The following is a 57,671-nucleotide window of genomic DNA, read 5'->3' as shown; positions in this document are numbered from 1 at the left end:
ATCGCTTTGCGCCGTGGTGCAGCACATCAGAATTTGGCCGGCTGCCTGCTCTTCTTCACTGAGCGCCAGCTCGGTATGCTGGTTTTGAACAACTTCGCCGCTGACAACTTCGGCTTTGCATTGGCCGCAGATGCCGCTTTGGCAGGAATGAGGTAAATTTAAATTCTGGCGTTTGGCAGCAGCTAGAATCGGTTCTTGGCTTTCAACCGTGAAGCAAATATTGCTGTCGGCTAGGGAAACGGTTTGAGTCATGTTTTTATATTTATGTGGAAATGAAGGAAATTTTTTAGATTATAACGCATGTTGCGGCGCTAGCAGTAAATCGGATTAATGCAGGCAAGGGTGCTTTTTCATGAAATAATGACGTGATTGAAAATAGATAAGCATCCGACATACATTTGTGTATGTTGATGCAACACGAATCCGAATATTTGTGTAAAAAATCTGAAAAGAAACAGATTCTAGTGGAAATATCCCTTATATTGAATGCATCTGCGCGGCTTTGCGCAACTTCTTAAGGAAATTAAATGATGAAAAAACGCACAGGTACCATTTTGTTGACCGTGCTGTCTTTGGCGCTGAGCCCGATGGCCGTGTCTAAAGAAAAATCCATTAATATTGAAGAAGACTCTTCCGGTTTGTCATCCGCTTTGTCGGAAAATTTGGCGCGCACCTCGGTTTCCATGGGTGTGAAAGAACCTGTACGAATTAAAAGTAGTGGCGACGGTGTGGTGGTGAGCGGCGCTTCTGCTACCAGCTGCAAAATCAAATTGTCGAAAGACAGCAGCCCGGCTATTCTGGGCGTATCTTGTAAATAAAAAAGAAGTTAGAGAATACAGCTTAAATGAAGCAATGCCTGTCTGAAAAAATTCAGACAGGCATTTTTTATTTAGTGGGAGGTATGGCCGATTTGGAATGTCATCGTGGTGTAGATTGCTTGTTTTTGGCAGACTTTTTGGTCTGGGTAATCGCCTTTGTAATTTACATCAGCTTTCCAAAATCCTTGGCGTAACGGAATGATGCTAACCGTACCATCGTCGGCCGTCACATCGGAAAAGGCTTGGGCTTCCACTTTGTGCGTTTTGCTACGGTCGCTGTTATCAAAACCGTCAAAGGTGGCGGTTAGCGTGGCATTTGGCAAAGGCTCGCCGTTAAGCAAAACTTTAACTTTGAATTTTTCGCCGACATGCACATTGGCCGGATTATCGAGGGGCACGATTTCCAAGCTTTGGCCGACGGGTCGGGTGATGATTGCGGTATCGGCGCTTTCGTGGCCTACATTGATGATGTTTTTGCCGTACATGCGGGATTGCTCGCAATAATCGGCATCCGGCATCTCTTTAATGCTGGCCTGTTTCCAACCTGATTTGTTTTTCGACCAGAAAGTAGGTTGGTATTCGGCTGTTACCAGATAGCTGCCGTCTTTTACCGGTTTTTTACTTTGATATTGATAATTGTATTGCCCTTTTTGCACCAAATCTTCTTTGCCTTTGGCTGTGATGAGCTGCATCGGTTTGCGGAAGATATGCAGGCGATCTTGTGCGATGGGTTCCATTTGCGGGAATTCGCCGTAACCCAATTCGGCTTTTAGAATTTCTCCGCCGTGGGTGTGGGCGGTTTCAACCCATAAGCGGTGAGCTTGGGCGGAATGGGCAAAAATCAGTGTGCTGAGGATAAATAAACCTGTTTTTTTCATGTAAATCTCGTTTGATGAGTTGAGAATAAATTGCGCTTAAAAGAAATGTTATATTATAACAATATAAATGTAAAATAAATAGCTTGCCTGAAAATAAAATTGGAAATGCTTGGGTAGATTGAAATAAAACCGCACTTTTCGTTTTAACAAGTGCGGTTTTGTCAGGCTGGCAGCCGTTTTCAGACAGGCTTTTAAGATTTGTTTCGGCTGAAAACGATTTTAGTTGCTTGCCATGAAACGCAGCATGCACCGGCGATAAACACAAGATCGGCCAGAGTGCGCAGCCAGCGCAGGGTAACCAGATTGCTTTGCTGCATGAATGCTTCGCTACGGGCAAACCAAAGCCCTTCAGTGATGGAAGCATGCACTTGTATGATGCCTACGGGCAGCAGGCTGATGGCAACCATCAAAGCCAAGCCACCGTTTAAGCACCAGAAGCCCCATTTCATCAAATTTTCATCAAATTCATAAGTTGGTTTGAGATAGCGGGCAACCAGCAGCACGAAACCCAATGCCAAGAAGCCGTATACACCGAAGAGCGCGGTATGGGCATGCACGGCGGTTGTGTTCAAACCTTGCAGGTAAAACAGGGAAATCGGCGGATTAATCAAAAAGCCGAATACGCCTGCGCCAATCATGTTCCAGAAGGCAACGGCCACGAAACACATCAGCGGCCAGCGCAAACGCTGCATCCACGGGCTTGCGTGCTGATAAGACCAATGTTCGTATGCTTCTTTGCCCAATAAAATCAACGGTACGACTTCCAATGCGGAAAAAGACGCGCCGACGGCCATTACGGGTGTGGTGGTACCGGTGAAATAAAGGTGGTGGAAAGTGCCGGGGACGCCGCCGATCATAAACAAAGAGGCAGATACGAGCGAGGCAATGGTGGCGGATTTTCGACTAACCAAACCGAGGTTGTAGAAAATAAAGGCCAGCGCTACAGTGGCAAACACTTCAAAGAAGCCTTCCACCCATAGATGCACCACCCACCAGCGCCAGTATTCCATGATGGTAATGTTGTCGTGTTCGCCGTAAAACAGGCCCGGCGCATAAAACAGACCGACGCCCACCATAGAAGCAACGAAAATGGTTAAAAGGTTTTTATCAGAGTTTTTATCCTTGAAGGCACTAACGGTGCAACGCAGCATCAGGAAAAGCCATAACAATAGGCCGACCATCAACAGAAGTTGCCAAAAACGGCCGAGGTCGAGATATTCGTAGCCCTGATGGCCGAACCAAAAGTTCCATTCGGCTGGAATGATATGGCTTAAGGCAAGGAAGTTGCCGCCGTAAGAGCCGCCAACCACGATGAACAAGGCGATATAAAGAAAATTAACGCCGGCTACTTGGAATCTCGGGTCTTTGCCGCCGTTGATAACAGGAGCGAGGAACAAGCCGGCAGTCAGAAAGCCGGTGGCAATCCAGAAAATGGCGGATTGGATATGCCAAGTGCGGACTAGGGCGTAGGGAAACCATTCGGATAAGGGAATGCCAAAGAAATGCTGGCCTTCTACCGTGTAGTGGGCAGTCAAACCACCGAGCAGAACCTGTACAACGAATAGCGCAACGGTTAAAAACACATATTTTCCCAGCGCTTTCTGCGACGGTGTCAGATTAATTTTACTTACCGGGTCTGCAACCGGAACTTGCGGTTCTGCTTCATGTTTGTGTAGGAAAGACCAACCCCATACCAAGAGGCCGATGCCGGCCAGCAGAAAAACCACGCTGGCAATCGACCACATCATATTTTCGGTGGTCGGCACATTGTCGATTAGCGGTTCGTGTGGCCAGTTGGCAGTATATGTGGCTTGATAACTTGGGCGGTTGGTGGAAGCAGCCCACGATGTCCAGAAAAAGAAATCGGTTAATTTTTGGCGTTTTTCCAAATCGGGCAGTGTGTTGTTTTTCATGGCGAAGTGATCGCGCGTCTGCTCCATAGAAGGATCGTCGCCGTATAGTTTGACGTAGTAAGGTGCCGTGGTTTCAATGGCTTTGATGCGGGTGTTGCTCAAAACGATTGTGCCGTCGGCTTTTAACTGCGATTGATTGCGGTATTCGTTTTTTAATTCGGCTTTTAATTCCGCTTGCAGGCTAGGCGACAACAGATCATAAGATTTTCCGAATTTTTCCTGTGCGCGGATTTCTAGCCACGCACTTAATTCGCGGTGCAGCCAATCTGCGGTCCAATCCGGCGCCTGAAACGCACCGTGTCCGAAAATAGATCCCAATTCCATACCGCCCGTACTTTGCCAAGCGGATTGGCCGGCTAGAATATCGGATTTGGTAATGATGGTTTTGCCATCTTGGCTAATGTATTTTTCCGGAAACGGCGGGGCATTGCGGTAAACGTCTGTGCCCAGATAGCCGAGTATGCTGAAGGTTATGATTAACACCGTGATCAGCGACAGCCAAAGTTTTTTATACTGTCCCATGGTTGTATCCTTTTTGGTAGGGTTGCGGATAATATTTATATAATATGAATGTTAAGAATTGTATACCTTGTGGTGGGTGAGGAGGTATAGTTCTTTGGGATTAGCCAGTATGGGCTTTTTATTTAGGTTTTAATAAGCCGTATGGGTGAGTCTGTTCTTTAAACCCGTGATAAAAATCGGGTATAATCGCAAAAATTTTATGCAACCGCCCATAGACGGGCGGTTTGTTGTTTCGACCTGATATAAACGAAAGAGGCGCACATGCAGGTTCAGCGTGCTTTAACTGAAAAACAGATGGCTTTTTTACTGGCAACCATGACGGCGCTGATGCCGTTTTCCGTAGACGGCTATCTGCCTGCATTGCCGCAGATTGCGGAAAACCTGCAGGCGGATATTCATTCGATTGAAAAAAGCCTGAGTACGTTTTTATTAGGTGTGGCATTGGGCCAGCTTTCGGGCGGTTCGCTTTCCGACGTAAAAGGGCGCAGAACGGTTGCTTTGGGCGGCTTGGCGCTTTATATAGTAGCCAGTATCGGTTTGACTCTATTGCAAAGTGTTGAGCAGTTATTGCTTTTACGCGTGATTCAGGCACTGGGTGCGGGTATGACGGCAGTTATGGCCGGTGCTGTTGTGCGCGATCATTATGAGGGGCGGCAAGCCGCCCAGATGTTTGCGCTTATCGGCATTATCATGATGGGTGCGCCGTTGGTGGCACCTATGTTGGGATCGTTGTTGCAGACTTTGGGCGGCTGGCGGCTGATTTTTGCTTTTTTGGCGGTTTATGCTTTGGTGGTTTGGTTTTTGCTCTATCGGTTTTTACCTCAGTCTGCTCCGAGCGGCAATGTTGACCAAGCTTTTTGGCTGGGCGTGTTACAACGTTATAAAAAGGTGTTGGCTACCAAGCCTGCTTTGGGCTTTCTCTTTTTTCAAGCCTTCAGTTTCGCTTCCATGTTTGCTTTTATTACGGAATCGCCGTTTGTTTATATGAAGCTTTATGGTGTCGGCCCTCATACTTATGCCTGGTTGTTTGGCTGTAATATTATTACTATGGGTTTCTTTAACCGCCTTACCGCATATCGTTTAAAAACCGGACAAAATGCGGAAGATATTTTGAAATTGGGCGTGTTGGTTCAGGTGGCGGCAAACATCGGCTTGGTGCTTTCGGTAATCGTGTTCAAACTACCTCCTTTGCCGTTATTGGTGGCTTTGGCTATGTTGTCGGTCGGTACTCAAGGTTTGGTAACGGCCAATACGCAAGCTTGTTTTATGGCTTCTTTCAAGACTGAAGGCGGTAGTGCCAATGCCTTGCTGATGTCGGGCACTTCGTTAATCGGTGCGCTTATGGGGTGGTTGACGACCATGCTGCACGACGGCACAGTTGATGTGATGGTGGGCATGATGCTGCTTTCTAGCATTGTGGGCTTGGGTTTGCTTTGGTTTTTTTCGCGCAGCATTTTGCTGAAGAGCGTGGAAGAATAAAGGATAAATGCCTGTCTGAACGCTTTCAGACAGGCATGAATCATGTAAAATGATTCCGTCGAAACTAGATAATGAAGAGTGGGAAATAGTGTATGTCTGCCGATGATAAATTGCTGCCACACCGCCAGGCGATTGATGAGATTGATGTTGCCGTACTGAAACTTTTGAACGAGCGTGCGCATCATGCACGTGCTATCGGCGAGCTGAAAGGAACGGGTGTCGTGTATCGCCCGGAGCGGGAAGCGCAGGTTTTGTTGCGGATTAAGGCGTTGAACGAAGGGCCTTTGTCGGGCGAAGCGGTGGCGCGGCTGTTTCGCGAAATCATGAGTGAATGTTTGGCTGTCGAGCGGCCGTTGACCATTGCTTATTTAGGCCCGGAAGGCACGTTTACCCAACAGGCGGCCATTAAGCATTTCGGTCATGCAGCGCATACTCGTGCGTGCGCAACGGTAGACGAATGTATGCGGCTGGTAGAAGCAAGGCAGGCTGATTATGCGGTGGTGCCGGTTGAGAACTCGACGGAAGGTTCCGTCGGTCGTACGCTGGATTTGTTGGTGACCAGCCCGTTGCGCGCTTGTGGCGAGGTTGTGCTGCGGATTCATCATAATCTGCTGTGCAGAAAAGGAACGACAGAGGGGCTGACAACAGTTTATGCTCATGCGCAGGCTTTGGCTCAGTGCCAAGGCTGGCTGAGTAGAAACCTGCCGGATACGGTGCAGCGCGTACCGGTATCGAGCAACGGCGAAGCGGCGCGACTGGCGGCGTTGGATGATTCGGTGGCTGCGATTGCCGGGCAAACCGCCGCGGAAATTTACGGTTTGGCCAAGCTGGGTTCTAATATCGAAGACGAACCGAACAATACCACCCGTTTTCTGGTTCTAGGCTATCAAAATACGGTGCCTAGCGGCAAAGATAAAACATCGTTGATATTTTCTACGCCCAATCGTGTCGGTGCGGTTAACTTCCTACTCGAGCCGTTTACTGTTGCCGGCATTTCTCTTTCTAAATTTGAAAGCCGACCGAGTAAAACCGGATTATGGGAATATGTGTTCTTTATTGATGTCGACGGTCATGAGGAGGACGCGGCGATACGGGCGGTATTGGAAAAATTTAAAGAACACAATGTTTTCGTGAAAGTTATCGGTTCATATCCGCAAGCGGTCATTTGATTTGGAATAGTGGATGCAAGACGTTGCTATTTTGGGGTTCGGTTATTTGGGTAGGCCGCTGGCAGAAAAACTTTATTTAAAGGGTTGCCGCATCAGCGCACTTAAACGAAACCTTTCATCCGATGATGTAAACTTGCCGGTCGATTTGCAATGTGCTGATTTGAATGATATTGGGCACTACGGCGCGATATTTGGTTCAAACTGGTCGGATAAACCAGCTTGGGTGTGTTTGCTGCCGCCTACGCCGTTGCCAAATTATGATGCCTGTCTGAAAGAATGGTGTCGTTTGGCTGAAGATTATGGTGTGCAACATCTGATTTTTACCAGCAGCATTAGCGTCTATGGAGACAGGCCGCGCAGGTGTGATGAAAATAGCCTGCCGGAGCCGCAAACAGAAAATGCACGGAAAATTTTGGCAGCGGAGCATATATTTCTCTCTAGCAAAATTCCCAATATCGATATTCTTCGTTTAGGCGGCCTATATTCCGCCGACCGCCATCCTTTGCATCGGATGTTAGCGCGACAGGTTCCGATCAAAAAGCCCAATCATCCTGTCAATATGCTGCATCGTGATTCGGCGGTGGCTGTGTTATCCTCTGCCTTAACTAATGTCGGAGGGCTTCGGATACGCAATATCGTGGAGCAGGCGCATCCGACCAAACGAGAGTTTTACCGTGCTCAAGCTCAGGTTTTAGGTTTACCCTTGCCAAGTTTTGAGACAGACGATGAGACGAACGGCAAAACCGTTTACTCGTTGTTTAATGATTTATGGCTTTGAAAAGATATTTATCGCTTATCCGTTCAAGCCTGTCTGAAAGAAAATTATGCTTGCTTTACCGATTATCAATCATCTCATTCAACAAAACCCGGAAACCCAAGCTGCTTTGGTTGGTTATAACGGTATTGTCTTAACCTTAAACATTGCAGGGTTATCGATTCGCGGGCAATTTAATGAACAGGGTTTTTTATCAGAAACGAATCGCGAAGCGGATACCATATTAACCTTTCACCAAAGCGCAGTACAAAAAATCATGCGTAAGGAAATGCCGGGTGTCGGCGACTTCGAAATTGAAGGCGATCAGGAGTTGGGCTTTAATTTGCTGCCGTTGCTTGGCGGCTTACGTTATTATGCCAACGATGATTTGAGCCGGATTTTTGGCGATGGCGTTGCGGGCAGCATTGCGACCCGTACTCGAAAAATCGGTGCCACACTAAAGCAAATAGGGCAAAGTTTGATGGAACAAGCTTCCGATTATGCTAAAGAGCCTGAAGCGCCGGTTATTACACGGGAAGAATTCGATGAATGGGCCGATGAGGTTGATCGTTTGCGTGACGATGTGGCACGCCTGCATGCACGCTTGGATAAGTTCGAACGAGACGATTGGTAGAGCCTGATCGTCCCTGTTATTTGTGAAACAACATGGCTATACAAATAAAAGATGCCTGTCTGAAACTTTCAGACAGGCATTAATGTTGCTGCTTAAAATTTATGAACGATAGAGAGGGAAATAATGGCTTTCTTCATCTAATCCTCCGGCTTGGCGGCGGATTTCTAAGAGTTTGTCGTAAATTTCTTGATTGAAGATTTTATTACCGATATAAAAATCATAGAGGCTGTCGGGTGCAAAGCCTTTTTTAAAGCGCAGTAGGTCGTCATTGCCGCCATAGCCTCCACCGATAACGAAATTCTCAAAACCATTGGCATGCGACCAAGCAATCATCTCACTCATCAAAAGATAATTGGGCGATTCTTTCAGAAATTCACGTGAAGTGCTGCTGAGAAAGCAATAAGTATTTTTATTGCCGCCGATCAACAGGTTGACTGCGCCTACTTTGCCATCTTTCTCCGCAAAGAAATAGTAAATAGGATCGCCTAAGTCATGCAAATCTTCAAAAAACTGCTTGTCAAAATAATACATGGAGCGGGCGTCGTTACGATCCATCGTGTCGTAATAAACAGGCAGGAAAGTGTCGATATCTTCCCGAGTGTTGCCTACGCGTACGCTCCAGCCGCTTTTTTGGATTTTACGCACTTTCTGGCGCGTTTTCCCTTGGTAGCGACCAAAAACATCTTCCCAACTACCGGATAAATCGCACACCACATTAACCATTTTGCTCACGGCGCAGCCGTCGTAGTGCATGGCATAGTCGGTAAACAGGTTGAAGCGCAGAAACTCGCAAACATAACCGTGCTTCAGGCAATAGTCGTTATAGGCTTTCTGCACTTCTTCGGGGAAAGAGTCGGTATTGTAAATAAAACCACCGTAGCCATATGGAGAAGATAAATCGAAATAGGTATTTTCCGGAATTTTACCGGTAAAAGGTTGGCTTAAAGCGATATCGCGGCGCAGAATTACGGTTGCTGCACGCACATCGCCATTTTCATAAACTAACAAAACGGGTTGGCTGTCGTGATTGTGCCCGGCTGATGCTTTAATATAGGCGTGTAAGTAAAACGGCTCGTATACCGAAAAACTACGGATTGTTTTGTCCCATAATTCGCTGTCCTGCATGCCAATTTCAGTTACTGTCATTGTAGTCCATCCTTTTTTAATGCTTTGAATTCAATCATATACTTTTATAATTATAAGTTCGTTGTTTCAATGGTTTTTCGGACACTATCCTGCTTCGGGCAGATATCGCGCGGCCTTGAAAGGTATCTTTCCAGACTGATACGAAGGAAATAGTGCTGGTTAGGATTGTTTTACGAATATTTTACCAATATTTCTTTTTTTTCACAGAATAACAATAAAACCGATTTCAAGCCGAACTATCAGAAAGACGGTGTATTTTTTAGGAAAATCGGTTGTTTTTACTATTCCTGTGTGTGTAATTCAGTGATAAACAATAATGATTATCGTAAACTTGTTGAATAATATGTTTTGATAATATGACATATAAAATTTTTACCAAGTCCAACCAATCCGGCCGCTTCTTGAAAGCCGAAATGAAAAACTGCATAATCCGAAATCTACGATAACCACAACATGAAGGAATTTAGATATGGCTTCCCAATTGGCAAATGCCATCCGTTTTTTATCAGCAGACGCAGTACAGAAAGCCAATTCTGGCCATCCCGGTGCGCCGATGGGCATGGCCGAAATGGCTGAAGTGTTGTGGACGAAATTCTTAAATCATAATCCTGCTAATCCTAAATTTTATAACCGTGACCGTTTTGTTTTGTCGAATGGCCACGCATCGATGCTGCTTTACAGCTTACTGCACTTAACCGGCTATAACGTTTCCATCGAAGATTTGAAAAATTTCCGTCAGTTACACAGTAAAACCCCGGGCCATCCTGAATACGGTTATACCGACGGGGTAGAAACCACGACCGGCCCGTTAGGGCAGGGTGTTGCCAATGCGGTTGGTATGGCGTTGGCCGAAAAAATTCTGGCAGCCGAGTTTAATAAAGACGGCTTGAATATTGTCGACCATCATACCTACGTGTTTATGGGCGACGGCTGCTTGATGGAGGGCGTGTCCCATGAAGCATGCTCATTGGCGGGAACTTTGGGTTTGGGCAAGCTGATTGTCTTTTACGACGACAACAACATTTCTATTGATGGAAAAGTAGACGGTTGGTTCACTGAAAATATCCCGCAACGTTTCGAAAGCTACGGCTGGCATGTGGTGCCTAATATTAATGGTCATGATACGGCGGCGTTACAGGCTGCGGTTGAGGCGGCGAAGGCGGAAACCGGTAAGCCTTCCATTATCTGTTGTAAAACCTTAATTGGTAAGGGCGCGGCCACTAAAGAGGGTAGCCATAAAACTCATGGCGCGCCTTTGGGGGCGGAGGAAATTGAGGCAACCCGCAAGCATTTGGGTTGGTCGTTCGGGCCTTTTGAAATTCTGCAGGAAATATACGATGCTTGGAATGCAAAAGAAAAAGGCGCCAAGCTGGAGCATGAATGGAATACGCTGTTTGCTCAATATCAAGCCAAGTTTCCGCAAGAAGCTGAGGAATTTGTGCGCCGCATGAATCATGAGTTGCCTGCTGATTTTGACGCCGATATTCAAACTGCCTTGCAAGAGGTATGCGATAAGGCTGAAAAAATCGCAACCCGCAAGGCCAGCCAAAACAGCATTGGCATTCTGGCCAAAACATTACCTGAATTGGTGGGCGGATCTGCAGATTTGACGCCTTCTAATCTGACTGATTGGCCGGGTAGCGTATCGGTTACTCGCGAGCATGGCGGCAATTACATTCATTACGGCGTGCGCGAATTCGGAATGGCGGCCATCATGAACGGTCTGACGCTTCATGGCGGCGTTAAACCGTTCGGAGCGACTTTCCTGATGTTCAGCGAATATGCCCGAAATGCGCTTCGCATGGCCGCGTTAATGAAGATTAATCCAATTTTTGTGTTTACCCACGATTCTATCGGCCTTGGTGAAGATGGGCCGACGCACCAGCCTGTTGAGCAAACCGCTACATTGCGTTTGATTCCGAACATGGCAGTATGGCGCCCTTGCGATACCGCAGAATCGTTAGTGGCTTGGGCCGAAGCGGTGAAAGCAGCAGATCATCCAAGCTGTTTGATTTTCAGCCGGCAAAATTTACCGTTCATTCCTCGCGATACCGCTCAGCTTGCGGATATTCGACGCGGCGGGTATGTGATTAGTCAGGCAGAAGGGGCAAAAGCCGTATTGATTGCTACGGGTTCGGAAGTTGAGCTGGCTTTAAAAGCGGCAAAAGCGTTGGCAGAACAAGGCATTGCTGTTAATGTGGTTTCTATGCCTTCAACCAATGTGTTTGATAAACAAGATGCGGCTTACCGTGCTTCCGTTTTGCCGGCCAATCTTCCTAAAGTGGCTGTAGAGGCAGGGGTAAGCGACGGTTGGTATAAATATGTCGGTACTCAAGGCAAGGTTGTCGGCCTTGATCGTTTCGGCGAATCGGCACCGGCCGAATTATTGTTTGAGGAATTTGGCTTTACAGTGCCAAACGTTGTGGCTGCGGTAAAAGCTGTTTTAGCTTAACTAACCGTAAAATGCCTGTCTGAAAATATTTCAGACAGGCATTTTGTTATCAGAAATTCATTATCGAACATTCAAAACAAAGCAAGCATTTCTTGACATTTCATTACGAACAAAACAATATGCAGGCTTAACGTAAAATTTATTCTTCGATTGTAGGTGATTAATATGTCGAAAACACCCCCCGATCCTTATGCAAATTATCGAGAGCTGACCTTTCGCGGCATGCTTTTGGGTGCGCTGATTACAGTGGTTTTTACTGCATCCAATATTTATTTGGGACTGAAAGTCGGTTTAACTGTTGCTTCTTCAATTCCAGCAGCCGTGATTTCTATGGCAGCGCTTAAGTTTGCCAAAGGCAGCAATATTCTTGAAAACAATATAGTGCAGACTCAGGCTTCTTCGGCCGGAACTTTGTCGACCGTTATTTTCGTGTTACCCGGCCTTTTAATGACAGGTTATTGGAACGGCTTTCCGTTTTGGCAGACAACACTATTGTGTGTGGGTGGCGGGATATTAGGTGTGATTTTTACGGTTCCGTTGCGATACGCCATGGTGGTGAAAAGTAATCTGCCTTATCCGGAAGGTGTGGCTGCGGCTGAAATTTTGAAGGTCGGCAGTGGTGAACATAATGAAAAAGGCGAAGGTCAAGCCGGTGAAAGCGGTATTAAAGATATTGCCATGGGCGGATTGTTGGCTGGTTTGATGAGTTTCTTATCCAGTGGTTTACGCGTTATTTCAGATAGTGCGGGCTATTGGTTTAAGGCCGGTTCTTCTATTTTCCAATTACCGATGGGTTTTTCGCTTGCTTTGCTTGGTGCGGGCTATTTAGTTGGGCTGACTGGCGGTATTGCCATCTTGGTGGATATTTTTATTGCATGGGGAGGAGGCGTTCCCTATTTTTCCGCTGTGATTCCGCAGCCTGCTGATATGGATATGTCGGCTTTTGCTTTGCAAATCTGGAAAGAAAAAGTGCGTTTTATCGGTGCGGGTACGATTGGTATTGCGTCGATTTGGACCTTGATTACTCTGGCAAAACCGATGATTGAAGGTATGAAGTTGTCATTTAAGCCCACAGTCGGTTCTGCAGCCTCTACCGTGCGTACAGAGCGGGATTTGTCGCCTAAGGAAATGATTTTTTGGGCGTTGGGCATGATGTTGGTATTGGGTGTTTCGTTTTACCATTTTGTTAGCGCTGCCCAAATGTCTACGGGCATTGCTTGGTTGCTGGTCGTGGTATGTACGTTACTGACACTTTTAATCGGCTTTTTAGTAGCGGCGGCCTGCGGCTATATGGCAGGTTTGGTTGGTTCGTCTTCCAGTCCGATTTCTGGCATTGGCATTATTTCAGTTATTATTATATCTCTGGTGTTGCTGGCTCTTGGTAATGCAACGGAATTGTTTGCAGATGAAGGTAACCGGAAGCTTTTGCTTGCATTAACACTTTTTTGCGGCTCATCAATCATTGCGGCGGCTTCCATCTCCAACGATAATTTGCAGGATTTAAAAACCGGTTATCTGGTTAAAGCGACGCCGCGCTTGCAGCAAATTGCGCTGATTATCGGCTGTATTGTTGGTTCGGTTGTTATTTCGCCTGTTTTGCAATTATTGTATGAAGCTTATGGGTTTACGGGTGCGATGCCGCGCCCGAACATGGATGTGGCCCAAGCATTGGCTGCACCGCAGGCAACATTGATGTCGACGATTGCGCAAGGTATTTTTACCAACAGTCTGCAATGGAGTTATATTTTTATAGGCATGGGTATAGGCGCAATCTTGATTATTGTAGATTTGCTGCTTAAGAAAAGCTCGGCATCCAAACTCAGTTTGCCGGTATTGGCTGTTGGCATGGGCATTTACCTTCCGCCGGCCGTCAATATGCCGATTGTTATCGGTGCATTTTTGGTTGCTTGGATGAAAAGGCGTATTCGTATGCGTCATCCTGAAAATACAAAGAATCGTTTGAAAAATGCAGACCGTATCGGTACTTTATTTTCCGCTGGTTTAATTGTCGGAGAAAGCTTGGTCGGTGTGATAATGGCATTTATTATTGCAGCTTCGGTTACCAACGGCGGTTCTGATGCGCCATTGGCGATTAAGTTGGAAAATTGGGATACGACAGCTTCATGGTTGGGTTTGGCTGCGTTTATTCTTGGAATAGCTATATTTGCCAAACGCGTTTTGAATGCGGCTCGATAGGCGCGTTAGCAAAAAATGCCTGTCTGAAATTTTCAGACAGGCATTTTAAATGTTCAAAGTATTCGCTTAAGCAAGCTTGGCCTTCATCAATTCCTGCACCTGCTGCGGGTTCGCTTTGCCTTTGCTGGCCTTCATCACCTGACCAACCAATGCGTTGAATGCTTTTTCTTTGCCTGCTTTATATTCTTCAACCGATTTGGCGTTGGCAGCCAGTACTTCATCAATGATTTTTTCCATGGCACCGGTATCGGTTATTTGTTGCAAGCCATGTTGTTCGATGATTTGCTCTATCGTTGCTTCAGGCTCAGCCCACATTGCCTCAAAGGCTTTTTTTGCCAGCTTGTTGCTGAGCGTACCATCGGCAATTTTTCCGATTAATGCGGCCAAGCGAAGAGCATCAATCGGGCTTTCAGATAGGCTTAGATTTTCTTTATTTAATGTTGCCGCCAATTCCCCGTTCATCCAGTTTGCCACTAGCTTACCCTGATTACTGGCTTTTGCTGCTGCCTCGAAATAGGCTGCTTGCAAGCGGGAAGCGGTTAATAAACGGGCGTCGTAATCGCTTACGCCGTAATCACTGATAAAGCGTTGCGCCATTTCTGCGGGCAATTCGGGCATTTCATCTCTGGCTTTTTGCAGCTGGCTGTCTGAAATCATTACCGGTAGCAGATCAGGGTCGGGGAAGTAGCGGTAGTCGTGCGCATCTTCTTTCAAGCGCATGACACGGGTTTCGCCTTTTTCCGGGTCGAACAGCATGGTTGCCTGCTGCACTTTGCCGCCGTCTTCCAAAATTTCAATCTGGCTTTCCACCTCATAGTTAATCGCCTGTTCCAGAAAACGGAACGAATTCAAGTTCTTAATTTCACGCCGTGTGCCAAATTCAGCTTGCCCCTGCGGGCGAACCGACACATTGGCATCAATACGAAACGAACCTTCCGCCATATTGCCATCGCAAATATCCAGCCATGTTACCAAGCTATGCAGAGCCTTTGCATAGGCGACCGCTTCGGCGGCAGAGCGCATTTCCGGCTCGGACACCACTTCCAACAGCGGCGTACCCGCGCGGTTTAAATCAATGCCCGTTGCGCCGTTTAAACCCTCATGTACAGATTTACCGGCATCTTCTTCCATGTGAGCACGGGTTACATTAATGGTTTTAACCACATCGCCCACAACAATTTCCAATTTACCGTGTTCTACGATGGGTAAATCCAGCTGGCTGATTTGATAGCCTTTCGGCAAATCGGGATAGAAATAGTTTTTACGGTCGAAAACGTTTTTCTGGTTGATTTTCGCGCCTAAAGCCAAACCGAGTTTGATGGCCTTGCCAACCACTTCTCGGTTCATCACCGGCAACACGCCCGGCAAGGCACACTCCACCACGCTTGCATGCGCGTTCGGCTCTGCGCCGAATGAAGTGGATGCACCACTGAAAATTTTGGATTTGGTGTTCAATTGGACATGGATTTCCAGTCCGATTACAGTTTCCCAAGTCATAGAGGTCTTTCGTTCTGTATAGGCTGGGTTGGTTCCAGCAAGATTCAAATAAGGATATGCAAATATAATCCGAATCAAGATTGTCTAGTTTTGATATGCCTATGCTACATTATTTATTTTTCGATATTGCCCGCGGGCGGAAAATTCAATTACGTTTTGGTCACGCAATACTTGCAATTGTTGGCGGATTTTATCTTTAATATGCTTGTTTTTAGGAAATTGGACAGCCAATTCAGCCTCAAATTGATATATCTGGTTCAAATTAAAAGTTTCAGGCAGTTTTTCTACATATTTCATGATTGCAAGTAACCACCCTTTATTTTGCTGTTGCCGCAAAAATAAGTTGGTTCTCCACTGTTGACGAACGATTTCAGGACGAATTATTTTTGCGTTGTCAATCAGCAAAATTTTACCGCTTTCAGGCAGTGCTCCGACATTAATTGAGCAACCAATCCATCCGGGACGTTGCGCGGTATCAGATAAAGGCTTACGGCGGATGATTACTTCTGTGGTTATAAAGTGTTTAGGAACCAATATTAATTGGTGCACTGAATAATCAACTTTTCGATAGCTTAGAAAAAAGAAGCTCGGATTATTATCGGCTTGAATCCGTTCAACCATCGTATGGTAAGCACCATCGGTGATTTTTTTACCTGCCGTTTTTGCGTGTTTACTTTTGAGTTCGAATTGTTCTTTGCATGAAGGACATGAAAAATCGTGCACAGGTTTATTATTGTCTTCTTTTTGAATTTTCTCACAGCTGCAATTGGGGCAATAAACGTTTTTATCCATCCACGATTCGGTTAAAACACGGGTGATTTGGGAGGCGCTTTTATATCCTTTTGCTAATTCAGTATCGAATTTTAAATCCATTATTTATAAAATAAATCTTTAGCTTGTTGATTGAGAAAAGCTGATTTTCTAATTTTCAGACAGGCTTTTTCATATGCCAATCGCTATTCAACTGCATCTGATGAGCCGTGCCAAGGATTTTGGCTTCGGAAAAATAGTTGCCGATAAGCTGTACGCCGATAGGCAAATTATCCGAACTGAAGCCGGCGGGCAGGGTTAGAGCCGGCAATCCTGCTAAGTTTACGGCTATGGTGTAGATGTCGGAAAGATACATCTGCACGGGGTCGTGAATGTCACTGCCTAATTTCGGTGCGGCAGTGGGGGCTGCCGGGGCGAGAATGAGGTCGCATTGAGTTAAGGCTGTTTGAAAGTCGTTGGCAACTAAGCGGCGCAGTTTTTGCGCTTTCAGGTAATAGGCATCGTAATAGCCGTGGCTCAATACATAGGTGCCAATCATGATGCGGCGCTTTACTTCGCTGCCGAAGCCCTCGGCGCGGGTGTTGGCATACATTTCATCTAAATCGCTGAATTGCGCGGCTCGATGGCCGTAACGTACGCCGTCATAGCGGGAGAGGTTGGTGCTGGCCTCGGCGGAAGTAAGAACGTAATAGGCGGGAATGGATAATTCGGTTTGCGGCAGGCTCACTTCCACCATTTCGGCGCCTTGTTGCTTGAGCAAATTGATTGCATTTTGTAGCGCCGCCTGTACATCTGCGCTGTTGTTTTCTGTAAAGTATTCTTTGGGTAAGCCGATTTTCAAGCCTTTTAACGGGGAAGTAAGGTCTCTGGTGTAGTCTTCTTTGCTGCATTCCAAACTGGTGGAATCTCGTTCGTCGAAGCTGGCCATGGTGTTTAGAAGGATAGCGCAATCTTCGGCGGTTTGCGCCATCGGGCCGGCTTGGTCAAAGCTGGATGCGTAGGCAACCATGCCGAAACGGGAAACGATGCCGTAGGTAGGTTTGATGCCGGTAATGCCGCAATGGGAAGCAGGCTGGCGGATGGAGCCACCGGTATCGGAACCGAGTGCCGCTGGTGCGAGTCTTGCTGCGACTATCGCGGCAGAACCGCCAGAAGAACCGCCGGGAACATGTTCTGCATTCCACGGATTTTTTGTTGCTCCGTAAAATGAGGTTTCGTTGGTCGAACCCATGGCAAATTCATCCATATTGGTTCGACCAAGCGTGACCATGCCGGCATCAAGCAGGTTTTGGACAACGGTGGCTGTATAAGGTGCGATGAAATTATCCAACATTTTGGACGAGCAGGCGCTGCGCCAGCCTTGTTGGCAGAAAATGTCTTTATAAGCGATAGGCACGCCGGTTAAAGCATGGGCAGTGCCCGCAGCCAACCGCGCATCGGCGGCACGGGCTTCGGCGAGAGTGGCTTCCGGATTGAGCGTGATGTAGCCGTTAATGGCAGGGTTGCGCGCATCAATGGCGGCAAGGTATTCCTGAGCCAATTCCACAGCGGAAATCTGTTTGGTTTGCAGAAGGGTGCTGGCTTGTTTGAGGGTATGATGGGTCATGGTGTTTGTTTGCAATTCTGTAGCAATATCAATATTTTTCAGACAGGCTTGTCTGAAAATCAATCTTCGATAACTTGAGGAACAATATACAACCGGTTGCGTACGTCGGGCGCGCAGGCTTGGTATTCGGCGGCATGGTCGGTTTCCGTAACGGCGTCTTCCCGCAAGCGTAAAGCGATTTCATGCGGGTGCGCCATCGGTTGAATGCCGGCAGTGTCGACGCTTTGCATCTTTTCTACCAACAGAAAAAAATCGTTTAATTCTTGCAGATTTTGCTTTTTTTCTTCGTCGGTTAGGCTCAGGCGGGAGAGTTTGGCGATTTTTTCAACGTCGGCTAGCGTTAAGGCCATTGCGTAAATCCTTAAATATTGTTAGCAAAATTACCATCAGTGCGGTATTATTCGGCGCAAGTACGTTTAGATCGCGCAGCGCCATAAATCTTCGGATGAATGAAGGGCGGATTATAAACGAAAACCCGTTATCCGGCATGGTGTTTTTCAGACAGGCATTCCACGATAAAACCTGTAAAACCCCATGCCTTATCCTATTATTCTATAATTCAGCGCATTTAGTATAAAGGCTTTACATGTTTGGCTTCTTCAACCGTTTTTTGTCGCACGACCTTGCTATCGATTTAGGTACGGCCAATACGCTTATTTATGCCAAAGACAAAGGTATTATCTTAAACGAACCTTCCATCATCGCCATACAGGAAGATGAACATCGGCAGGAAAACACCATAGCCATCGGTAATGAGGCTAAAAAAATGTTGGGCCGAACCCCGAATTCCATTCGGGTTGTACGCCCGATGAAAGACGGCGTGATTGCAGACTTCAATCTAACCGAGAAAATGCTCAAGCATTTTATTCGCAAAGCAACCGAAGGGCGCCCTTCGCGCATTGTGATTTGCGTGCCTTACGGCGCCACGCAAGTCGAGCGCAAAGCAATTGCCGATTCAGCCAAAGCCGCCGGTGCTTCGGATGTTTATCTGATTGAAGAACCGATGGCCGCTGCCTTGGGTGCTGGCTTGCCGGTTAATGAAGCTGCTGGCTGTATGATTGTCGATATTGGCGGCGGCACGACTGAAATCGGCATTTTATCAATGAATGAAGTTGTATATGCCACTTCGGTACGCACGGCGGGCGACGAATTTGACGAAGCGATTATTCTGTATGCGCGTCGCGAATTCGGCGTTTTAATTGGAGAAGCCACCGCCGAGAAAATCAAACAGAAAATCGGCACGGCTTATCCGATTGAAAATGTGGAAAGCATGATTATTACTGGGCGCAGTATTGCCAAAGGTACACCGCGCACGTTCTCCATTAATTCAAACGAAGTATTCGAGGCTCTGAAGGATCCGTTGAACCGCATCATCCAAGCAATTATCACTTCACTTGAGTTGACGCCTCCTGAATTGGCTTCGGATATTATCAACCGAGGTCTTGTGTTGGCCGGCGGCGGTGCTTTGTTAGGCGGTATGGATCGGTTATTATCCGAAGCAACCGGTTTGCCGGTTATTATTGCGGAAAATCCCTTATGCTGCGTTGCCAGAGGCACGGGTTGCGTATTGGATTTAATCGGTACCGATCATCCTATTTTCGCTGGCAACCCTTAAATTTTTAATCGTATCATGGCGAAACCGTCTTTAAGTTTTAATGCGCCCAAGAGTGCGCCGGTAGGTAAGCTGTTTACGCTTTGCCTTACCTGCATTGCACTTTTAATGCTCGACCAGAAATTTGAAGCTGTGCAACAGGTTCGGAATGTTACTGCTTCGTTTACCTTCCCGCTTCAATGGCTGGCTTCCAAACCGATTGAATTTTATGATTATGTTCGCTTGCTTACACGTTCACAAACGCAATTGCAAGCGCAAAATCAATCGTTACAGGCCGAAAACATCCGGTTGCAAACCGATTCACATGAAAATAGGGCGTTAGAAAAAGAAGTTAACGAATTAAAGGCGGTACTGAATCTGAAGCAAGTCAGCTTCGAGCGGGCCATTGCGGCCGAAGTCGTTTCCAACGGCAGAAACCCGTTTTCTGATCTGCTGGTTATTGATAAAGGTAGTGAAGAAGGAATACGCACAGGCGATGCCGTTATTGATCGAAACGGTTTAATCGGTCAGGTTACTCAGGCACGCCGCTACAGTTCCGATATTCGTTTGATTTCGGCAAATGAATTAATCGTCCCTGTCGTGGTGGCGCGTTCCGGTATCCGCAGCCTTATTTTCGGGGATGGCAACCAAGTTTCTCTGCGTTATTTCCCGACAGATGCGGATTTGAAAGTGGGTGATATGTTGCTTACCTCTGGTATAGATAGCGTGTATCCCGCCGGTATTCCGGTCGCCCAAGTCAAAGAGGCTGCGAAAGCATCCGGTACGCCTTATTATCAAACCAAACTGGCAACCATTTCCAATTTGCAGTCAAGTAAATATCTGTTGGTTTTATCGCAAAAACCATCAACCGATAATGCTGCTTCGGAGGCGTCTGTCAGCCATGAATAATTTCAGTTTATCTTACGGCCGCTTACCTGTAATGCCCGCTATCTTGGCTTTCGCATTTGCTTTTCTGTTTGATTTTATCCCTTTCCCTGCTGATTCTTTTTTTTGGCTGCCCAAATTTAGCGCGATGGTACTGATTTTCTTGGCACTTTATCGCCCACAAACTTTTGGCTTGCTCAGTGCTTTTATTGTGGGCTTATTGATCGATGCGGGTACGGCCACGCCTTTGGGTTCTCACGCTTTAGCTTATGTCTGCGCGGTATTTTTAATACAATTCCCTTCTTATATGAAAAAGCTGAATACGCCTGTACGCCAAACCATCGGTGTGTTTATGGCTTTGCTATTTATCCAAATTGTATTATTGTTTGTGCACGCAGTTAGCCGGCGCCAATGGGTACATATGGAAAGCATGGCGGCTGCTGTGAGCGGCATGCTGCTCTGGCCTTTGGCTGATAAAATTCTGAAAAACCTTTTCTTCCGCTTTAGCCGATGAAACCGAAAGTAAAAGAACCTGCGGTCGAACAACGCGCACCTAATCGAGATTTCAATCGTCGTTTAGTGGTTGCTTTCGGGCTAATCAGCATTTCATTCGGTATATTGGCGGCCAATTTTGTCTATTTACAAGTCTTTAAGCATAAAGAATATGCGGTTCAGGCCACTTCCAATCGTATTACTTTAATTCCCACGCCGCCTGTGCGTGGTGAAATCGTTGATGTGAACGGTGTCGTTTTGGCGCGCAATTATCCGGTATTCTCTTTGGAATTGGTTCCGAAAATCATTGGCAACCGGAATATTGATGCGACCGTTGAAGCATTGAAAACATATATTGATGTTAGTGAAGCTGATTTGGCACGGTTTAAAAAATTTAGGACGGAATACCGTTCTTATGAGAAAGTGCCGCTGAAACTCAAACTTTCGGTTGATGAAGCTTCGCGTCTGGCTCCACACCTCTCGCAATTTAATGGCGTGGAAATCAATACGCGTACTTTCCGTGAGTATCCTTATGGTGCGTTAACCGCCCATTTCCTCGGTTATATCGGCCGTATCAGCGATCGAGATCAAGAGAAATTGGAGGAAAGTGGCCGCAATGCGCTTTATCGCGGCAGCACCCATATCGGTAAAACCGGCTTGGAAAATTATTATGAAAACCAACTGCACGGCACTCCGGGTTATCAACGGGTGGAAAAAGACGCACACGGAGATATCGTTCGCGTGTTGAGTAGTGTGGAACCGCGCAACGGGTTAACGCTTAAATTGGCGATGGATATCCGCCTTCAGCAGGAAGTTGACCGTATCTTTTCTGGGCGGCGCGGTGCAGCCGTTGCAATAGACCCGCAAACCGGTGGCGTGCTGGCATTTGTATCCAAACCTTCTTTCAATCCTAATCTTTTTATCGACGGTATCGATTTGGCCACGTGGAAAGCCTTAAATGAAGATTGGCAGCGTCCTCTGCTGAATCGCGTTACGCAAGGTCTTTATCCGCCCGGTTCGACTTTCAAGCCGTTTATGGGCATGTCTTTGCTGGAAAGTGGAAAAATCACGCAAAACACCATTATTCCTGCGCCCGGCGCGTGGAGTATTCCGGGCAGCCGCCACGTGTTTCGTGATTCGGTGCGCAGCGGTCATGGCTCTGCTAATTTGAGCAAGGCCATTCAAGTTTCTTCCGATACCTTTTTTTATCGACTCGGCTATGAAGCCGGTATTGAGAAACTAAGCAAATATTTGTCGGAATTCGGCTTCGGGCAACCAACCGGCATCGATATTCCTAATGAATACAGAGGCATTCTGCCTACCCCGGAATGGAAAGAGAAACGGTTTGCTAAGTTGCCGGAAAATCAACGCAAATGGCGGCCCGGTGAAATGGTTTCTGTAAGTATCGGTCAAGGTTATAACGCCTATACGCCGTTGCAAATGGCTCATGCTACCGCTTCTTTGGCAAATGACGGTGAGGTTTACCGTCCTCATTTGGTTAAAGAGATTCTCGATTATGGCAGAAAAGAAAAAACCATTATTGATCCGCAGGCAATCAAGCAGATTCCTTTCAAACGGGAGAATTTCGAATATGTGAAGCAGGCTATGTTGAAAGTTACTCGGCCAGGAGGCACGGCTTGGCGTATTGGCGGCGGTCCTTATCCGATTGCCGGTAAAACCGGTACGGCTCAAGTGGTTCAGATTAAGCAAGGGGCACGTTACAATGCTGCTGCTTTGCGCGAGCAACATCGCGACCATGCTTGGTTCATCGCATTTGCTCCGATGGAAAAACCAAAAATCGCAGTGGCATTGATTCTAGAAAACGGTGGATGGGGTGCTCAGGCTGCACCTTTGGTACGACAGTTGATTGATTACTATTTATCAAATTTGAATGCACAGAATCCGCAGAATCCTCCAGAGAATCTGTCTGCTTCTTCTGAAGCGGATCAGGCGGCATTTTGGGGAAGCGGGTACATGCGTACTGTACCGTTGAGCCCCCTGAAAGGTTTTCAGACAGGCATTAGTTCCGAGCAAACTTCAGGGGAGGCGTTACCATGAATCGCTCTGATCAATTGAACAAGCTAAGTAAGATTGTGCATATTATCCGCCGTCCGCTGGATTCTTGGCTTTTGTATGCCATGCTGGCCGTGTATATCATGAGTATGTTTTTGCTTTATTCTGCAGACGGGCAAACTTTCGACCAGCTTGAAAACAAAACTTTGCATACCATACTGGGGTTTGCTTTGCTTTGGCTGATTGCTTGGCAACAGCCTAAAAAACTCTCCAAACTGGCATTACCTGTTTATATCGCCGGCGTTTTGATGCTAATCGGGGTAGAGCTTTTCGGTGTCACGGTTAATGGATCGACACGCTGGCTCAATTTGGGTTTTACGCGTATCCAACCTTCTGAAATTATGAAAATCGGTCTGCCTATGACCATTGCGTGGTACTTGCAACGTTATGAAGGCAGACTGCGTTGGTTTCATTATTTGGTTGCCGTGTTATTAACCGTTATACCGGGGGCATTGATTCTTAAACAGCCTGATTTGGGTACGGCCGTGTTGATTATGGCTTCCGGCATATTCGTTATTTTCTTTGCCGGTTTGCCGTGGAAAGTTATTTTCATCGCCCTAATCGGTTTTGCGGCATCGTTGCCGTTGATTTGGAATTACGGCCTGCATGATTATCAGCGAACCCGTATTTTGACTTTGCTCGATCCGACGAAAGACCCGCTTGGTGCGGGCTACCATATTTTGCAATCCATGATTGCCATTGGTTCGGGTGGAATTTGGGGAAAGGGCTGGCTTAATGGTTCGCAAACCCATCTTGATTACATTCCTGAGTCTACTACGGATTTTATTTTTGCCGTTTATGGAGAAGAATTCGGGTTAGTTGGTAATTTATTGTTATTACTGGTTTATCTCGTTATTCTCGGACGCGGTTTGTATATTGCCTCACAGGCGGACACGCTTTATAACCGTGTGATTGCCGGCGCGCTGACCATGACGTTTTTCTGTTATGCCTTTGTGAATATGGGCATGGTCAGCGGCATTCTGCCTGTGGTTGGGGTTCCGCTGCCTTTGGTAAGCTATGGTGGTACCGCGACTTTATCTGTTATGGTTATTCTCGCTATTTTGATGGGAATTTCTAAAGAAAATAAGAAATCATATTTAAAACAACCCATTAAGGAATAATTAAAATGGGCATGGAAATTGGAAAGCTCATACTTGCTTTTATGGTATTGATTAATCCGTTTAGCGCACTTTCTATCTTTCTTGATCTGACTCGTAACAATAATACGAGAGAGCGAAGGAAAGTGGCGCAGATTTCGGCATTGAGCGTTTTTATTGTTATCGTGATTTTTGCTTTTTCCGGAAACTGGATTCTGCGAATTTTCGGAATTAGTACGGGTGCTTTCCAAGTAGGAGGCGGCTTATTGGTGTTTTTGATTGCTATTTCTATGATGAGTGCGGGTAACAATATGGCAAAGCCCGAAATCAGCACTGATGAAAGCAGCGAAATTACCGTCAAGCCCAAGCATCCTTCTCAGAGTGCGGCTTCTATCGCGGTGGTGCCGCTCGCCATTCCCATGATGATTGGCCCGGGTGGCATTTCGACTGTTGTGATTTATGCTTCATCGGCCAAATCTTTGGGTGATACCTTATCTATCGTAGCAGCCGGTGCCATTATCAGCGTTATTTGTTTTTCCACTTTGCTGGCAGCCAGCCGAATCAGTAATTTACTCGGAGAAACCGGTCTGACCATTCTCAATCGGATTATGGGTATGTTGCTGGCAGCAGTTTCGGTGGAAATTGTTGTTGCCGGGTTGAAAGCCTTGTTCCCGAGGCTTGTCGGTTAAATAGAAAATGCCTGTCTGAAAAGTTCAGACAGGCATTTGTTTTGAATTGGTACTACTTTTTTTGAAGTCACTTTTCTGCCGACGTATTTCTTTTTGTTATTTGCGATGGCTGCTGTTAAATCTCAACTATTTTGTATCGATGGATTTTGCCATTGAATTGTTTTTTAGAGTTTGATACGGCAGCTTCCCTTTTAGTCAACTTCAATGGGTAGTCGATGGAATATATGCCTGTCTGAAAAATCAATAATCCGAGATGTTGAAATGAATATGAGAAACCTTTCAGTTTTAGGCTGCATGGCAATGCTAAGCGCTTGCGCCGGTTCCACGGCGGCTACGGTGAATACCGAATCATCGGTTATTCAATTGCAGGAAACTGAAGCCGATCGGGTTTTGATTATTTTTTATGATGCTGAAATTGGAAAGGAACCTATTTTGGCTGCAGCTAAAGCTTACGATGCTTCCATTGTCTATCAGTATCATATGTTGCAAGGTGTTTCAGTTTCCATACCTAAAAATAAAACCATGCAGGATGCTGTTGAATTTTTTAAAAGCGTGAAAGGCGTATTATCAGTTAATCGGAACAAGATACTGCAATTATTGGATTAATTGTTAGGGGGGCTTTGTATTGTTGCTGTAACCCCTGTGCCTTTTGTTATTTTATGCGGCTGTTGTTTGCTGTGCACAATATATTGATATTATTAATATTTCTATGTCTGATTTTCCTACTCTTTTAATACAAAGCAACCCTTTAGAAATAGTTGAATCCGGAGTTTGGTGCGTTTATCTGATTTTGTGTGAAGGCGGCTCGCTTTATTGCGGAATTAGTAACCGGCCTGCGGCACGCTTTGCCGCTCATCTGACAGGGAAGGGCGCTAAATACACTCGATTGCGCAAGCCTTTGCAAATGCGGTTAATTTATGAAGATTTATCACGCCAAGCAGCGAGCAAATTAGAAGCGCGAATAAAAAAATTGAAAGTATTGGAAAAACAGAAATTATGGATAAACGGGCGTGAAATCAACATATCTTCATGAAACATGCAAAGATGCAGGCGAAAGGGAGCTTGTTTTCAGAAGTATGAAAACGGGTAGGCTGAATGATTAATGGCAGTGAGTTATGCCTTAAACCGATTTAACTTGATTTACGGTACAATGCGCGTTTGTTTTTAAGCAAAGGAAGGCGGCCTATACAAATGGCTTCTTTAGAAACTTGGATTGGTTTGCGTTATCTACGAGCAAAGAAGCGCAACGGTTTTATGTCGTTTATTACTTTGATTTCTATTGCCGGTATCGCGCTGGGCGTTATGGCCTTGATAGTAGTGCTCTCGGTAATGGCTGGTTTTCAGAAAGATATACGGGGTGCGTTGTTGAACGTGGCTCCGCATGCGGAAATCGGTTATTTTGAAATGGGTAACGGCGAAACTTGGCAGGATTTGCGTCGATATGTGAAAGATAAAAAAGAGGTATTGGCTAGCGCTCCTTATATTGCAGATCAAGCTTTACTTGCTAATGCGGGAGAGGTGCGTGGAGTACAGATACGCGGAATATTGCCGGACGAAGAGAAAAAAGTTGTTGATTACAGTAATAAAATGAGCGTTGGCAGTTTTAACGATCTCAAACAAGGCGAATTCGATATTATTCTGGGTGAGGGTTTGGCCGAAGCTTTGGGAGCGGAAAAAGGCGGAAAAGTGACAGTTATTACACCGGAAGGCAACGTTACGCCTGCCGGAGTGGTGCCGCGCTTGAAGCAATTTAATGTGGTTGGAATTGTGAAAACCGGTGTCTTTGAAGTGGATAATTCATTGGCTTTGACTCATCTTAAAGATGCACAAACGCTTTATCGTATGGGTGAAAACGGGGTAAACGGCTTAAGGCTGAAACTGGCCGACCCGCAGAATGCGCCTGATTTTACTCAAAAACTGATTCCTGCTGCAGAGAAAGGGAAAGTTTGGGTGCGCGATTGGACTTTTTCCAACCGGAGCTATTTTGAAGCGGTAGAGCTGGAAAAGCGCATGATGTTTATTATTTTAACCTTGATTATTGCGGTTGCTGCATTCAATTTGGTATCTTCATTAGTGATGGCCGTGACTGAAAAGCAAGCGGATATTGCCATTTTACGCACGCTAGGGCTGCCGCCTTCCGGAGTGATGAAAATTTTTATGGTGCAAGGCGCATTTGCCGGTTTTTTCGGAACCCTAATTGGCGTGGTGTTCGGGGTATTGCTAGGGGTAAATATTGGAAAAATTATCAGCTTTTTTGAGAAATTAACCGGCCGCCAGCTTGTGAACCCGCAATTTTATTTTATCGATTATGTTCCAAGTTATGTTAATCCGCATGATGTGATGGTCATTGCAGCAATTTCTTTGTCGTTGGCGTTTCTGGCAACTTTATATCCGAGTTGGCGCGCTTCAAGAATTCAACCTGCGGAGGCATTGCGCTATGAGTAATCTAATCTTGGATTGCCGGAATGTCGGTAAAAGTTATGATGACGGCGCTTTGAATGTTCAAGTGTTGAAAAATTTGAATTTTCAGGTAAGTGAAGGGCAAAGCGTTAGTATTATCGGAGCGTCGGGCAGCGGAAAATCTACGCTGTTGCATATTCTCGGCGGCTTAGATATGCCGACGACGGGTAATGTGTCGCTGATGGGGCAGGAGTTGGACAAACTTGGCCAAAAACAATTAGGTCATTTACGCAATCAGTATCTTGGTTTTGTTTACCAATTCCATCATTTGCTACCAGAATTCTCTGCATTGGAAAATGTCATGATGCCGCTTCTGATTGGTAAAAAGCCTAAAGCTGAAGCTGAGGAGAGGGCCGTTCAAATGCTGGATAAAGTCGGTTTGAAGGCTCGGATGCTACATCGCCCGAGTGAGCTTTCTGGCGGAGAACGTCAGAGAGCAGCTATTGCCCGTGCTTTGGTAACTAATCCGAAATGTGTTTTGGCAGATGAGCCTACTGGTAATCTTGACCGGAAAAATGCACAGAATGTTTTGGATATGATGATTGATTTGAAAAAAGAGTTGGGAACCAGCCTGGTGGTGGTTACACATGATGATGAACTAGCCATTCGTTTTGATAAAATCATGATGATGAAAGAAGGCTCGTTAATCGGCAAGTAAAATTTGCTGAAAAGCCAATGCCTGTCTGAAAATGATAAAGATTGTTTTTATTTCATTTTCAGACAGGCTTTATTTTATATTTTCGCCCGGAATGCAAAAAAGAAGCGCTTCCAAACGAGGAAAGCGCTTAAACAGAGAGAATACACAATGATAACAACAAAGAGAACTTTTATACCTAGTTCCAAAGGTTAAGATGGATCTTAGAAAACTTATTTGGTCATGCCCAGCTGCATGGAATCGGTGTTGGAGAATTTGATTTCTTTAACGACATGAAAAGCCTGATTCACACCGTTTACGGTTGCAGGGCGGAGCGTTTGTGCCTGCATCCAAAGTACGGCTTGACGATCGATTTCCGAATTACCACTACTGCGGGCAACACGAACGTCTTGGATTGAACCATCTGCATTAATGGTCATTCTGACGGCCAATTTGCCGTTAATTTGAGCATGTGCGGCGGTAATTTCAGAATTTTTTTGGAAAAATTGTATGCTGCTTGCTGAAGCACTTTGAGCACTGAAGAGAGCAACTGCAACTAATGCAGTAGAAACGATTTTGCGAATAAACATGATAAAACCCCGTAAATAATATATGTTAACGTAATGTTGAATTTAAATTTATTAAACGAACCATTCAGTTTAGAAAGAACGTTCCGTTTCTTGTTTTGGTAGGCGTATTGTGCCTATAAATTTTTAATTGTGCAATTAGAAAAAAGTCAAAGACTTTATAAAAGTCGCAGTAAAAACACGATAAATGGTATTTTACTTATGACGCAGTTTGCTATTAGTTGACAATTAACGTCAGGTAATTATTTTTTTTTAAGATGCTTATTATTTTTTTATTTAAAAATAATTAATTATATTTTTAATCAATGTGTGTGGTTTAATAGATTAAGGCAAGGTGACATTTTTTGTCATGTTTAAAATATCCGAATATCTAAAATAAAGACCGAATATTTTTTATTTTAAAGTTGTAAAATTGATACAGATAAATTTTTACTAAATAGTATTGGTTTTGCAACCTGAACGGTTGATGGGCGTTCGGGTAGGCACGGGTTTCTTCTTGCAGGCCGCCCCAAGCGGTGTATTGGCCGAACCATAAGAGATTGCCGAATTGGTCGGTCATTTCTCGCGGAATGCCGATTTGGTCGTTATGGAAATAGCTTAAATAGGGCTTTTCATCTTGATTATTGACGAATATCTGTGCCAAGGGTTCGTAAGAATCCTGATCGGTATAAATGTAGGTATAGTTGCCGCGGTAATTGTATTCTTGCAGTAGCCGACTGCCATCCCACACGAAATGTGTTCGCTTCGGCTCTGTTGAGGATAACGCACCTTCGTCGGTTCGCTCTTTACTCAGGCGACGGCCGAACGGATCGTAGGCATATTCCCAGACCTGTGTTTCACCATCGCGTTTTTTAATTGAGGCGTAAACGAGCTGGTTTTCGGTATCGTATTTGAAATACTGGGTTTCTTTGTTCGGCAGTTCGCGGTAGATCAGATTACCGAGCGCATCGTAGGTGTAGCGGATACCGTTGTATTGCTCCAGGCGGTTGCCACCGGAGAGATGCCTGTCTGAAAGGTGGGCTTTATCGTTTTCAGACAGGATATTGTTGGCAGGATCGAAGGCGAAACGCTCTTTGCCCGCTTCTTTGATGCGGCCGATTTTGTCGTAAACATAATTCAATACGCCGCTGCGCTGGTCGGTGGATTGAATCAGGTTGCCGGCTTTATCGTAACGGTAGCTTCGTTTAACCGCTCCGCCGACCAGATGAGCCAGTTTGCCGTTGTTTTGCAAGGTGCCGTTGACGGTGGCGGTTTGGCTTTTGAGGCGACCCATCGGGTCGTATTCGTAGAGGCTGGTTAATGCACCCTGACTGCGTTTGATTTCCTGATGCAGGCGGTTGCGTTCGATGTCGGAAATGATTTCGCCGTCGAGGTTGATCTGGTGCAAATGGCCGCTGCCGTAATAGAGGTAATTGATAGTGCGGCCGTCGGGCAGAACGGTTTGGGTGCGGTTGCCCAGCGCATCGTATTGGTAGCGCAGAGTACTGTTTTGGCCGTTGTGAACGGTGGTTTCGCTGATAAGCCGGCCGTCGGGGTCTTATTCGAAGGCGACGCTGCTGTGGGCGTTACGGGCTTTGCTCAACCGGATGTCGAAAGGATCGTATTCAAAGCGGGTTCGGCTTAGGCTTTGGCCTTACCGCGGCCCTTGATGCGGCGGCTGGTTTTTTCAATTTGCTTTTTCTGATGCCTTAATGATCAAAGTTATAGATCCGTTTATGAAGGTTTAATCACATATATTGAGTTTTAGATTGTATTTATTTTTATAATTCATTAGCCAATCATCATAATCCTCTGGAAGCTCTGGATTAAAATTTTTTGTCCAATAGCTTTCTCCATGTGCAATAATCATGGCCCAATGATATTCATCTTCATGGCATAGCATAGCGGCAGAGTAGAAATCAAGACCTGTTTCAGAACATAATGTAGAGTCTTGTATCATTTTTTGTGCGTAATCCGATGTATATCTTAAATAATGAGTTAGTATGCCAAATATTGAACATAACCATGTTCTTCTATGGAAAACGAGTTTTTCATTAGTTTCTTTGTTAATAAATTCTATATTATCTCTAGCATTTTTAAACATATTATTTCCTTAGTGCCCAATATTTAAGGGCATCCTTTACCCATTGGGATAGTTTTTCCTTTAAACTTATTGAATAAATCTGCTGCTTTTTTCGTGAAAATAGCAAACTGAGAACCTATTTGTTTCGGTGCTTTTCCTCTTCTTATATCTCTTGGGTTTGCCAACATTGGTCCTCTAACGGCGTCATGACTGTGACTTAAAGTGCCGTTTCTTCCTTTTGTTACAAAATATCCCCATTCAGAATCGTTAGAGCTAAAAGTTTTAATATCCAGTTTATCTAGTTCAGCATTTGGTATATCAAATTGCGTAATAGATGGTAGGTTTCTTTTTTTAGCCCATGCTTCTGCTTGGGCACGATCGGTTGTAACATAGAAACCACCTCTCCCAGAAGGATTAAAGTCTAAGTTCGTTCTTCCTCTACTAGGATCAATTGCTCCTTGTAAATTTCCTGCATGGTAAAAAGTTGTTACTTCTTCTTTTGAACCCATTAATCCCAGAGGATCGACCCAACTCTGCCCATTCGGCGCAAACCAATAAAGATTATCTCCACCCAATAACTCGATCGGATCTTGATTCACAAACCGGCCGCAGTTCGGTTCGTAATAGCGCATCAGATTGTAATGCAATCCGGTTTCGGCATCATAGTATTGGTTTTGCAACCTGAACGGCTGATGGGCGTTCGGGTAGGCGCGGGTTTCTTCTTGCAGGTCGCCCCAAGCGGTGTATTGGCCGAACCATAAGAGATTGCCGAATTGGTCGGTCATTTCTCGCGGAATGCCGATTTGGTCGTTATGGAAATAGCTTAAATAGGGCTTTTCATCTTGATTATTGACGAATATCTGTGCCAAGGGTTCGTAAGAATCCTGATCGGTATAAATGTAGGTATAGTTGCCGCGGTAATTGTATTCTTGCAGTAGCCGACTGCCATCCCACACGAAATGTGTTCGCTTCGGCTCTGTTGAGGATAACGCACCTTCGTCGGTTCGCTCTTTACTCAGGCGACGGCCGAACGGATCGTAGGCATATTCCCAGACCTGTGTTTCACCATCGCGTTTTTTAATTGAGGCGTAAACGAGCTGGTTTTCGGTATCGTATTTGAAATACTGGGTTTCTTTGTTCGGCAGTTCGCGGTAGATCAGATTACCGAGCGCATCGTAGGTGTAGCGGATACCGTTGTATTGCTCCAGGCGGTTGCCACCGGAGAGATGCCTGTCTGAAAGGTGGGCTTTATCGTTTTCAGACAGGATATTGTTGGCAGGATCGAAGGCGAAACGCTCTTTGCCCGCTTCTTTGATGCGGCCGATTTTGTCGTAAACATAATTCAATACGCCGCTGCGCTGGTCGGTGGATTGAATCAGGTTGCCGGCTTTATCGTAACGGTAGCTTCGTTTAACCGCTCCGCCGACCAGATGAGCCAGTTTGCCGTTGTTTTGCAAGGTGCCGTTGACGGTGGCGGTTTGGCTTTTGAGGCGACCCATCGGGTCGTATTCGTAGAGGCTGGTTAATGCACCCTGACTGCGTTTGATTTCCTGATGCAGGCGGTTGCGTTCGATGTCGGAAATGATTTCGCCGTCGAGGTTGATCTGGTGCAAATGGCCGCTGCCGTAATAGAGGTAATTGATAGTGCGGCCGTCGGGCAGAACGGTTTGGGTGCGGTTGCCCAGCGCATCGTATTGGTAGCGCAGGGTGCTGTTTTGGCCGTTGTGAACGGTGGTTTCGCTGATAAGCCGGCCGTCGGGGTCGTATTCGAAGGCGACGCTGCTGTGGGCGTTGCGGGCTTTGCTCAGGCGGATGCCGAAGGGATCGTATTCGAAGCGGGTGCGGCTGTAGGCTTCGGATTTTCCGCGGCCGTTGATGCGGCGGCTGGTTTTTTCAATCAGGCGGCCGAGGCGGTCGCGGGTAAAGCGGTGCAGATTGTGAATTTCGGGCAGTGCATCGGAATGCCTGTCTGAATCGAGGCGGCCGTATTCGGTTTGTTCGGAGAGCTGGTCGGCGTCATCGTAGGCGTAGCCGGTGATTTTGCCGTCCCAGCCGGTTTCGCGGGTTAAGTTGTCAACCGCATCGTAATCGAAGCGGTATTCGGCGCCGTTTTCATTGATGAGGGTGCTTAAGCGTCTGGCCGGATCGTAACGGTAGCCGAAGCTGTGGCCGAGTGCGTTGGTGCGTTTGACCGGCAGGCCGTCGACTGCCAGCTCGTAAGCGGTGGTGGCGCCGAGGCCGTCGGTGTAGGCGGTTAGCCGGTTCAGCAGGTCGTAGGCGTAGCTTTCGCTGCTGCCGTCGGGATAGTCGGTGCGTACGAGGTTGCCGGCTGTGTCGTAATGGTAAACGGTGGTATGGCCGAGGGCATCGGTGATGCGTTGGATGTCGCCCAGTTCGGTATAGCCGAAAGTGGTGGTTTCGCCGGAGCAATCGGTGTAGCGGATGAGCTGGCCGTATTGGTCGTATTCGAAGGTTTTGTTTTTGCCTAGGGCATCGGTAATGGCATCGGGCAGCCATTGGGCATTGTAATGGTAACGGGTGATGTTGCCGGCCGGATCGGTAACGGCGGTTAGGTTGCCCTTCTCGTCGTATTGATAGAGGGTAGGGTGGCCGAGCCGCTCGGTAACGGCCACGGGCAGTTTCAGATCGGGGTCGTATTCGATTTCGGCAAAGCCGCCGTCGGGGTAGGTGATGGCGGTTAAGTTGCCGTAACGGTTGTAGTTGTAACGGGTTGTGCGGCCGAGCGGGTCGGTTTCGGCGGTAACCAAGCCGTCTTCGTCGCGCTCAGTTTCGCTGCGTCGGCCGAGGGCATCGGTGTGCCAGATTAATTCATAGCGGCTGTCGAAGCCGTAGTCTTCCTTGCGGCCGAGCGTGTCGGTTACGCGGGTGAAATCGCTGTGGTACTCGAAAGCCCATTCTTCGCCGGTGTTGACGAGGTTTCTAAGCACTTTGCCGCCGGTGTCGTAAGCATCGTATTCGTAGCGGGAAACCAAGCCGTCGGGCTGGTTGTGCTCAATCATGATGTGGTTGCGGTAGGCGAAGCCGCGCAGCCGTTTACCGTCGCGGCCGTGTACTGTAATCAGGTCGCCGCGCTTATCGTAGCGGTATTCAACCAATGTTTGGCCGGAGAAAGCGACGCTGCACAAACGGTTGGCATAAGGGCGGCTGTCTTTGCCGATAAATACATCGTGTTCGCCGATCATCTCGTCATCGAGCTCAATGGAATGGAAGCTGAGCGTAACTTGCCGCCCGCTGCCGTCGATAATGCTGTGTGGCAGGCCGTTGTCGCCGTAGAGCAGTCGGATATGGCGGTCGTTGCGGTCGAGCTGGGCGACGAGCGGGTAAACGGAATGGCCGGAAACGGCGGCAAACCATAAACGGGCGCTGCCGTCGGGCGAGGCGATTTGATAAAGGTTGGGGGAAAGGCGGGAGAAATAGATTTGTTCGGCGGAATCGTAGTAGGCGTTTTCCAAACCGAATGGGTCTTCAGGGTCGAAGGCAGGGCGAGCGGATTTGGGTTTTTCAGACAGGCTTGCAGATTCGGCATCGTCGTCTATATCGGTATCGTCATCTGAGTCGTCAATGTCGTCGATATTGGGCAGGGTAATTTCTCGGCCTTGTTCGTCGATATAAAGAAAGCCTTCGTTGATACGCTCCAACCGCATGGAAAAAGGCAGCGACCAGCCTTGTCCCAGCCAACCGTTGCCGTATTGATCGGAGAAGTAGCTGCGGCTCCAGATAAGCGGCAGCGGGGAATCGAGGGTAAAGTCGGTTTCATCGGCCAAAACTTTGATGCCGAGCACGGGATTGACGGGCTTGCCGACTGAAGCGCCCACCTTGCAAGTGGGACATTCGCCTTTGCCATTATTGTTAGAACGCCCTTTGCTTGAGGGAGAAGGGCGCCCCATTTTACCTTTGGGCTTGCCTTTGTCGGCAAAGCCTCCGTTGAAACCGAGGCCAAAGCCGCCGCCGCCAAAATTTAGCGCTGGGGGCGGAACAGGGCCGGGTTTGCCGGGCACCATCGACAATAAAGAAAGTGCGTTGGAAATCGCATCCATCGCCCCTGCAGCCTGAGAATCGGGTGCCATCAAGTCCATTGCTTGCGAAGCCACATCGGTAACAGCCTCAACCACTTCAATCGGCCCGGTGTCGGTTTGTAAAGGCTCGGGCGGATTAGCTGAAAGCATGGAGGGCATCGCGGGCGGGCCGACCTGAGGAATCAGAATGCCGAAGGTGTTGCCGAACTTAGACTTGGTCATGATTGGGATGCTCCGATTATGAAAGATAAATCATTTCGGGGTGGCGGGTTTGGCCGTAAACGCTCTTTGTTATGACATTTTAAACGATGTTTTGTTCCGTAGTCGGAAGAAATATTTACTGCTTCAAAATGCCTGACTGAAAAATGGTTTTCAAGCAAGCTGGCTATCTTTCGGTTTGCGATTTGGTGTCTGCTTTTGCGTGGTTTAAGCCGCTATTGTTTTGGCGTTTCGGGCAGTTTTTGCCGGCCGTGTTTTGTATTTTCACTGATGGGCCTGCCTTCTCGGCTATAATGGTGCCTCACTTGATTAATATACCGCTTCCGAAGAAATTATGCCAAATCCAACGCAAGAACTTTTACGCCTTTCCAAACGAATGTCTGAGCTCGGTTTGTGTTCCCGCCGCGAGGCAGATAGCTATATCGAGCAAGGCTGGGTAAAGGTCAATGGCAAAACCGCCGTACTCGGCCAGAAAGTAACGCCTGCCGACCGCATCGATCTTGACAAGCAGGTTCATGAAAAGCAAGCGGATAGGGTAACCATTTTGCTTAACAAGCCGGTAGGCTATGTTAGCGCGCAGGCTGAAAAAGATTATAAATCTGCCGCCGAACTGATTACGCCGGAAAATCATTGGGATGGCGATACGGGCCGCATTCGTTTTAATGAAAAACACCGCTTCGGCCTTGCGCCGGCGGGCCGCCTGGATATTGATTCGGTCGGCTTGCTGGTGCTTACGCAAGACGGCCGCATTGCTAAAAAGTTAATCGGTGAAAACAGCGGTATTGAAAAAGAATATCTGGTACGCGTGAAAGGCATGCTTAGTGCCGAAGGCCTGCGTTTGCTTAATCACGGTTTAAGCCTGGACGGCGAAAAACTCAAGCCTGCCAAAGTAGAATGGCAGAATGAAGACCAGCTTCGCTTTGTGTTAACACAAGGCAAGAAGCGCCAAATTCGCCGTATGTGCGAGCTGGTCGGATTACGCGTTACCGGCCTGAAACGCATCCGCATGGGCAAAGTGAAACTGGGCAGATTGCCGCCGGGCAAATGGCGCTATCTGCGGCATGATGAGTCGTTTTGATTGCCAGCCAAATGCCTGTCTGAAAAATTTCAGACAGGCATTGTTTATGGTTTGTCCGGCTTGCGGAAATTTATTTTGATACACTATATAATCTTTCTCAATTTAAAATTTAGATTGTTTTAAATCTTATGCCTGATTCACTGTTTGCTACTGCTGTTTCCGTTTCCGAACTCAACGCTCTGGCGAAAAGATTGCTGGAAGAGAATCTTTTTGGCTTGTGGGTGGCGGGGGAGGTGTCCAATCTGACCCGCGCGGCGAGCGGGCATTATTATTTTTCATTGAAAGACAGCCGTGCGCAGGTGCGCTGCGCTATGTTTAAGGGCGTGGCGGCGAGACTTGCCGCGCCTTTGAAAGAGGGCGATCATATTGAGTTGACAGGGAAAATCAGCATCTATGAGGCGCGGGGCGAGTTTCAGATTACGGTAAATGAGGTGCGCCTGAAAGGCTTGGGGCAGCTCTACGAGGCCTATGAGAAATTGAAGGCCAAGTTGCAGGCGGAAGGTGTTTTTGCGGTGGAACGGAAAAAACCGTTGCCGCAACATCCGAAGACAATCGGCATTGTAACGAGCTTGGCCGCCGCGGCTTTGCGCGATGTGGTGACTACGCTCAGGCGTCGCGCGCCGGAAATTCCGCTGATTATGTATCCCGCGATGGTGCAGGGGGTAGGCAGCGGATTGCAGATTGCTCAGGCCGTGCAAACGGCTTCGGCGCGCGGCGAGGCGGATGTTTTGATTGTGTGCCGCGGCGGCGGCAGTATTGAGGATTTGTGGTCGTTTAATGAAGAGGTGGTGGTGCGCGCGATTGAGGCGTGTCGGATTCCGGTAGTCAGCGGTGTAGGGCATGAAACGGATTTTACGCTGACGGACTTTGTGGCGGACGTGCGCGCGCCGACGCCGACCGCTGCGGCGGAATTGGTTAGCCCCAATCGGATGGAATCACTGCATAAGTTGGCGCAAGCGCAAGGGCGCATGAAAGCGGCGTTGCAGCAGCGTTATTACGATGCGAGCCAGAAAGTAGACTGGTTTGCCCGCCAAATCCGCCATCCGAGCCAGAAGCTGGAGAGCCAGCGCATGCAGGTTAAGGCGCTGGATAATGCACTGGGTTCGGCAATGCGCAACCATTATCGGTTTAGCGAGCAAAAATGGACGCGTTTGCGGCAGCAGTTGGCCTATTTCAGACCGGATGTGGCGGCTTATAAACGTGAAGTGTCGGTTTTGCAGGCTGCTTTGCTGCAGAATCGGTATAACGGCTTGGCGCATTGCCGCCAGCGCTTGGAAAAACAAGCGGCTTTATTGGAGGCGGTGTCGCCGCAGCATATTCTGGCGCGCGGCTTTTCCGTGGTGCAAAACGGCCGCGGGCAGTTGGTTCGCAGTGCGGCCGGGTTGAAACAGGGGCAAAAGTTGCATATTGTGTTTGCCGAAGGGGAAACCGATGTGCGCGTGGCGGGCGAAACGGCGCAACCGGATTTGTTTGATGAGTCGTAAATCGGGTTGATTATAATGCTTGTCTGAAAAAATCAACTGCCATTTGATGCAACACAAAGCCGCCAATCGGTAAAGCGGCTTTTTATCTGCCGAAGTTATGCTATATTCAGAGCGATTTAATTCGCTTCACAAAATAAGGATATTCAAAATGAAAATCACCAGCTTTGGCGAGGTATTGTGGGATGATTTCCCGACCGGTAAAAAATTAGGCGGTGCGCCTTTGAACGTGGTTACCCGTTTGCGCTCTTTGGGTGCAGATGCAACCATCATCAGCCGCATAGGCAATGATGAAGACGGTAAAGGCATTTTGCTTGAAGTTGCGGATAAAAAAATAAACGCCGATTTGATTCAAATCGATCAGGAGCAGGCAACCAGCTTGGTAAAAGTAACCCTGACCGATCGAGGCAGCGCGCGCTATGAAATTGTTTATCCCTGCGCTTGGGATCGCATTGAAGCCAGCGATGAGGCCTGCCGGCGCGTTGCTGAATCGGATGCTTTCATTTTCGGCAGTTTGGCGACTCGCGACGAAGTTTCCCGTGCGGCTTTGAATAAGCTTATCGGCCATGCCAAATTCAAAATTTTCGACGTTAACCTGCGCCCGCCGCATTATGATTACGATCGTGTTTTGGATATGATGAGCATGGCCGATGTGGTGAAACTCAATGACTGCGAACTCTACGAGATTGCGCAGGAAGCCGGCTCCAAATATCATTCTCTGGAGCAGAACATTCATTTTCTTACTGAAAAATACGGTTGCCAGCGCTTGTGTGTTACTTTGGGCGAGCACGGCGCGGTGTTTTATGACCGCGGCCAGTGGACTTATCATGGCGGTTATAAGGTATCGGTGGCGGATACGGTTGGTTCGGGCGATAATTTTCTGGCCGGTTTTACCTACAAGCTTTTGAACAATGCTTCCGCTGATGAAACTTTGGCTTTTGCTTGTGCTTTGGGGGCGATGGTGGCTTCTCATCGCGGAGCCAATCCGGAAATCAGCTTGCAGGATATTGAGAATTTTATGTATCCGGCTTGATGATGTGAATATGAAATGCCTGTCTGAATTGTTCAGACAGGCATTTTGCTGTTTAGAATAGATTGATTCGGTAATTTGTATGCCAACTATCGCCAGCTTTAAATACGGATTTTTCTGCCTTCTTTGGCGCTGAGGTAGGCTTTTTCAATCAGCGTTAATACGGAGATGGCCTGTTCCATTGTTACCGGCGGCGGTGCGCGATGTACGAGCGCATCGTAAAGCTGCCGGTAGAATGCGCCGTAGTCGCCGCGCGTACCGGCGATTCGCCGGCGTATGATGTCGCCGTTGTTGGCTACCGTGTGGAGTAAGCCCCAATGTGTTTCCGGTTCTGAATTCCAGTTGCCGACGGGTTTTGCGCCGGCGGCCAGCAATGCTTCTTGGTTGTCTGCTTCTTGTTGGATGTAAGAGCCGAGTTTACCGTGCAGCGCCATAAACGGTAAGGGTTCGCGCGCATATTTGCTGCCTACCAAGTTGACCCGCTTGCCGTCGGTATAGTAAAGGATGATGGCAAAATAATCGTCGCTCAAAGCATTTTGATGCTGGTGGCGAATGTCGGCATACAGCGCTTCCGGCATGCCGAACAAATCAACTGCCATATCCAGCAGATGCACGCCTAAATCGTATACCAAGCCGACGCCTGCGCCGCCGGTTTCCTTCCATGCTTTCTTATTTAAGCCTGCGGCATAACGCTCGAAGCGGATTTCCGCATCGACAATATCGCCCAACAGATTTTCTGCCAGCAATGTCTTGGCGGTAAGCGGCGCGTGATCCCAGCGGCGGTTTTGGTATACGGTAAGCAGCACGCCTTGTTTTTCCGCCAGTGCGGCCAGATGGCGCGCTTCCTCTGCTGTTGCGCAGACGGGTTTTTCCACCAAGACGTTTTTGCCGGCCAGCAGGGCTTGTTCGGCTAAGGCGTAGTGGGTTTGATTGGGTGTGGTGATGACAATCAAATCAATATCGTCGGCTAATAAGTCGGCAAAATTTTCGCTGACCTGCGCATCGGGAAACGCCGCTCGACCTTTTTCTGCGGAACGGGCGTATACGCGCTGTAACTGAAAGCGGCCGTCGGCTTCCCAAAATGGGGCATGGAAGACTTTTGCAGATAAGCCTGTGCCGGCCAATCCTATTTTGATGATTTGAGGCATATTTTTCTTTTCGTGGGTGTTTGCTTATAAGCCTAACACAAAACCGTTTTCTTTGGCTTATAGGCGTTTTTAGGCGCTTGAGCTATAATTGACGCCGATATTGAATCGGACAATGCTTGTTTGAAAAGGTTTTCAGACAAGCCGTAGAATGTTATCGATGAAGCATTCTATGAGGATAACTTAAGGGAAAGATATGAAAAAATCCAATAGGGGCTATGCCCGCGCCGACCGTGTTAAAGAGCAGATTATGCGGGAAATGGCCGAGCTGGTGCGCACCGGATTGAAAGACCCGCGCGCGGGGTTTATTACGATTAACGAGGTGGAAGTAACCCGCGATTACAGCCATGCCACGGTTTATTACACTGTTTTAGACGACTCAACCCGTGAAATCACAGCCGAAGCGCTGGAGCATGCCAAAGGGTTTTTGCGCAGCGAATTGTCTAAGCGCATCAAACTGTTCCGTATACCAGAGCTGCATTTTTTGTATGACGAATCGGTTGAGCGTGGCATGAGCATTTCGCATCTGATTGACCAAGTGACGGCGGAAAAGCCGGTGGAAGAATAAATTTCGGTTTGTCGCTTAGCGAATATAAACAATGCCTGTCTGAAAGCCATTTCAGACAGGCATGTTTTTTAACCGATTGGGATAAGCTGCTTTACGGCACGGGTCGACTTGATTATGCTGATTGTTTAACTACAACAAGAAAGCTGCTTATGTCTGCCAAAGAAGAAACCCCCTGCACCAAGCGCCCCAATTATTTTTTATGGACTTCTCTGCTGGTCGGCTTGGCATCGGTTACTGCGGTGGTGAATCCGACTCTGTTGACCGACACCATTTCAGGCGCCAGTAAATTTTTCTATCTTAAATTCGACTGGCTGATTATGTGGCTGCCGCTACTGGCGTTTGCCGTAGGCTTGTCGGTGGCATTCTCACCGCGTTTCGGCAATATCCGTTTAGGCGGCAAAGATGCGGTGCCGGAATATTCTTTTCTCTCGTGGATGAATATGCTGTTTACCGCCGGTATCGGCGTGGGCATTGTGTTTTTCGGCCCGATTGAAGCGATGTGGCACTATTTTCAATCGCCTATCGGCCTTGAAGCCAAAAGCCTGTCTGAATCTCAGAAGGTGGAAAACGCCATGAGCCTTGCTTTGCATGTATGGGGCGTTCCGGCTTGGTCGTTGTATATGATAGCGGGTTTGGTGATGGCTTATTTCACTTACCAGCATCACACCGAATGCACGCCCGCCGCGCCGTTGCAATATGCGTTCAAACACAAAAAATGGGCCAAACCGTTGGGCGTGGCGGTTACCGGCATGGCGATTGTTTCGATTGCCATATCGGTGTCTTCATCGATTGCGGTGGCGGCGATGCAGATTTCTTCGGGGCTGAAAATTATTACGGGTATGGCGTTTGACAACATCGGCTGGAAAGCGGCCGTATTAACTGTATTGGCATTGTGTTACACCGCAGGAGCGGTGCTGCCGATTGGGAAAGGCATGAAATTCCTCGGCGACTGGACGATTTACCTTTCTTTGGTGCTATTGGCTTTTATTTTTATCGTCGGCCCGACGCATTATTTCCTGAGCACCATTGCGGTTGCAGTGGGCAATATCATCACGCAAACCGTGCACCATTCGTTTGAGCTTTATATGTTTCACAATCGCGATTGGGTGATTTGGTATCCGATGGCGTATTGGGTATGGTGGGTAACTTGGGCGCCTTTTGTCGGCGTGTTTCTGGCCAAAATTTCCCGTGGCCGTACGCTGCGGCAGTTTGTGCTGGCCTCCGTTATGGTGCCGGCAGGCTTTATCGTGATTTGGTTTTCGGTGTTTTCCGGCTTCAGCCTGCTTGATACGGTCGAAGGTACGGGGCATCTGGCCGAAATCGCCAATAAAGGGGATTATGAGGGTACGTTTTATTATTTGCTCAACATGCTGCCCTTATCCGGGCTGACCAAACCGCTGACCATCGTGATGTTTCTCGGGTTTGTGGTGACCACGGTAACCAGCGCGGCGATTTCGCTGGGCATCATGACCAGCAAAAGCGGGCGCAGCGAAAACAAAACCCATGCTCTGGTTTGGTGCGTGTTGATGGCCTTAATCAGCTATGCAGTAATTTTTTCCGGCAAAATCGAAGGCATCAAAGCGGTTGGTTCGTTTGCGGGCTTCCCTTTTGTTTTCATCATGTATTTATGGTTTGCCGCATTGTGGCGCCAGCTTAACCGCGATGTGCCGCGCGGGAGAAAGGAATAAAACTGTGAAAAAAGAGATTTTTTACTGGAACCAGAGCTTGCACGATAATATTACGGAAACAGCAATGCTGTTGTTGGCCATATTGTTTTTATGTTATGTGGTTAAGCTGGCGTTTTTCGATAAAGACGATTAAACCCTTTCAGACAGGCATAACAGGCCTGCAATCAAATGACTAATAAGGAGAACCTGATGTCCCGTCCACCTCGCTTACCCGTGCCGGATTTGGCCGAAACCTGTCGGCGTTATCTGCAGCAAGTACGCCCCTTGCTGAGTGAAGAAGAATATAAAGAAACCGTGGCCGCCACGCATTATTTTCAAACGCATAAGGGCATCGAATTGCAGGAAGCGCTGCGGGCTTTCGATAAGGAAGCTGAAGACAGCTGGCTGATTGACGGTTGGCTGGCCGGTTATCTGAATATCCGCAAGCCGTTGCCGCTAGCCAGTAATGTTGGGTTTGCCGTGCAAACGCAAGGCAAAGGGTTGGCAGAGTGGGCGGCTGCGCTGGCTTGCGTATGCGCCGATTATTACCATCAGCGGATTACCGCGCCGCAAACGCCTCAGGGTACGCCCGTTTGCATGGCGCAATGGGCCATTTTGCAAGGTGCCGCTCGTATTCCGCAGCAAGATTCCGATGGCTACCGCTTCGCGCCTAAGGGCAGCCGCCATATCGGAATTATGCACAATGGCTTCTACTATCGGATTGCCGCGCTTGACGAGCATTATGAGGCCTATCACCCCGATACGTTCAGGCAGGCATTCGAGCAAATCATGTCTGACACCGCGCAAAATCCTTATCCCATCGCCGTGCCGTGTTATCTCGGCGGCAACGAAACCGCCCGTGTGTATCAAGAACTGCACCGGCAGGAAGACAATGCCCGTTTGATTGAGCATATTGAGCAAGACCTTTTCCACATCAGTTTGAGCCATGAAGATTTAACAGCCGATGAAGACCTTGCCCGCGCTACCTTCCAGCCGCAGCAAAGCGTTTGGTGTTACAAACCGGCCACTTTCTGCTACAACACCGCAACCAACCGTTTCTTTCTGCATTGCGAGCATACTTGGGAAGACGGCAGCGCACTCAAAGGCATCATTACCCGTGCGGCAGAAAATTTGACGGGGCAGGCAGGCCAAAAAATCCGCCCTGCGATTTTGCGCTACGAATGGCAGCTGGATGCTGCACAGCAGAAAAATTGGCCGATCTGGCGGCAAAAATATGCTGAACAAGCCGCCCGCATGCGTGTCGGCAGCATCCGTGTTCCGTTTGCGGGAATGTGCATACCACAAGGCATGAGCCAAGATGCGCTGATGCAGTTTTTGCTGCAATACGCTCAGCTGTCTACCTACGGCAATATCCGTAATACCTACGAGGCGGTTGATGTCAGTCATTTCCAAAGCGGGCGTACCGAATGCGTGCGCCCCGTGTCGGAACAGTCGCTGGTGTTCGTCGGCACTTTGTTACAGGACAAACCGGATCGCTCGGCATTGGAGGCCGCTTTGGCCGAGCACAAAGCCCGCGTCAAAGCAGCCAAACTCGGCCAAGGCCCAAACCGACACTTGCTCGGTTTGCAGCTGATGGCAGCCAGAATCTGCCGCCGCAGCCCGGTTTTTTTCAAGGAGCACGGCTATCAAATTTTTACCACCGATTTCCTCTCCACCTCAACTGTAGGCGACGATTCCGCCATCATTAACTTTGCCTTTGCGCCGACTTCTTGTGGCGGCTTGGGCGTGAACTACACGATGGGCAGTGACGGTTGGCTGTTTACTGTCAGCCATGCAGTTAATCAGCAGCAGGAAGCCGGTGTGTTTCTAGCAGCTTTGAAACAGGGCGGCGAGCAGTTGTTGGCATTTTTGAATAAAGAATGCTGAGAAGAACACTTGTTATGCGGTAAAACAAGGCAGAATGCCCGCCACGTTTCCAGCGGCGGGTATAAAACGATATGAAAATGCCTGTCTGAAAACCAAGCTTTGTGATGCTGGTTTTCAGACAGGCATTGTAGATTTAAGTGTAGGCGTTTATTTGCCGAGTGCCGATAAAACTTGCGCTTTAACCGTTTCCACCGGTTGCGTGCCGTCTACCTTGATGTATTTCGGCGCGTGTTCGCCGGTTAGCTTGCTGTAAAAGCCGATTAATACCTCGGTTTGCTCGTGATATACCGCAAGCCGTTTTTTTACGACCTCTTCCTGGTCGTCGTCACGCTGGATTAAATCTTCGCCGGTAATGTCGTCTTTGCCTTCGGTTTTAGGCGGGTTGTGCTTGAGATGGTAGGTGCGGCCGGAAGGTAGATGCACGCGGCGGCCGCTCATGCGTTCGACAATCACGCCGTCTGGCACGTCGATTTCAACCACGGCATCGAGGTCGACGCCTGCTTCCACCATTGCCTGCGCTTGCGCCAGTGTGCGCGGAAAACCGTCGAATAGGAAGCCGTTGCGGCAATCGTCTTGGGCGATGCGTTCTTTAACCATGCCGATGATGATATCGTCGCGAACCAAGCCGCCTTCGTCGATGATTTTTTTAGCTTCCAAGCCCAAGGGCGTGCCCGCTTTGATGGCGGCGCGCAACATGTCGCCGGTGGAAATTTGAGGGATGCCGAATGCGGCGGTAATGAATTGGGCCTGCGTGCCTTTGCCTGCGCCGGGGGCGCCCAATAAGAGTGCTTTCATTAGGGTTCCTTTTTGAGTAGAGTGTCTATCAGTGCCGTATGCGGCAGACGGTTTTATTTTTCGGTAAAAAGCTGCCGTACGCGATCAAGGTCTTCTTGTGTATCCACGCCGGCTGCCGGCGCCTCCAGGGTAACTTCCACCGCAATCTGATGGCCGTGCCACAATACGCGCAGTTGCTCCAAAGATTCGGTGTGCTCCAATTCGGTTTCGGCCATTTCGGCGTAGCGTTGCAGAAAGCCCGTACGGTAGGCGTAAATGCCGATATGGCGCATCGGTGCTTCTTGCGGCAGTGTGCGCGTGTTTTCAGCCATGCTGTCGCGCGGAAAAGGAATCGGCGCGCGGCTGAAGTAAAGGGCGTTGTGGTTTTTATCCAGCACCACTTTTACCACGTTCGGATTGGTAAATTCGTCGAAACTGTGGATGGGATGCGCAGCGGTGGCCATTTGCGCGTTGTTTTCCACCAAAACTTCCGCCGTTCGGTTGATTAGCTCCGGCGCAATCAGCGGCTCGTCGCCTTGCACGTTGACCACAATCAGATGCTGGGGCAGGTTGAGTTTGGAGGCAGCTTCGGCCAAGCGGGCGGAACCGCTTTGGTGGCCGGGGGCCGTCATTACGGTTTCGATGCCGTGGGCTTGGCAGGCGGCTTCGATGTCGGCATGATCGGTAGCCACGATAATGCGTTGCGCTGCGCTTTTTTTCGCCTGCTCAGCTACGCGTACTACCATGGGCTTGCCGTGAATGTCGGCCAGCGCTTTGTTGGGCAGCCTCGAAGAAGCGAGCCGCGCCGGAATAATGACGATAAATTCGGTCATGCGTGCAACTCTTCTTCGGTTAGTTGGCGGGCCTCGTTTTCCAGCATATAAGGAATGCCGTCTTTAATCGGGTAGGCCAGTTTGCTCTGGCGGCACCATAATTCCTGCAAATCAGCTTTATATTCTAAAGGGGCTTTGGAAACGGGACAAACGAGGATATCAAGGAATTTTTTTTTCATTTAGATTACTTTCTTACTTTCTTACTTTGTTTCTTGCACTCATCTTTACCGCAGACAATTTGGTTGATATCGCGTTTGAGTTTGGGTGCGCTTTGTTCGGCTGATTGTGCTAAATCACGTTTTAAATTTTCGAATAAAGGCGATGAAGTCATGGCTTGCATGTATTTAGGTATTTTTGAGTTAATCGATTGGCCTACTGCAGAGCCGTAAAATTTAATCATGGCGTCTATTTCTTCTTGTGTGTAAATACTCCGCATTGTATCGATCGTGGCCTGTCGGATTTCAGCTATAGTTTTAGGGTTGTCTAAAATCGCGATTTCCTGTTGGACATATTGATGTAATTTGTTTTCGATAGCAATGCGTTTGTTGTTAGGCAGGCGTTGTATGCTTTCTTTGTATTTAGGATCACTTGTTATGAGCTGTATTGCCGAGGTACTTGCAAAATTTTTTAACGATCCTTCCATTAGTTGGTCAAACTGCTGGATTTTCATCAGGCGTTCCACCGATTCGAGGCTAGGCTGAGCGGCCCACACTGACGCGGAAGCTAAAAATAAGGTGGCGATGGTAAGTTGTTTTTTTAACATGTGTTTCTCCTTTGGATTGTTTAAATATCAGACTTAGCAGGCCTTAGGTTTAGATGTTGAATAACCGATTCGGCCAAATCCGGCTTGATTATCGCACAAACGGGCAAAACCCACACATTTTCTAAATGCCTGTCTGAAAGTTTGACGGCGTCTTTTTCGGTTATCACGATAATATCGGCTGCAGGAAAACGAAATGATGATATATCGGCATGGTCGGGTAGGGCGGTTTCGATATTGGGTCGCAAGCCTATGTTGCGTAAGGTGTTGAAAAAGCGTTCGGGTTTGGCTATGCCGGCGACAGCGGCGATTTGCAAGCCTTTAATGGCAGTGAGATTTAATTTTTCCTGCGGGCGGTTGAGACGGTAAATCTGCCCGGCTTGTAGATGGCTGCAAAATAGTTTGGTATTCGGTTGAAAGCCGTTTTCGGGCAATGCTTCGCTTCCGCTGACGATAACGGCATCAACCGAATCTAAACGGGATAAGGGTTCGCGAAGGCTGCCGTTGGGGATTAAATCCAAATTTTTGCGACCTGTATCGACGTAAGGAAATACGGCGATTTCCATGTCTCGTGCCAATGCGTAATGCTGCAGGCCGTCGTCGCAGATAATCAAGTCTAAATCGGGGTGGGCGGCCAGCAAGGCTTTTCCGGCCTTTGAGCGTTGGGCAGCCACGGCGGTGGGTGCGCCGGTTTGTCGATAAAGCAGGAGCGGTTCGTCGCCGGCTTCGCTAGCGGTGCTGTGTTGATTCAGCACGTGAACGGCGCTGCTTTTCCTGCCGTAGCCGCGGCTGATAATGCCTGCCTGAAAACCGCGCTGTTGTAATGCGTTAACCAATGCGGCCACTATGGGCGTTTTCCCTGTGCCGCCCGCATGGATGTTGCCCACCACAACAACTGGAACAGGCAGCTTTTCAACCGTTGCTTTGCCGGATAGATAGCGCTGCCGCCGCTGTGCCGATAGGGCGGCAAACAGACGTGAAAAAGGCCATAGCAAAATACTGAGCAAAGGATTGGGCTGCTGCCAGTGGCGCTCGATGATTCGGTGGAGTTGAGCCATAGTGATTAAACCGAGGAAGATAAGGGCGGATTTTAAACGTTAATCCTAGTAGGAACAATCAAGCGATATATTGAATGGTGGTTTCGATTTAAGGATGCTTGTCTGAAAAGCGAATCCGAGGGTTCGGTGGCGGATTGTGCTAAAATTTCCCATTATTATTTACCGATTCGACTGACCCGTTGGTTAGGTTCGGGCAGCGGAGTTTGAGAACCATTATGTTGGCTATCCTTACCATTACCGCTCCGGTTTTTATCATTATGGCGCTGGGCTATTTTTGCGTGCGTTTTAATGTGCTGACGCAAGAGCAGCTTGGCGGAATGGGGCTGTTTGTGATGCGTATCGGGCTGCCGATGTTGGTTTTCCATGCGATTGCCACCAGCCCGCTGGCTGAAGTGATGAATATGGTGTATTTGAAAGGCTATGCGCTCGCATCTTTACTGGCCTTTTTTGCAGGCTGCGTTGTGGCGCGTTGGCGAGGTCAGGAAAAAATCCATGCGGTGCTTAATGGGCTGGGCTCGAGCATGTCGAACTCCGGTTTCATGGGCTATCCATTGCTTCTGATGGCCATCGGTGCGCCGGCAGGTGTGTTTTTCACAATGAACGTATTGATTGAAAACATTTTGCTGCTGCCTTTGATGTTTGTGTTAATCGACCTTGCCCGCGGCGGATCGGCCAATATCTGGGCCACTTTGCGGCGCATTTTATTCGGTTTGTTGAAAAACCCGATTATCCTCGGTTTGTTGATTGCGCTGGTATTTTCGGTGTTCGGCCTGCCTTTGCCGGGCGTAGCTGAGAAAGTGAGCGGCATGCTGGCAACCGCTTCTTCGCCTCTGGCTTTGTTTGTGATCGGCGGCGGTTTGTATGGTTTGAAGATAAAAGGCGGTTGGGCGGATGCGCTGGTGCTGGTGTTGGGTAAATTGTTGCTGTTTCCTTTGTTGGTGGCGGTTTGTCTTTGGCTTTTTGGCGCGGATAGGCAGGTATTGTTTTCCGGTATTTTGTTGGCAAGTGTGCCGATGGCGAGCATGTATCCGCTGTTTGGCCGGGAATTCGGCTATGAGCGGCAAACCTCGGCCGCAATGCTGGCCACCATTATCGTATCGTTTTTCTCTCTATCGCTGGTTTTGTTTTTCTGGGGCTTGAATTGATAAAAAGCCTGTCTGAATGGTTTTCAGACAGGCTTTTTATTTTTATAAATCATTTCAGTCTTGCTGGTTTTCTAATTGCTGGCGGTTGAAATGTTCCAAACTTTCCAATCCGCGCAGAAAGCGGGAAAGTTCGCTCAATGCGCTTTGGTATACGTCTCGCTTGAAATCAATCACTTCATCAATCGGTGCCCAGTAGTGGTGCCAGCGCCAGCCGTCGAATTCCGGGTGACTGGTGGCTCGCAAGTGCACGTCGCTTTCTCTGCCGACCAATTGGAGCAGGTACCAAATCTGTTTTTGCCCGCGGTAGGAGCCGCGCCATTCGCGGCGAACCCAGTGGCTCGGTACGTCGTAGCGCAACCAATCGCGCGTGCGGCCCAAAATTTTCACATGATGCGGCAACAGGCCGACTTCTTCCAGCAGCTCGCGATACATCGCAGTTTCAGGGCTTTCGCCCGGTTTGATGCCGCCTTGGGGAAACTGCCACGAATGCTCGCGCACCCGTTTTCCCCAGAACACTTGGTTGTGCTCGTTGATTAAAACGATGCCGACGTTGGGGCGATATCCTTCTCTGTCCAGCATTATTGTCGCCCTTTTCTGTAGGTAAATTAACTGCACGATTTTCCCATATATAGGCCTGTCTGAAAAGCCTGCCTGCTTTCATCGGTGAGACGGAAAAGGCATCATGCAAAACGGGATTTGTCATTTTGGTTGCAGAATGCGGAAAATTGTTAAAAAATGTTGCTCTTTACGTTGTAATTGCTTGCATTGACAGGCATTTTGCCGTTTAATTGCGCCAATCGCGGTTTTGCCGCAGCCTCAAGATGCTGACTTTAATAATCAGTTGATTTTTTGCATGCCCTTAAACGCTTTTACACGCTCCTGTGCGATGTGCTGTCGGGGATATTTTGTTGATTTCATAAGGACAAACTAATGAAAAAAACCCTGTTGGTTTCTGCTTTGGCCGGTGTGTTGCTCGCTGCCTGCGGCGGTTCGCAGGATGGTCGAAACCAGTCGGAGAACGGCGGGAAAGCGATAGCGGCGCCTGCAACGAGCAAACTGAATATTTATAACTGGTCGGATTATGTCGACCCGGAAACCGTGGCGGAGTTTGAAAAGGATAACGGCGTCAAGGTTCGCTATGATGTTTATGACAGTAACGAAACTTTGGAAGCCAAAGTTTTAACCGGAAAATCGGGCTATGATTTGGTTGCGCCTTCCATTGCCAATGTCGGCCGCCAGATTAAAGCCGGTGCTTATCAGCCGATTGATAAGAGCCTGATTTCCAATTACAACAATATCGAACCGGATTTGTTAACTTTGATGGCCAAGGTCGATCCGGGCAATAAATATGCGGTGCCTTATTTCTGGGGCATCAATACTTTGGCAATTAATAAAGACAAAGTTGCCAAAGCCTTGGGTTCTGACAAACTGCCGGATAATGAATGGGATTTGGTATTTAATCCCGAATACACGTCCAAACTGAAATCTTGCGGCATCAGCTTTCTTGACAGCCCGACCGAGCAATACCCGCTGGCGTTGAATTATTTGGGTAAAGACCCGAACAGCGAAAAAGAAGAAGACTTGCAAGCGGCCACTGAAATGATGGGTAAAGTGCGCGATGACATCAAACGTTTCAGTTCTTCCGGCTATATCAATGATATGGCGGGCGGTGATTTGTGCGTGGCCATCGGATACGGCGGCGATTTGAATATTGCGAAAAACCGAGCCAAAGAAGCCGGTAACGGCGTAAATCTGGAAGTCTTGACGCCGAAAACCGGCGTCGGCATTTGGATTGATTCGTTTATGATTCCGAAAGGTGCGGAAAATGTAGCCAACGCTCATAAATACATCAATTACACGCTGAATCCTAAAGTGGCAGCGAAAAACGGCGATTTCGTTACCTACGCTCCTGCCAGTAAACCCGCGCGGGAATTGATGGACAAAACCTATGCTTCCGACCAGTCGATTTTCCCGAGTGAGGAAGTCAAAGCGAAAAGTTTTGTCGTGCTGCCCAAACCGGCGTCGGTTGTTAAATTGCAAACCCGTTTGTGGCAACAGCTTAAAGCCGGCAAATAAATTTTCCGTTATGTTTTCAGACAGGCAATGCCTGTCTGAAAACATTTTTAGCAAACGACAATCTATTTCAAACCAACTTTAAAAAGTAGATTCATGAATATTCTGATTTGTAATGATGACGGTTATCTGGCACAAGGCATTGCCGTGCTGGCACGCGTTGCGGCGGAGTTTGCCAACGTGCGGGTTGTCGCACCGGAGCGAAACCGCAGCGGCGTCAGCAATTCGCTCACGCTCGACCGGCCGTTGAGCATCAGGGAAGCCGAAAACGGTTTTTATTTTGTCAGCGGCACGCCAACCGATTGCATCCACTTAGGCCTGCACGCTCTGCCTGATTTTCAACCCGATTTGGTTTTATCCGGTATTAATCACGGCGCCAATATGGGAGATGACACGCTTTATTCCGGCACGGTAGCTGCCGCCACTGAAGCCTATCTGCTGGGCATTCCCGCCGTTGCTTTTTCGCTTAACGACGGAACCGACCGTTATTGGGAAACCGCCGAAAAAGCAGCCTGGATGATGATAGATCGGTTGACCGCCAACCCGCCGAAAAAGCCGGTATTATGGAATGTCAACATTCCTGCCGTGGCCGCAGAAGATATTCAAGGCATCAAAACGGTGCGGTTGGGGCGGCGCCATCATGCGCAGAGCATTGTTCCGGCAAGAAATCCGAGAGGCGAACCGATTTACTGGATTGGCCCGGTAGGTGGTGTTTCCGATAGAGAAGACGGGACGGATTTTGCCGAATGCGAGGCAGGTTTCATTACCGTGACGCCGTTGCAAATTGATTTAACCGGATTTTCGCAAATGGAAGAAGTAGCCGGATTTTGGCAAAGCACAGGCAGGTCTTAATTTAGCAAGCAAAGGCTGAACAAAATAAAATCTTGCAAAATTCACTGTTATGACGTTCGGAAGGCCGTAAAAAACTTGAGGGTAGCGCGCAATTTGATTATGATATGCGCCAAATTCCACCAAATCAAACAAAGAAGGTAAGCAAAGATGTTAAAGAAAACCGTTATCCGTACCGGCTCGGTTGCCATCGCTCTGATGCTGGGTGCATGTTCATGGACACAACCCGCAGCGCCTGTCGTGCAAGGCAATTCTTCTGGTGCGGCAGGTAGTTACGGTAATGAAGCCGGCAGCAGCGGAGCCTCATCATCTAATCCTTATGGCGCAACTCCTTATGAACCGAGTGCCGGCAGTGCCAGCGTAACGCCCGGCAGTGCGCCTTACACGCCGCCGCCCGCGTCTCCGGCGCCGACCACTTCCAGCGGCGGCAGCTACACACCTTCTTATGCGCCGGTTGACATCAATGCGGCAACGCATACCGTTGTGCGCGGCGATACCGTATATAACATCTCCAAACGCTACAACATCACGCAAGACAACCTGCGTGCATGGAATAATCTTGCAGACAATAATATTAGCGTCGGCCAGACTTTGCGCGTGAAACCGGCCGGTTATACCGCTCCTGCGGGTGGCAGCGCCCGCGCATCTGCCGCGCCGCAGCCGGCTCCTTCCGCAGCTCCCGCTCCTAAAGCGTCTTCTCCGGCCAGCGGCCCGGCTCATACGCCCACAGTGGCTACCGGCGGTGTGCGTAGCGTGGAAGGTATTACTTGGCAGCGTCCGACTGCGGGTAACGTGATTACAAACTTTACTTCATCCAACAAAGGCGTTGATATTGCCGGTACCGCAGGCCAGCCGGTAGTGGCAGCGGCCGACGGTAAAGTGGTATACGCGGGTTCGGGTCTGCGCGGTTACGGCAATCTGGTCATTATTCAGCATACTTCAACCTTCCTGACTGCGTACGGCCATAACCAAAGCCTGTCTGTAAAAGAAGGCCAAACCGTGAAACGCGGCCAGACGATTGCTAAAATGGGTAACAGTGATGCCGATCGTACCAAGCTGCATTTCGAAGTGCGTAAAGACGGCAAGCCTGCCAATCCAGCCAACTACGTTGCATTTTAAATTTTCTTCTTAACATAAACGCCTGCCTGAAGTTTGATTGGGCAGGCGTTTTGTTTAATTTAATTTGGTAGTAGTAACAAATATTTGAGCAATAATCGATATTTACTTGGTTTTATTGATTTTTTGCTACTTGTTTTCAGGCAGAATGGCTCTTTGGGGCTACTATTTTCCAAATTTTTTGGCCAATATTTTGATTCATTTGGCACTATTGCTCAGGCAAAAATAGGAATTTCAGCGAGAGATAGTTGGAAGTTTTCTTAACTTTATTTTTATTATTGAAAACCTTGTTTTTGGTCTTAGTTTTCCATTTCAATGGCATACCAATGACTGGGTGCTCCTCTTGATAGGTTTTATTATCTATATTATCTCTTAGGTTTTAGATCTTTTTGCTCTTAGTTAGGAAGCTCTGCAAATTAACTCGCTTACCCAAAAGCGCCGTCGGCAAGAAAAAGTCGAAAGAGTTTAGAAAATGAATATTTTAGTTGTGGGTTTGGGAACGATTGGCAGCATTTATGGTTATGTTTTTCAAAAGTCAGGTCATGAGGTGGTGCATTATCTTCGAAAAGGCAGCCCAAAGGCATCTATCAGAGAGCTCCAAGTAGATTTGCTAGACGGCCGAACTGAAAAAGAAGGGGGTCAACACAGTGATTCTTATCATGTGAAACATGGCTCAGCAAAGTATTATGATTTTATCTTTGTCAGCGTTCCATCGGGTGGGATTGCTTCTGTGCTTGATAGTCTGGAAGCGGATGGTATTTCAGGAACGCTGCTCTTTGCCTGTGGCATTTGGGAAGACCATTCTTATGTTGAAAAGCTGGTAAAAGGACGCCCTTATATCTTAGGCTACCCCGTTGCTGGCGGTAATATCGTGGGCAATAAACTGTCATGTTGTCTCTTTGACCACTTTATATTGGAAAGAGAAGAAAAAGCAGCAATTTCTAACTATCAGGAGTTGGCGCGGCTTTTTGCGGATTGCCAAATTAAATTGGAGCAGCCTTACGACATGTTGGAATGGATCTGGCTACATATGGCCATTAATGCTGGAGTCATTTCAGTTATGGGCAAGTTTGGAGATGTTAGAGATACGACTGCAGCGGCAGAGATGCTCATGGATTCTGTGCATTATTTAAAGGAAGCTGTCAAAGCCATTCGTGAAACTTCTCAAATCGTAGCTAGTCCAGGAGTCAATCTCAAAAACTATAAGAATGAGCTTTTACCCTATAAATTACCGACTTTCATTTCTGCGCCTCTTATGAAACGCATGTTTGCTAAAAAGGTGTTGACCCGTAAAATTATGACCCTGCATGGGAACACCCAAGACTTGTTATTTGTTTGTAAATGCCTTTATGATAGTGGCAAGGAAAATCAAGTAAGAGCACCTAACTTTTATGAAAATTATGAAAAGACTTTTGAAAGAATCACCTTGTTTTCAAAATAGAAATGAGAAACAAGAAGAGGGGATTTTTGTAATAAATCATTGTCGGAAGTATCAGAAGAAGTAACGGCCGAGGAAGTTTAAAAAGAGTTTTTTGTTTTGTTACTTAATTATTAGGAATAAAGTAGCTAAGCTAGTTATAAGGAAGCGAGATGACAAACATCAGTAAAGAGCAGGTATTGGAGGCCTTTCAATTTCGGGCGGCTACCCGCGCTTATGATCCTACGAAGAAAATCAGTGCGGAAGATTTCAACTATATTCTCGAATTGGCGCGCTTGTCGCCAAGCTCGGTCGGCTCGGAGCCGTGGAAATTTCTGGTGGTGCAGCAGCCCGAGTTACGGCAAGCCCTGAAACCGGTAAGCTGGGGCATGGCAACTCAAGTAGATGATGCGAGCCATCTGGTGGTGATTTTAGCGAAGAAAAATGCACGCTATGATTCTGCTTTTTTACGTGAGGCGCTAGAAAAACGCGGATTGAGCGAAGAGCAGATGAAGAAAGCTATTGCGGTTTACCAAAAATTCCAAACGGACGACATTAAAATTGTTGATGACGAACGTGCCATGTTCGATTGGGCTTGTAAGCAAACCTATATCGCGTTGGCCAATATGATGACCGGCGCTGCGCTTATCGGCATTGATTCATGCCCGATAGAAGGTTTTCAATATGATGAAGTGAACCGCATCTTGGCAGAAGCGGGTGTGTTCGATCCTGCGGAATGGGGCGTGTCGGTTATGGTTACTTTCGGTTATCGGGCCAAAGAAATCCGTCCGAAATCGCGTCGGCCTTTAGATGAAATTGTAGCGTGGATTGAGTAAAACAAACTTGCTCACTAAAATACCTGTCTGAAAAATATATTCAGACAGGCATTTTAGTTAACGCTGAATCGGGTTCAAGGATAACCAATGTAATAGGTTTTTCCTTTCAGATGATTTTTATTCTGTTATTAATGCTTGTCTGAAAATATTAATGCTTGTCTGAAAAATTATTGCTGCCAGCTTCTGGAATGGGCTGATATTCCCGAGCATTGATTGTGCCGGTGGGTGGCGGCGAAGTGTTTTCGCTTTCCTTTTTATCCTTTTTCTCTTTATCCGGAATCGCCGCGTTGATTACCGCACCAGTGCCTTTAACAGCGATCTTGCCGGCGGTTACCACCGTAGTGGCCGCTAAATCAACCGCACTGGCAACCAAGCAGCCTTGTAGGCTGAGGCAACAAGCAAGCAGAATGCCGATGCGTAATCTTTTATTCATTTGAAATTCCTGCAAAGCGATTCTAAAATCAGATAGGGCATTATAGCCGCAAAAGCATAATGCCTGTCTGAAAGCTTTTTTCAGACAGGCATTTGCTATAATCTTATCTTTCCCGAACCTCAAATCAGGCATGCGCCATGCAAGTGATTCAATATCCCGATTCTCCGTTCAAATTGCACCAGCCTTTCCCGCCTGCCGGCGACCAGCCCACTGCCATTGCCGGGTTGTTGGAAGGCTTGGCAGACGGCTTGTCTTATCAAACTCTGCTCGGCGTAACCGGCTCAGGCAAAACCTACACCATGGCCAACGTTATCGCTCAAAGCGGCCGGCCGGCCATCATCATGGCACACAACAAAACTTTGGCTGCCCAGCTTTATGCCGAAATGCGCGAATTTTTCCCTGAAAATGCGGTGGAGTATTTCGTATCGTATTACGACTATTACCAACCGGAAGCCTACGTGCCCAGCCGCGATTTGTTTATCGAAAAAGATTCGGCGATTAACGAGCATATCGAGCAAATGCGTCTTTCCGCCACCAAAAACCTGATGACGCGTAACGACGTGATTATCGTTGCCACCGTTTCCGCCATCTACGGTATCGGCGACCCGACCGAATACCAGCAAATGGTACTTTCCGTACGCGAAGGCGAAACATTGGCTCAGCGGGAGATTATTTCCACATTGGTTTCCATGCAATACGACCGTGGCGAAATGGACTTCAAACGCGGCAGCTTTCGCGTGCGCGGCGACGTGATTGACGTTTATCCTGCTGAGAGCTCGGATAATGCCCTGCGCATCAGCCTGTTCGACGACGAAATCGACCGTCTCGACATATTCGACCCGCTTACCGGCAGCATGATACAGCGCGTCGGCCGTTATACCGTGTTTCCTTCCAGCCATTATGTTACCCCGCGCGATACCGTATTGCGAGCCTGCGAAAGCATCAAAGCCGAGCTGCGTGAGCGCATTGATTTCTTTACCCGAGAAAATCGGCCGGTCGAGCAGCAGCGCATCGAGCAACGCACCCGATTCGATCTTGAGATGCTTTATGAAATGGGCTTCTGCAAAGGCATCGAAAACTATTCACGCCATTTCTCAGGCAAAAAAGAAGGCGATCCGCCGCCCACGCTGATGGATTATCTGCCCGACAACGCCATTATGTTTATCGACGAAAGCCACGTTACCGTTACCCAAATCGGCGGCATGTACAAAGGCGATGCCTCGCGCAAACAAAATCTGGTCGATTACGGTTTCAGATTGCCTTCCGCCCGCGACAACCGTCCGCTTAAATTTCCCGAGTTTGAAAAAATCATGCCGCAAACCATCTTCGTTTCAGCCACGCCGGCCAAATACGAAGAAGAACATGCGGGGCAGGTGGTGGAGCAAGTGGTGCGCCCGACCGGCTTGGTCGACCCGCAAATCATTATCCGCCCCGTTGCCACTCAAGTGGACGACTTAATGAGCGAAATCAACGAACGCATTCAAAAAAACGAACGTGTGCTGGTAACCACCTTAACCAAACGCATGGCCGAGCAGCTAACCGACTATTACAGCGAACTCGGCATCAAAGTGCGCTATCTGCACAGCGACATCGACACTGTAGAGCGCGTCGAAATCATCCGCGATTTGCGCTTAGGTTTGTTTGACGTGCTGGTCGGCATCAATCTCTTGCGCGAAGGCCTGGATATTCCCGAAGTTTCACTCGTCGCTATTTTGGATGCTGACAAAGAAGGCTTTCTGCGTTCGCACCGCAGCCTGATCCAAACCATAGGCCGCGCTGCCCGTAATGTAAATGGCATCGCCATTCTGTATGCTGATAAAATTACCGACAGCATGAAAGCCGCCATCGAAGAAACCGAACGCCGCCGCGAAAAACAAACCCGTTTCAATCAAGAACATGGCATTATCCCTCAGCAAATCAAAAAACAAGTGAAAGACATCATTGATGGTGTCTACCATGAAGATGAGGCTTCAGGCAGCAAAGGCCGTCTGAAAGGTAAGGGGAAAGGCGTTAAAGTCGGCGAAATTCACAATGAAGAAGATGCTCTAAAAGAAATCGCCAAACTGGAAAAAGCCATGCAGCAGGCGGCACGAGATTTACAGTTTGAAGAAGCAGCTGTTTTGCGCGATAAGATTCGCGGGATTAAGGAAGGATTGTTGTTTGGGGCGGAATGAGTTTCTGTTTCTTGTTTATTGAAATTAAATATATAGTTACTATTAATAATATTTATTATTATTAAAATATATCAACTATTTTAGTATTCTGAAAATAGTGGCACATTGCATTTTTTATAATTTTATTAAAAGGAAAATCTAAATGGATGAAAAAGAAAAATTTCAATTTAATCTTATGAAAGATATTATTCTTTCTATGACTTATAATGATTCTGTACAGTTAGATAGGTTTATCTTGGAATACGATTTTAATGAAGAGCAGCAAAATTTACTATTAAATATTTTAGATGAATTTGCTAATAAAGAAAACTTTACATACAGTAAATTTGAAAGATGCTTACGTGAAATTTTTGGTTGGAGTTATCAAATAGTGTTAAATCTTTAATAAATACTTTATATGATGAGAATCGTTACCTTGAAGTAATAAAGCAGTATTTGACCTCCTTGAATAAGGACATGCCTGGCCCTTCTATTGAATATCACAAAATTGCGCATGAGATGAGGATTATATAAAAAGTGCTAGGTTTGTGATTTGAATTTTATTCGTAAAGAATAGTTTGCTAAAAAAGCCTGCCTGAAAATCTTAAAGGTACTATTAAATTTACTTTTTATTGAGTTTTTGTCTTTTTTAAAGGGGCTGTCCTAGATAACTAGGACAAATCATGCTTTACTAATTGTTTTAAAAT

At 47.6% G+C, this 57,671-nt stretch carries 52 protein-coding genes and 1 pseudogene (1 of these 53 running past the window's edge); 32 read left to right on the top strand and 21 right to left on the bottom strand.

All coding sequences use genetic code 11. From position 1 onward, the window contains the following. Window positions 1-252, bottom strand: partial view of an FAD-binding oxidoreductase gene (locus Q4A84_RS05475; protein WP_303087923.1) — the start only. 759 nt of this gene lie to the left of the window's left edge; the window shows 252 of its 1,011 coding nt (coding positions 1-252); its start codon is at window positions 250-252; its stop codon lies off the left edge, out of view. A 275-nt stretch (window positions 253-527) separates the two neighbouring features. Between Q4A84_RS05475 and Q4A84_RS05470 the strand changes: the two genes are divergently transcribed. After that, entirely contained in the window at window positions 528-818 is a 291-nt protein-coding gene (locus tag Q4A84_RS05470) for a hypothetical protein (RefSeq protein WP_303087922.1), read from the top strand. Between the two features lie 71 nt (window positions 819-889). Here the strand turns inward: Q4A84_RS05470 and Q4A84_RS05465 are convergent, their stop codons facing one another. Both Q4A84_RS05465 and Q4A84_RS05460 read right to left on the bottom strand, forming a co-directional pair. After that, window positions 890-1,696 (bottom strand): DUF4198 domain-containing protein, encoded by an 807-nt coding sequence (locus tag Q4A84_RS05465; RefSeq protein ID WP_303087921.1) that lies wholly within the window; start codon window positions 1,694-1,696, stop codon window positions 890-892. Between the two features lie 191 nt (window positions 1,697-1,887). Next, a complete protein-coding gene (locus Q4A84_RS05460) occupies window positions 1,888-4,131 on the bottom strand; it encodes a nitric-oxide reductase large subunit (RefSeq protein ID WP_303087920.1) in 2,244 nt (747 codons plus the stop codon). 261 nt (window positions 4,132-4,392) lie between these two features. Between Q4A84_RS05460 and Q4A84_RS05455 the strand changes: the two genes are divergently transcribed. The 4 genes from Q4A84_RS05455 to Q4A84_RS05440 all read left to right on the top strand — a co-directional run bounded on the left by Q4A84_RS05455 (window position 4,393) and on the right by Q4A84_RS05440 (window position 8,167). Beyond that, window positions 4,393-5,610: a multidrug effflux MFS transporter gene (locus Q4A84_RS05455; protein ID WP_303087919.1), complete on the top strand. Its 1,218-nt coding sequence runs from the start codon at window positions 4,393-4,395 to the stop codon at window positions 5,608-5,610. 92 nt (window positions 5,611-5,702) lie between these two features. Continuing rightward, a complete protein-coding gene (gene pheA / locus Q4A84_RS05450; protein WP_303087918.1) occupies window positions 5,703-6,779 on the top strand; it encodes a prephenate dehydratase in 1,077 nt (358 codons plus the stop codon). Window positions 6,780-6,792: 13 nt separating this feature from the next. Continuing rightward, complete coding sequence (locus tag Q4A84_RS05445) at window positions 6,793-7,557, top strand: SDR family NAD(P)-dependent oxidoreductase (RefSeq protein WP_303087917.1); 765 nt, start codon at window positions 6,793-6,795, stop codon at window positions 7,555-7,557. A 46-nt stretch (window positions 7,558-7,603) separates the two neighbouring features. Then, window positions 7,604-8,167, top strand: coding sequence for an SCP2 domain-containing protein (locus tag Q4A84_RS05440; protein WP_303087916.1), 564 nt, complete (start codon window positions 7,604-7,606; stop codon window positions 8,165-8,167). Window positions 8,168-8,266: 99 nt separating this feature from the next. Here the strand turns inward: Q4A84_RS05440 and Q4A84_RS05435 are convergent, their stop codons facing one another. Next, the gene (locus Q4A84_RS05435; protein ID WP_303087915.1) at window positions 8,267-9,313 is read right to left on the bottom strand and encodes a GNAT family N-acetyltransferase; all 1,047 of its coding nucleotides are present in this window, start codon (window positions 9,311-9,313) and stop codon (window positions 8,267-8,269) included. A 469-nt stretch (window positions 9,314-9,782) separates the two neighbouring features. Between Q4A84_RS05435 and tkt the strand changes: the two genes are divergently transcribed. Both tkt and Q4A84_RS05425 read left to right on the top strand, forming a co-directional pair. After that, a complete protein-coding gene (gene tkt, locus Q4A84_RS05430) occupies window positions 9,783-11,765 on the top strand; it encodes a transketolase (protein ID WP_303087914.1) in 1,983 nt (660 codons plus the stop codon). Window positions 11,766-11,930: 165 nt separating this feature from the next. Beyond that, on the top strand, window positions 11,931-13,961 hold the full coding sequence (locus Q4A84_RS05425) for an OPT family oligopeptide transporter (protein WP_303087913.1): 2,031 nt from the start codon (window positions 11,931-11,933) through the stop codon (window positions 13,959-13,961). A gap of 66 nt (window positions 13,962-14,027) precedes the next feature. Here the strand turns inward: Q4A84_RS05425 and gatB are convergent, their stop codons facing one another. From gatB to gatC, 4 genes are all read right to left on the bottom strand, one after another. Continuing rightward, window positions 14,028-15,458 (bottom strand): Asp-tRNA(Asn)/Glu-tRNA(Gln) amidotransferase subunit GatB, encoded by a 1,431-nt coding sequence (gene gatB / locus Q4A84_RS05420; RefSeq protein ID WP_303087912.1) that lies wholly within the window; start codon window positions 15,456-15,458, stop codon window positions 14,028-14,030. Window positions 15,459-15,557: 99 nt separating this feature from the next. Further along, entirely contained in the window at window positions 15,558-16,331 is a 774-nt protein-coding gene (locus tag Q4A84_RS05415) for a DpnI domain-containing protein (protein WP_303087911.1), read from the bottom strand. A gap of 55 nt (window positions 16,332-16,386) precedes the next feature. Further along, window positions 16,387-17,835 (bottom strand): Asp-tRNA(Asn)/Glu-tRNA(Gln) amidotransferase subunit GatA, encoded by a 1,449-nt coding sequence (gene gatA / locus Q4A84_RS05410; RefSeq protein ID WP_303087910.1) that lies wholly within the window; start codon window positions 17,833-17,835, stop codon window positions 16,387-16,389. A 59-nt stretch (window positions 17,836-17,894) separates the two neighbouring features. Next, a complete protein-coding gene (gene gatC, locus Q4A84_RS05405; RefSeq protein WP_303087909.1) occupies window positions 17,895-18,185 on the bottom strand; it encodes an Asp-tRNA(Asn)/Glu-tRNA(Gln) amidotransferase subunit GatC in 291 nt (96 codons plus the stop codon). A gap of 236 nt (window positions 18,186-18,421) precedes the next feature. On the opposite strand from gatC, the gene Q4A84_RS05400 reads away from it, so the two are divergent. The 10 genes from Q4A84_RS05400 to lolD all read left to right on the top strand — a co-directional run bounded on the left by Q4A84_RS05400 (window position 18,422) and on the right by lolD (window position 27,780). Beyond that, window positions 18,422-19,450 (top strand): rod shape-determining protein, encoded by a 1,029-nt coding sequence (locus Q4A84_RS05400; RefSeq protein ID WP_303087908.1) that lies wholly within the window; start codon window positions 18,422-18,424, stop codon window positions 19,448-19,450. 15 nt (window positions 19,451-19,465) lie between these two features. Continuing rightward, on the top strand, window positions 19,466-20,335 hold the full coding sequence (mreC, locus tag Q4A84_RS05395; protein WP_303087907.1) for a rod shape-determining protein MreC: 870 nt from the start codon (window positions 19,466-19,468) through the stop codon (window positions 20,333-20,335). Next, on the top strand, window positions 20,328-20,825 hold the full coding sequence (gene mreD, locus Q4A84_RS05390) for a rod shape-determining protein MreD (RefSeq protein WP_303087906.1): 498 nt from the start codon (window positions 20,328-20,330) through the stop codon (window positions 20,823-20,825). The genes mreC and mreD overlap by 8 nt, the downstream gene beginning before the upstream one ends. Further along, the gene (gene mrdA / locus Q4A84_RS05385) at window positions 20,822-22,861 is read left to right on the top strand and encodes a penicillin-binding protein 2 (RefSeq protein WP_303087905.1); all 2,040 of its coding nucleotides are present in this window, start codon (window positions 20,822-20,824) and stop codon (window positions 22,859-22,861) included. The genes mreD and mrdA overlap by 4 nt, the downstream gene beginning before the upstream one ends. Further along, window positions 22,858-23,997 carry a rod shape-determining protein RodA gene (gene rodA, locus Q4A84_RS05380; protein ID WP_303087904.1) on the top strand — a complete coding sequence of 380 codons (1,140 nt, stop codon included), beginning with the start codon at window positions 22,858-22,860 and terminating at the stop codon, window positions 23,995-23,997. Before mrdA ends, rodA begins: the two co-directional genes overlap by 4 nt. Next, window positions 23,997-24,662 (top strand): MarC family protein, encoded by a 666-nt coding sequence (locus Q4A84_RS05375; RefSeq protein WP_303087958.1) that lies wholly within the window; start codon window positions 23,997-23,999, stop codon window positions 24,660-24,662. Before rodA ends, Q4A84_RS05375 begins: the two co-directional genes overlap by 1 nt. A gap of 261 nt (window positions 24,663-24,923) precedes the next feature. Continuing rightward, entirely contained in the window at window positions 24,924-25,268 is a 345-nt protein-coding gene (locus tag Q4A84_RS05370; protein ID WP_303087903.1) for a hypothetical protein, read from the top strand. A gap of 43 nt (window positions 25,269-25,311) precedes the next feature. Continuing rightward, window positions 25,312-25,695, top strand: a complete 384-nt coding sequence (locus tag Q4A84_RS05365; RefSeq protein ID WP_368389560.1) for a GIY-YIG nuclease family protein — start codon at window positions 25,312-25,314, stop codon at window positions 25,693-25,695. Window positions 25,696-25,853: 158 nt separating this feature from the next. Next, window positions 25,854-27,107, top strand: a complete 1,254-nt coding sequence (locus Q4A84_RS05360) for a lipoprotein-releasing ABC transporter permease subunit (protein ID WP_303087902.1) — start codon at window positions 25,854-25,856, stop codon at window positions 27,105-27,107. Then, on the top strand, window positions 27,100-27,780 hold the full coding sequence (gene lolD / locus Q4A84_RS05355; protein WP_303087901.1) for a lipoprotein-releasing ABC transporter ATP-binding protein LolD: 681 nt from the start codon (window positions 27,100-27,102) through the stop codon (window positions 27,778-27,780). Before Q4A84_RS05360 ends, lolD begins: the two co-directional genes overlap by 8 nt. 209 nt (window positions 27,781-27,989) lie before the next feature. Here the strand turns inward: lolD and Q4A84_RS05350 are convergent, their stop codons facing one another. From Q4A84_RS05350 to Q4A84_RS05330, 5 genes and pseudogenes are all read right to left on the bottom strand, one after another. Then, window positions 27,990-28,346, bottom strand: coding sequence for an energy transducer TonB (locus Q4A84_RS05350; RefSeq protein WP_303087900.1), 357 nt, complete (start codon window positions 28,344-28,346; stop codon window positions 27,990-27,992). 367 nt (window positions 28,347-28,713) lie between these two features. Beyond that, complete coding sequence (locus Q4A84_RS05345; protein ID WP_303087899.1) at window positions 28,714-29,730, bottom strand: RHS domain-containing protein; 1,017 nt, start codon at window positions 29,728-29,730, stop codon at window positions 28,714-28,716. Window positions 29,731-29,811: 81 nt separating this feature from the next. Then, window positions 29,812-29,862 (bottom strand): annotated as a pseudogene (locus tag Q4A84_RS05340) (hypothetical protein); the annotation flags it as partial. Window positions 29,863-30,066: 204 nt separating this feature from the next. Further along, window positions 30,067-30,426 (bottom strand): hypothetical protein, encoded by a 360-nt coding sequence (locus Q4A84_RS05335; protein ID WP_303087898.1) that lies wholly within the window; start codon window positions 30,424-30,426, stop codon window positions 30,067-30,069. 23 nt (window positions 30,427-30,449) lie between these two features. After that, window positions 30,450-34,664 (bottom strand): DUF6531 domain-containing protein, encoded by a 4,215-nt coding sequence (locus Q4A84_RS05330; RefSeq protein WP_303087897.1) that lies wholly within the window; start codon window positions 34,662-34,664, stop codon window positions 30,450-30,452. A 331-nt stretch (window positions 34,665-34,995) separates the two neighbouring features. Here Q4A84_RS05330 and Q4A84_RS05325 point away from each other — a divergent pair, with 331 nt between their 5' ends. The 3 genes from Q4A84_RS05325 (at window position 34,996) to Q4A84_RS05315 (ending at window position 38,253) form a co-directional block, all read left to right on the top strand. Further along, window positions 34,996-35,739: a pseudouridine synthase gene (locus Q4A84_RS05325; RefSeq protein WP_303087896.1), complete on the top strand. Its 744-nt coding sequence runs from the start codon at window positions 34,996-34,998 to the stop codon at window positions 35,737-35,739. Window positions 35,740-35,867: 128 nt separating this feature from the next. After that, window positions 35,868-37,223 (top strand): exodeoxyribonuclease VII large subunit, encoded by a 1,356-nt coding sequence (gene xseA, locus Q4A84_RS05320; RefSeq protein ID WP_303087895.1) that lies wholly within the window; start codon window positions 35,868-35,870, stop codon window positions 37,221-37,223. A 148-nt stretch (window positions 37,224-37,371) separates the two neighbouring features. Continuing rightward, entirely contained in the window at window positions 37,372-38,253 is an 882-nt protein-coding gene (locus Q4A84_RS05315) for a carbohydrate kinase (RefSeq protein WP_303087894.1), read from the top strand. A 98-nt stretch (window positions 38,254-38,351) separates the two neighbouring features. Here Q4A84_RS05315 and Q4A84_RS05310 read toward each other — a convergent pair whose 3' ends face one another. Then, entirely contained in the window at window positions 38,352-39,398 is a 1,047-nt protein-coding gene (locus Q4A84_RS05310; protein ID WP_303087893.1) for a Gfo/Idh/MocA family oxidoreductase, read from the bottom strand. A 193-nt stretch (window positions 39,399-39,591) separates the two neighbouring features. Between Q4A84_RS05310 and rbfA the strand changes: the two genes are divergently transcribed. The 4 genes from rbfA (at window position 39,592) to Q4A84_RS05290 (ending at window position 43,517) form a co-directional block, all read left to right on the top strand. Continuing rightward, window positions 39,592-39,963: a 30S ribosome-binding factor RbfA gene (rbfA, locus tag Q4A84_RS05305; protein WP_303087892.1), complete on the top strand. Its 372-nt coding sequence runs from the start codon at window positions 39,592-39,594 to the stop codon at window positions 39,961-39,963. A 149-nt stretch (window positions 39,964-40,112) separates the two neighbouring features. Then, window positions 40,113-41,651, top strand: coding sequence for a BCCT family transporter (locus Q4A84_RS05300; protein ID WP_303087891.1), 1,539 nt, complete (start codon window positions 40,113-40,115; stop codon window positions 41,649-41,651). Window positions 41,652-41,655: 4 nt separating this feature from the next. Further along, the gene (locus tag Q4A84_RS05295; protein WP_303087890.1) at window positions 41,656-41,784 is read left to right on the top strand and encodes a hypothetical protein; all 129 of its coding nucleotides are present in this window, start codon (window positions 41,656-41,658) and stop codon (window positions 41,782-41,784) included. Window positions 41,785-41,840: 56 nt separating this feature from the next. Next, the gene (locus tag Q4A84_RS05290; protein ID WP_303087889.1) at window positions 41,841-43,517 is read left to right on the top strand and encodes a choline/carnitine O-acyltransferase; all 1,677 of its coding nucleotides are present in this window, start codon (window positions 41,841-41,843) and stop codon (window positions 43,515-43,517) included. A gap of 147 nt (window positions 43,518-43,664) precedes the next feature. Here the strand turns inward: Q4A84_RS05290 and adk are convergent, their stop codons facing one another. From adk to lpxK, 5 genes are read right to left on the bottom strand one after another with little or no spacing between them, the layout of a single operon-like run. Beyond that, on the bottom strand, window positions 43,665-44,312 hold the full coding sequence (gene adk / locus Q4A84_RS05285) for an adenylate kinase (RefSeq protein ID WP_303087888.1): 648 nt from the start codon (window positions 44,310-44,312) through the stop codon (window positions 43,665-43,667). A 53-nt stretch (window positions 44,313-44,365) separates the two neighbouring features. Next, window positions 44,366-45,124, bottom strand: coding sequence for a 3-deoxy-manno-octulosonate cytidylyltransferase (gene kdsB / locus Q4A84_RS05280; RefSeq protein ID WP_303087887.1), 759 nt, complete (start codon window positions 45,122-45,124; stop codon window positions 44,366-44,368). Beyond that, the gene (locus Q4A84_RS05275; protein WP_303087886.1) at window positions 45,121-45,303 is read right to left on the bottom strand and encodes a Trm112 family protein; all 183 of its coding nucleotides are present in this window, start codon (window positions 45,301-45,303) and stop codon (window positions 45,121-45,123) included. Before Q4A84_RS05275 ends, kdsB begins: the two co-directional genes overlap by 4 nt. A 5-nt stretch (window positions 45,304-45,308) precedes the next feature. Beyond that, window positions 45,309-45,887 carry a DUF2059 domain-containing protein gene (locus Q4A84_RS05270; protein ID WP_303087885.1) on the bottom strand — a complete coding sequence of 193 codons (579 nt, stop codon included), beginning with the start codon at window positions 45,885-45,887 and terminating at the stop codon, window positions 45,309-45,311. A gap of 20 nt (window positions 45,888-45,907) precedes the next feature. After that, a complete protein-coding gene (gene lpxK, locus Q4A84_RS05265; RefSeq protein WP_303087884.1) occupies window positions 45,908-46,942 on the bottom strand; it encodes a tetraacyldisaccharide 4'-kinase in 1,035 nt (344 codons plus the stop codon). Between the two features lie 203 nt (window positions 46,943-47,145). Here lpxK and Q4A84_RS05260 point away from each other — a divergent pair, with 203 nt between their 5' ends. After that, entirely contained in the window at window positions 47,146-48,087 is a 942-nt protein-coding gene (locus tag Q4A84_RS05260; RefSeq protein WP_303087883.1) for an AEC family transporter, read from the top strand. A 54-nt stretch (window positions 48,088-48,141) separates the two neighbouring features. Here the strand turns inward: Q4A84_RS05260 and Q4A84_RS05255 are convergent, their stop codons facing one another. Further along, complete coding sequence (locus tag Q4A84_RS05255) at window positions 48,142-48,666, bottom strand: RNA pyrophosphohydrolase (protein WP_303087882.1); 525 nt, start codon at window positions 48,664-48,666, stop codon at window positions 48,142-48,144. A 351-nt stretch (window positions 48,667-49,017) separates the two neighbouring features. On the opposite strand from Q4A84_RS05255, the gene Q4A84_RS05250 reads away from it, so the two are divergent. The 5 genes from Q4A84_RS05250 to Q4A84_RS05230 all read left to right on the top strand — a co-directional run bounded on the left by Q4A84_RS05250 (window position 49,018) and on the right by Q4A84_RS05230 (window position 54,378). Continuing rightward, complete coding sequence (locus Q4A84_RS05250; RefSeq protein WP_303087881.1) at window positions 49,018-50,163, top strand: polyamine ABC transporter substrate-binding protein; 1,146 nt, start codon at window positions 49,018-49,020, stop codon at window positions 50,161-50,163. Window positions 50,164-50,256: 93 nt separating this feature from the next. Continuing rightward, window positions 50,257-51,012: a 5'/3'-nucleotidase SurE gene (surE, locus tag Q4A84_RS05245; RefSeq protein WP_303087880.1), complete on the top strand. Its 756-nt coding sequence runs from the start codon at window positions 50,257-50,259 to the stop codon at window positions 51,010-51,012. Between the two features lie 147 nt (window positions 51,013-51,159). Next, window positions 51,160-52,128: a peptidoglycan DD-metalloendopeptidase family protein gene (locus Q4A84_RS05240; protein WP_303087879.1), complete on the top strand. Its 969-nt coding sequence runs from the start codon at window positions 51,160-51,162 to the stop codon at window positions 52,126-52,128. Window positions 52,129-52,597: 469 nt separating this feature from the next. Then, entirely contained in the window at window positions 52,598-53,566 is a 969-nt protein-coding gene (locus Q4A84_RS05235) for a ketopantoate reductase family protein (protein ID WP_303087878.1), read from the top strand. Window positions 53,567-53,715: 149 nt separating this feature from the next. Beyond that, window positions 53,716-54,378, top strand: coding sequence for an NAD(P)H-dependent oxidoreductase (locus Q4A84_RS05230; protein ID WP_303087877.1), 663 nt, complete (start codon window positions 53,716-53,718; stop codon window positions 54,376-54,378). Window positions 54,379-54,526: 148 nt separating this feature from the next. Here Q4A84_RS05230 and Q4A84_RS05225 read toward each other — a convergent pair whose 3' ends face one another. Continuing rightward, the gene (locus Q4A84_RS05225; protein ID WP_303087876.1) at window positions 54,527-54,811 is read right to left on the bottom strand and encodes an NF038104 family lipoprotein; all 285 of its coding nucleotides are present in this window, start codon (window positions 54,809-54,811) and stop codon (window positions 54,527-54,529) included. 137 nt (window positions 54,812-54,948) lie between these two features. Here Q4A84_RS05225 and uvrB point away from each other — a divergent pair, with 137 nt between their 5' ends. Together uvrB and Q4A84_RS05215 are read left to right on the top strand one after the other, a co-directional pair. Then, window positions 54,949-56,985, top strand: a complete 2,037-nt coding sequence (uvrB, locus tag Q4A84_RS05220; protein WP_303087875.1) for an excinuclease ABC subunit UvrB — start codon at window positions 54,949-54,951, stop codon at window positions 56,983-56,985. Window positions 56,986-57,127: 142 nt separating this feature from the next. Then, window positions 57,128-57,370: a hypothetical protein gene (locus Q4A84_RS05215; protein WP_303087874.1), complete on the top strand. Its 243-nt coding sequence runs from the start codon at window positions 57,128-57,130 to the stop codon at window positions 57,368-57,370. Window positions 57,371-57,671: the final 301 nt, after the last annotated feature.

Source organism: Neisseria sp., from assembly GCF_030527965.1.
GTDB lineage: Bacteria > Pseudomonadota > Gammaproteobacteria > Burkholderiales > Neisseriaceae > Neisseria.
Note: the sequence above shows the minus strand (reverse complement) of the source record. Positions and strands in the feature narration are given on the sequence as shown.

Excerpts from the sequence above, each read along its gene's own strand:
- Q4A84_RS05470 (WP_303087922.1), top strand. The coding sequence starts at position 528 with ATGATGAAAAAACGCACAGGTACCATTTTGTTGACCGTGCTGTCTTTG.
- Q4A84_RS05465 (WP_303087921.1), bottom strand. The coding sequence starts at position 1,696 with ATGAAAAAAACAGGTTTATTTATCCTCAGCACACTGATTTTTGCCCAT.
- Q4A84_RS05460 (WP_303087920.1), bottom strand. The coding sequence starts at position 4,131 with ATGGGACAGTATAAAAAACTTTGGCTGTCGCTGATCACGGTGTTAATC.
- Q4A84_RS05455 (WP_303087919.1), top strand. The coding sequence starts at position 4,393 with ATGCAGGTTCAGCGTGCTTTAACTGAAAAACAGATGGCTTTTTTACTG.
- pheA (WP_303087918.1), top strand. The coding sequence starts at position 5,703 with ATGTCTGCCGATGATAAATTGCTGCCACACCGCCAGGCGATTGATGAG.
- Q4A84_RS05445 (WP_303087917.1), top strand. The coding sequence starts at position 6,793 with ATGCAAGACGTTGCTATTTTGGGGTTCGGTTATTTGGGTAGGCCGCTG.
- Q4A84_RS05440 (WP_303087916.1), top strand. The coding sequence starts at position 7,604 with ATGCTTGCTTTACCGATTATCAATCATCTCATTCAACAAAACCCGGAA.
- Q4A84_RS05435 (WP_303087915.1), bottom strand. The coding sequence starts at position 9,313 with ATGACAGTAACTGAAATTGGCATGCAGGACAGCGAATTATGGGACAAA.
- tkt (WP_303087914.1), top strand. The coding sequence starts at position 9,783 with ATGGCTTCCCAATTGGCAAATGCCATCCGTTTTTTATCAGCAGACGCA.
- Q4A84_RS05425 (WP_303087913.1), top strand. The coding sequence starts at position 11,931 with ATGTCGAAAACACCCCCCGATCCTTATGCAAATTATCGAGAGCTGACC.
- gatB (WP_303087912.1), bottom strand. The coding sequence starts at position 15,458 with ATGACTTGGGAAACTGTAATCGGACTGGAAATCCATGTCCAATTGAAC.
- Q4A84_RS05415 (WP_303087911.1), bottom strand. The coding sequence starts at position 16,331 with ATGGATTTAAAATTCGATACTGAATTAGCAAAAGGATATAAAAGCGCC.
- gatA (WP_303087910.1), bottom strand. The coding sequence starts at position 17,835 with ATGACCCATCATACCCTCAAACAAGCCAGCACCCTTCTGCAAACCAAA.
- gatC (WP_303087909.1), bottom strand. The coding sequence starts at position 18,185 with ATGGCCTTAACGCTAGCCGACGTTGAAAAAATCGCCAAACTCTCCCGC.
- Q4A84_RS05400 (WP_303087908.1), top strand. The coding sequence starts at position 18,422 with ATGTTTGGCTTCTTCAACCGTTTTTTGTCGCACGACCTTGCTATCGAT.
- mreC (WP_303087907.1), top strand. The coding sequence starts at position 19,466 with ATGGCGAAACCGTCTTTAAGTTTTAATGCGCCCAAGAGTGCGCCGGTA.
- mreD (WP_303087906.1), top strand. The coding sequence starts at position 20,328 with ATGAATAATTTCAGTTTATCTTACGGCCGCTTACCTGTAATGCCCGCT.
- mrdA (WP_303087905.1), top strand. The coding sequence starts at position 20,822 with ATGAAACCGAAAGTAAAAGAACCTGCGGTCGAACAACGCGCACCTAAT.
- rodA (WP_303087904.1), top strand. The coding sequence starts at position 22,858 with ATGAATCGCTCTGATCAATTGAACAAGCTAAGTAAGATTGTGCATATT.
- Q4A84_RS05370 (WP_303087903.1), top strand. The coding sequence starts at position 24,924 with ATGAATATGAGAAACCTTTCAGTTTTAGGCTGCATGGCAATGCTAAGC.
- Q4A84_RS05360 (WP_303087902.1), top strand. The coding sequence starts at position 25,854 with ATGGCTTCTTTAGAAACTTGGATTGGTTTGCGTTATCTACGAGCAAAG.
- lolD (WP_303087901.1), top strand. The coding sequence starts at position 27,100 with ATGAGTAATCTAATCTTGGATTGCCGGAATGTCGGTAAAAGTTATGAT.
- Q4A84_RS05350 (WP_303087900.1), bottom strand. The coding sequence starts at position 28,346 with ATGTTTATTCGCAAAATCGTTTCTACTGCATTAGTTGCAGTTGCTCTC.
- Q4A84_RS05335 (WP_303087898.1), bottom strand. The coding sequence starts at position 30,426 with ATGTTTAAAAATGCTAGAGATAATATAGAATTTATTAACAAAGAAACT.
- Q4A84_RS05330 (WP_303087897.1), bottom strand. The coding sequence starts at position 34,664 with ATGACCAAGTCTAAGTTCGGCAACACCTTCGGCATTCTGATTCCTCAG.
- Q4A84_RS05325 (WP_303087896.1), top strand. The coding sequence starts at position 34,996 with ATGCCAAATCCAACGCAAGAACTTTTACGCCTTTCCAAACGAATGTCT.
- xseA (WP_303087895.1), top strand. The coding sequence starts at position 35,868 with ATGCCTGATTCACTGTTTGCTACTGCTGTTTCCGTTTCCGAACTCAAC.
- Q4A84_RS05315 (WP_303087894.1), top strand. The coding sequence starts at position 37,372 with ATGAAAATCACCAGCTTTGGCGAGGTATTGTGGGATGATTTCCCGACC.
- Q4A84_RS05310 (WP_303087893.1), bottom strand. The coding sequence starts at position 39,398 with ATGCCTCAAATCATCAAAATAGGATTGGCCGGCACAGGCTTATCTGCA.
- rbfA (WP_303087892.1), top strand. The coding sequence starts at position 39,592 with ATGAAAAAATCCAATAGGGGCTATGCCCGCGCCGACCGTGTTAAAGAG.
- Q4A84_RS05300 (WP_303087891.1), top strand. The coding sequence starts at position 40,113 with ATGTCTGCCAAAGAAGAAACCCCCTGCACCAAGCGCCCCAATTATTTT.
- Q4A84_RS05290 (WP_303087889.1), top strand. The coding sequence starts at position 41,841 with ATGTCCCGTCCACCTCGCTTACCCGTGCCGGATTTGGCCGAAACCTGT.
- adk (WP_303087888.1), bottom strand. The coding sequence starts at position 44,312 with ATGAAAGCACTCTTATTGGGCGCCCCCGGCGCAGGCAAAGGCACGCAG.
- kdsB (WP_303087887.1), bottom strand. The coding sequence starts at position 45,124 with ATGACCGAATTTATCGTCATTATTCCGGCGCGGCTCGCTTCTTCGAGG.
- Q4A84_RS05275 (WP_303087886.1), bottom strand. The coding sequence starts at position 45,303 with ATGAAAAAAAAATTCCTTGATATCCTCGTTTGTCCCGTTTCCAAAGCC.
- Q4A84_RS05270 (WP_303087885.1), bottom strand. The coding sequence starts at position 45,887 with ATGTTAAAAAAACAACTTACCATCGCCACCTTATTTTTAGCTTCCGCG.
- lpxK (WP_303087884.1), bottom strand. The coding sequence starts at position 46,942 with ATGGCTCAACTCCACCGAATCATCGAGCGCCACTGGCAGCAGCCCAAT.
- Q4A84_RS05255 (WP_303087882.1), bottom strand. The coding sequence starts at position 48,666 with ATGCTGGACAGAGAAGGATATCGCCCCAACGTCGGCATCGTTTTAATC.
- Q4A84_RS05250 (WP_303087881.1), top strand. The coding sequence starts at position 49,018 with ATGAAAAAAACCCTGTTGGTTTCTGCTTTGGCCGGTGTGTTGCTCGCT.
- surE (WP_303087880.1), top strand. The coding sequence starts at position 50,257 with ATGAATATTCTGATTTGTAATGATGACGGTTATCTGGCACAAGGCATT.
- Q4A84_RS05240 (WP_303087879.1), top strand. The coding sequence starts at position 51,160 with ATGTTAAAGAAAACCGTTATCCGTACCGGCTCGGTTGCCATCGCTCTG.
- Q4A84_RS05235 (WP_303087878.1), top strand. The coding sequence starts at position 52,598 with ATGAATATTTTAGTTGTGGGTTTGGGAACGATTGGCAGCATTTATGGT.
- Q4A84_RS05230 (WP_303087877.1), top strand. The coding sequence starts at position 53,716 with ATGACAAACATCAGTAAAGAGCAGGTATTGGAGGCCTTTCAATTTCGG.
- Q4A84_RS05225 (WP_303087876.1), bottom strand. The coding sequence starts at position 54,811 with ATGAATAAAAGATTACGCATCGGCATTCTGCTTGCTTGTTGCCTCAGC.
- uvrB (WP_303087875.1), top strand. The coding sequence starts at position 54,949 with ATGCAAGTGATTCAATATCCCGATTCTCCGTTCAAATTGCACCAGCCT.
- Q4A84_RS05215 (WP_303087874.1), top strand. The coding sequence starts at position 57,128 with ATGGATGAAAAAGAAAAATTTCAATTTAATCTTATGAAAGATATTATT.